Annotated in this window: 53 protein-coding genes, 1 tRNA gene and 1 other RNA gene (1 of these 55 running past the window's edge); 45 read left to right on the top strand and 10 right to left on the bottom strand. The window is 58.2% G+C overall.

Going from position 1 to position 57671, the window contains the following annotated elements:
• From ndk to moeB, 7 genes are all read left to right on the top strand, one after another.
• Positions 1-122: the 3' portion of a nucleoside-diphosphate kinase gene (gene ndk, locus QS713_RS07660; RefSeq protein WP_313274141.1), read on the top strand. It extends 346 nt beyond the left edge of the window; only the last 122 of its 468 coding nucleotides appear in the window; the start codon falls outside the window, past its left edge; its stop codon occupies positions 120-122.
• Between the two features lie 53 nt (positions 123-175).
• Entirely contained in the window at positions 176-3808 is a 3633-nt protein-coding gene (locus tag QS713_RS07655) for an AAA family ATPase (RefSeq protein ID WP_313274139.1), read from the top strand.
• Between the two features lie 111 nt (positions 3809-3919).
• Complete coding sequence (locus tag QS713_RS07650) at positions 3920-4237, top strand: hypothetical protein (RefSeq protein ID WP_313274136.1); 318 nt, start codon at positions 3920-3922, stop codon at positions 4235-4237.
• A gap of 90 nt (positions 4238-4327) precedes the next feature.
• Complete coding sequence (ftsY, locus tag QS713_RS07645; RefSeq protein WP_313274133.1) at positions 4328-5509, top strand: signal recognition particle-docking protein FtsY; 1182 nt, start codon at positions 4328-4330, stop codon at positions 5507-5509.
• Positions 5510-5568: 59 nt separating this feature from the next.
• Positions 5569-7143, top strand: a complete 1575-nt coding sequence (gene ffh / locus QS713_RS07640) for a signal recognition particle protein (RefSeq protein WP_313274131.1) — start codon at positions 5569-5571, stop codon at positions 7141-7143.
• Positions 7144-7145: 2 nt separating this feature from the next.
• The gene (locus QS713_RS07635) at positions 7146-8234 is read left to right on the top strand and encodes an amidohydrolase family protein (RefSeq protein ID WP_313274129.1); all 1089 of its coding nucleotides are present in this window, start codon (positions 7146-7148) and stop codon (positions 8232-8234) included.
• A 10-nt stretch (positions 8235-8244) separates the two neighbouring features.
• Positions 8245-9363, top strand: coding sequence for a molybdopterin-synthase adenylyltransferase MoeB (moeB, locus tag QS713_RS07630; RefSeq protein ID WP_313274126.1), 1119 nt, complete (start codon positions 8245-8247; stop codon positions 9361-9363).
• A gap of 46 nt (positions 9364-9409) precedes the next feature.
• On the opposite strand, the gene QS713_RS07625 is transcribed toward moeB, so the two are convergent.
• The gene (locus QS713_RS07625) at positions 9410-10393 is read right to left on the bottom strand and encodes an inositol monophosphatase family protein (protein ID WP_313274123.1); all 984 of its coding nucleotides are present in this window, start codon (positions 10391-10393) and stop codon (positions 9410-9412) included.
• A gap of 222 nt (positions 10394-10615) precedes the next feature.
• Here QS713_RS07625 and rpsP point away from each other — a divergent pair, with 222 nt between their 5' ends.
• From rpsP to dprA, 11 genes are all read left to right on the top strand, one after another.
• Entirely contained in the window at positions 10616-11092 is a 477-nt protein-coding gene (rpsP, locus tag QS713_RS07620; RefSeq protein WP_313274121.1) for a 30S ribosomal protein S16, read from the top strand.
• Positions 11092-11331 (top strand): RNA-binding protein, encoded by a 240-nt coding sequence (locus QS713_RS07615; protein ID WP_102217231.1) that lies wholly within the window; start codon positions 11092-11094, stop codon positions 11329-11331. Before rpsP ends, QS713_RS07615 begins: the two co-directional genes overlap by 1 nt.
• A gap of 73 nt (positions 11332-11404) precedes the next feature.
• The gene (rimM, locus tag QS713_RS07610; RefSeq protein ID WP_313274119.1) at positions 11405-11914 is read left to right on the top strand and encodes a ribosome maturation factor RimM; all 510 of its coding nucleotides are present in this window, start codon (positions 11405-11407) and stop codon (positions 11912-11914) included.
• Positions 11915-11925: 11 nt separating this feature from the next.
• Positions 11926-13242 carry a tRNA (guanosine(37)-N1)-methyltransferase TrmD gene (trmD, locus tag QS713_RS07605; RefSeq protein ID WP_313274118.1) on the top strand — a complete coding sequence of 439 codons (1317 nt, stop codon included), beginning with the start codon at positions 11926-11928 and terminating at the stop codon, positions 13240-13242.
• Between the two features lie 194 nt (positions 13243-13436).
• Entirely contained in the window at positions 13437-13778 is a 342-nt protein-coding gene (gene rplS, locus QS713_RS07600) for a 50S ribosomal protein L19 (RefSeq protein ID WP_102217276.1), read from the top strand.
• A 171-nt stretch (positions 13779-13949) separates the two neighbouring features.
• A complete protein-coding gene (lepB, locus tag QS713_RS07595; RefSeq protein WP_313274117.1) occupies positions 13950-14681 on the top strand; it encodes a signal peptidase I in 732 nt (243 codons plus the stop codon).
• The gene (rnhB, locus tag QS713_RS07590) at positions 14678-15331 is read left to right on the top strand and encodes a ribonuclease HII (protein WP_313274115.1); all 654 of its coding nucleotides are present in this window, start codon (positions 14678-14680) and stop codon (positions 15329-15331) included. The genes lepB and rnhB overlap by 4 nt, the downstream gene beginning before the upstream one ends.
• 87 nt (positions 15332-15418) lie before the next feature.
• Positions 15419-15718 (top strand): DUF2469 domain-containing protein, encoded by a 300-nt coding sequence (locus QS713_RS07585; RefSeq protein ID WP_313274112.1) that lies wholly within the window; start codon positions 15419-15421, stop codon positions 15716-15718.
• Between the two features lie 217 nt (positions 15719-15935).
• A complete protein-coding gene (locus QS713_RS07580) occupies positions 15936-16292 on the top strand; it encodes a YraN family protein (RefSeq protein WP_313274111.1) in 357 nt (118 codons plus the stop codon).
• Positions 16289-17830: a YifB family Mg chelatase-like AAA ATPase gene (locus QS713_RS07575; protein WP_313274109.1), complete on the top strand. Its 1542-nt coding sequence runs from the start codon at positions 16289-16291 to the stop codon at positions 17828-17830. The genes QS713_RS07580 and QS713_RS07575 overlap by 4 nt, the downstream gene beginning before the upstream one ends.
• Entirely contained in the window at positions 17827-18984 is a 1158-nt protein-coding gene (gene dprA, locus QS713_RS07570) for a DNA-processing protein DprA (RefSeq protein ID WP_313274107.1), read from the top strand. The genes QS713_RS07575 and dprA overlap by 4 nt, the downstream gene beginning before the upstream one ends.
• Positions 18985-19010: 26 nt before the next feature.
• Here dprA and QS713_RS07565 read toward each other — a convergent pair whose 3' ends face one another.
• The gene (locus QS713_RS07565) at positions 19011-19685 is read right to left on the bottom strand and encodes a metal-dependent transcriptional regulator (RefSeq protein ID WP_102217240.1); all 675 of its coding nucleotides are present in this window, start codon (positions 19683-19685) and stop codon (positions 19011-19013) included.
• An 80-nt stretch (positions 19686-19765) separates the two neighbouring features.
• Here QS713_RS07565 and QS713_RS07560 point away from each other — a divergent pair, with 80 nt between their 5' ends.
• Positions 19766-20665, top strand: a complete 900-nt coding sequence (locus QS713_RS07560) for a tyrosine recombinase XerC (RefSeq protein WP_313274105.1) — start codon at positions 19766-19768, stop codon at positions 20663-20665.
• Between the two features lie 137 nt (positions 20666-20802).
• Here the strand turns inward: QS713_RS07560 and QS713_RS07555 are convergent, their stop codons facing one another.
• Positions 20803-21450 (bottom strand): M23 family metallopeptidase, encoded by a 648-nt coding sequence (locus QS713_RS07555; protein ID WP_313274103.1) that lies wholly within the window; start codon positions 21448-21450, stop codon positions 20803-20805.
• Between the two features lie 412 nt (positions 21451-21862).
• Here QS713_RS07555 and rpsB point away from each other — a divergent pair, with 412 nt between their 5' ends.
• The 14 genes from rpsB to QS713_RS07485 all read left to right on the top strand — a co-directional run bounded on the left by rpsB (position 21863) and on the right by QS713_RS07485 (position 35499).
• Positions 21863-22810 (top strand): 30S ribosomal protein S2, encoded by a 948-nt coding sequence (gene rpsB, locus QS713_RS07550; protein WP_313274100.1) that lies wholly within the window; start codon positions 21863-21865, stop codon positions 22808-22810.
• 33 nt (positions 22811-22843) lie between these two features.
• On the top strand, positions 22844-23674 hold the full coding sequence (gene tsf, locus QS713_RS07545) for a translation elongation factor Ts (RefSeq protein WP_313274099.1): 831 nt from the start codon (positions 22844-22846) through the stop codon (positions 23672-23674).
• Between the two features lie 239 nt (positions 23675-23913).
• Positions 23914-24660 carry a UMP kinase gene (pyrH, locus tag QS713_RS07540; RefSeq protein WP_313274096.1) on the top strand — a complete coding sequence of 249 codons (747 nt, stop codon included), beginning with the start codon at positions 23914-23916 and terminating at the stop codon, positions 24658-24660.
• On the top strand, positions 24657-25214 hold the full coding sequence (gene frr / locus QS713_RS07535; protein ID WP_313274094.1) for a ribosome recycling factor: 558 nt from the start codon (positions 24657-24659) through the stop codon (positions 25212-25214). The genes pyrH and frr overlap by 4 nt, the downstream gene beginning before the upstream one ends.
• A gap of 16 nt (positions 25215-25230) precedes the next feature.
• Positions 25231-26097 (top strand): phosphatidate cytidylyltransferase, encoded by an 867-nt coding sequence (locus tag QS713_RS07530; protein WP_313274091.1) that lies wholly within the window; start codon positions 25231-25233, stop codon positions 26095-26097.
• Positions 26094-27335, top strand: coding sequence for a dual-specificity RNA methyltransferase RlmN (rlmN, locus tag QS713_RS07525; RefSeq protein ID WP_313274090.1), 1242 nt, complete (start codon positions 26094-26096; stop codon positions 27333-27335). Before QS713_RS07530 ends, rlmN begins: the two co-directional genes overlap by 4 nt.
• Positions 27328-27882: a DivIVA domain-containing protein gene (locus QS713_RS07520; RefSeq protein WP_313274088.1), complete on the top strand. Its 555-nt coding sequence runs from the start codon at positions 27328-27330 to the stop codon at positions 27880-27882. Before rlmN ends, QS713_RS07520 begins: the two co-directional genes overlap by 8 nt.
• Before the next feature lie 3 nt (positions 27883-27885).
• A complete protein-coding gene (gene dxr, locus QS713_RS07515; protein ID WP_313274085.1) occupies positions 27886-29073 on the top strand; it encodes a 1-deoxy-D-xylulose-5-phosphate reductoisomerase in 1188 nt (395 codons plus the stop codon).
• Positions 29074-29227: 154 nt separating this feature from the next.
• Positions 29228-30463, top strand: a complete 1236-nt coding sequence (locus QS713_RS07510) for a M50 family metallopeptidase (protein WP_313274083.1) — start codon at positions 29228-29230, stop codon at positions 30461-30463.
• A gap of 178 nt (positions 30464-30641) precedes the next feature.
• Complete coding sequence (gene ispG / locus QS713_RS07505) at positions 30642-31769, top strand: flavodoxin-dependent (E)-4-hydroxy-3-methylbut-2-enyl-diphosphate synthase (RefSeq protein ID WP_313274217.1); 1128 nt, start codon at positions 30642-30644, stop codon at positions 31767-31769.
• An 87-nt stretch (positions 31770-31856) separates the two neighbouring features.
• A complete protein-coding gene (locus QS713_RS07500) occupies positions 31857-33668 on the top strand; it encodes a proline--tRNA ligase (RefSeq protein ID WP_313274082.1) in 1812 nt (603 codons plus the stop codon).
• Positions 33665-34156: a peptide deformylase gene (gene def / locus QS713_RS07495; RefSeq protein ID WP_313274080.1), complete on the top strand. Its 492-nt coding sequence runs from the start codon at positions 33665-33667 to the stop codon at positions 34154-34156. Before QS713_RS07500 ends, def begins: the two co-directional genes overlap by 4 nt.
• Positions 34157-34563: 407 nt before the next feature.
• A complete protein-coding gene (locus QS713_RS07490) occupies positions 34564-35064 on the top strand; it encodes a DUF3145 domain-containing protein (RefSeq protein WP_102217254.1) in 501 nt (166 codons plus the stop codon).
• 45 nt (positions 35065-35109) lie between these two features.
• Complete coding sequence (locus tag QS713_RS07485; RefSeq protein ID WP_313274078.1) at positions 35110-35499, top strand: acyl carrier protein; 390 nt, start codon at positions 35110-35112, stop codon at positions 35497-35499.
• Between the two features lie 194 nt (positions 35500-35693).
• Here QS713_RS07485 and aceE read toward each other — a convergent pair whose 3' ends face one another.
• Positions 35694-38435 carry a pyruvate dehydrogenase (acetyl-transferring), homodimeric type gene (aceE, locus tag QS713_RS07480; protein ID WP_313274077.1) on the bottom strand — a complete coding sequence of 914 codons (2742 nt, stop codon included), beginning with the start codon at positions 38433-38435 and terminating at the stop codon, positions 35694-35696.
• Between the two features lie 185 nt (positions 38436-38620).
• Here aceE and QS713_RS07475 point away from each other — a divergent pair, with 185 nt between their 5' ends.
• Entirely contained in the window at positions 38621-39049 is a 429-nt protein-coding gene (locus tag QS713_RS07475; protein ID WP_233187421.1) for a DUF3052 domain-containing protein, read from the top strand.
• Positions 39050-40058: 1009 nt separating this feature from the next.
• Here QS713_RS07475 and QS713_RS07470 read toward each other — a convergent pair.
• Both QS713_RS07470 and QS713_RS07465 read right to left on the bottom strand, forming a co-directional pair.
• Positions 40059-40135 (bottom strand) — tRNA-Val (locus QS713_RS07470).
• A 240-nt stretch (positions 40136-40375) separates the two neighbouring features.
• On the bottom strand, positions 40376-40519 hold the full coding sequence (locus tag QS713_RS07465) for a hypothetical protein (protein ID WP_313274074.1): 144 nt from the start codon (positions 40517-40519) through the stop codon (positions 40376-40378).
• A gap of 433 nt (positions 40520-40952) precedes the next feature.
• Here QS713_RS07465 and QS713_RS07460 point away from each other — a divergent pair, with 433 nt between their 5' ends.
• The 3 genes from QS713_RS07460 to QS713_RS07450 all read left to right on the top strand — a co-directional run bounded on the left by QS713_RS07460 (position 40953) and on the right by QS713_RS07450 (position 43823).
• On the top strand, positions 40953-41780 hold the full coding sequence (locus QS713_RS07460) for a Nif3-like dinuclear metal center hexameric protein (RefSeq protein ID WP_313274072.1): 828 nt from the start codon (positions 40953-40955) through the stop codon (positions 41778-41780).
• An 89-nt stretch (positions 41781-41869) separates the two neighbouring features.
• Positions 41870-42598: a zinc ribbon domain-containing protein gene (locus QS713_RS07455; protein WP_313274070.1), complete on the top strand. Its 729-nt coding sequence runs from the start codon at positions 41870-41872 to the stop codon at positions 42596-42598.
• Between the two features lies 1 nt (position 42599).
• Positions 42600-43823, top strand: a complete 1224-nt coding sequence (locus QS713_RS07450; protein ID WP_313274067.1) for an Nramp family divalent metal transporter — start codon at positions 42600-42602, stop codon at positions 43821-43823.
• Between the two features lie 33 nt (positions 43824-43856).
• Here the strand turns inward: QS713_RS07450 and QS713_RS07445 are convergent, their stop codons facing one another.
• Positions 43857-44654, bottom strand: a complete 798-nt coding sequence (locus QS713_RS07445) for a YaaA family protein (RefSeq protein WP_313274065.1) — start codon at positions 44652-44654, stop codon at positions 43857-43859.
• A 50-nt stretch (positions 44655-44704) separates the two neighbouring features.
• On the opposite strand from QS713_RS07445, the gene rnpB reads away from it, so the two are divergent.
• Positions 44705-45093, top strand: an RNA gene (gene rnpB, locus QS713_RS07440) — RNase P RNA component class A.
• Between the two features lie 60 nt (positions 45094-45153).
• On the opposite strand, the gene ppgK is transcribed toward rnpB, so the two are convergent.
• The 3 genes from ppgK to panB all read right to left on the bottom strand — a co-directional run bounded on the left by ppgK (position 45154) and on the right by panB (position 47772).
• The gene (gene ppgK / locus QS713_RS07435; RefSeq protein ID WP_313274064.1) at positions 45154-45909 is read right to left on the bottom strand and encodes a polyphosphate--glucose phosphotransferase; all 756 of its coding nucleotides are present in this window, start codon (positions 45907-45909) and stop codon (positions 45154-45156) included.
• Positions 45910-46020: 111 nt separating this feature from the next.
• Complete coding sequence (map, locus tag QS713_RS07430; protein WP_313274062.1) at positions 46021-46872, bottom strand: type I methionyl aminopeptidase; 852 nt, start codon at positions 46870-46872, stop codon at positions 46021-46023.
• 63 nt (positions 46873-46935) lie between these two features.
• Positions 46936-47772: a 3-methyl-2-oxobutanoate hydroxymethyltransferase gene (panB, locus tag QS713_RS07425; protein WP_313274059.1), complete on the bottom strand. Its 837-nt coding sequence runs from the start codon at positions 47770-47772 to the stop codon at positions 46936-46938.
• Between the two features lie 135 nt (positions 47773-47907).
• On the opposite strand from panB, the gene pheS reads away from it, so the two are divergent.
• The 7 genes from pheS (at position 47908) to tyrS (ending at position 57216) form a co-directional block, all read left to right on the top strand.
• A complete protein-coding gene (pheS, locus tag QS713_RS07420; protein ID WP_313274056.1) occupies positions 47908-48972 on the top strand; it encodes a phenylalanine--tRNA ligase subunit alpha in 1065 nt (354 codons plus the stop codon).
• A 5-nt stretch (positions 48973-48977) separates the two neighbouring features.
• Positions 48978-51602 carry a phenylalanine--tRNA ligase subunit beta gene (pheT, locus tag QS713_RS07415; protein WP_313274054.1) on the top strand — a complete coding sequence of 875 codons (2625 nt, stop codon included), beginning with the start codon at positions 48978-48980 and terminating at the stop codon, positions 51600-51602.
• Between the two features lie 122 nt (positions 51603-51724).
• Positions 51725-52216 carry a flavodoxin domain-containing protein gene (locus QS713_RS07410; protein WP_313274052.1) on the top strand — a complete coding sequence of 164 codons (492 nt, stop codon included), beginning with the start codon at positions 51725-51727 and terminating at the stop codon, positions 52214-52216.
• A gap of 323 nt (positions 52217-52539) precedes the next feature.
• Positions 52540-53064, top strand: coding sequence for an arginine repressor (locus QS713_RS07405; protein ID WP_313274050.1), 525 nt, complete (start codon positions 52540-52542; stop codon positions 53062-53064).
• Between the two features lie 128 nt (positions 53065-53192).
• Positions 53193-54437: an argininosuccinate synthase gene (locus tag QS713_RS07400; protein ID WP_313274048.1), complete on the top strand. Its 1245-nt coding sequence runs from the start codon at positions 53193-53195 to the stop codon at positions 54435-54437.
• Between the two features lie 36 nt (positions 54438-54473).
• On the top strand, positions 54474-55892 hold the full coding sequence (gene argH / locus QS713_RS07395; RefSeq protein ID WP_313274046.1) for an argininosuccinate lyase: 1419 nt from the start codon (positions 54474-54476) through the stop codon (positions 55890-55892).
• Between the two features lie 58 nt (positions 55893-55950).
• Complete coding sequence (gene tyrS / locus QS713_RS07390) at positions 55951-57216, top strand: tyrosine--tRNA ligase (RefSeq protein WP_313274044.1); 1266 nt, start codon at positions 55951-55953, stop codon at positions 57214-57216.
• Positions 57217-57671 lie beyond the last annotated feature (455 nt).

The following is a 57671-nucleotide window of genomic DNA, read 5'->3' as shown; positions in this document are numbered from 1 at the left end:
CGCGCGACTGGGGAACCGGGCAGATTGAGAACGTGGTACACGGTTCTGATTCAATTGAATCAGCGGACCGGGAAATCTCCCTGTGGTTCCCAGAGCTCGTGTTTGAAGACGAGAAGAAATAGTTCTCCCCTCGGGTCCGCCGCCGCTTGGCAGCGGGCCCGTATAATAAGCAACTGTGCACCTTAAGACCCTGACTCTGCGCGGATTTAAATCGTTCGCATCCGCTACCACCCTGAACCTCGAACCCGGCATAACGTGCGTGGTGGGGCCCAACGGGTCTGGCAAATCAAACGTGGTGGACGCCCTCGCGTGGGTAATGGGAGAGCAGGGCGCTAAAACCCTGCGGGGTGGGCAGATGGCCGACGTTATTTTCGCGGGAACTTCGGGCCGCGCGCCACTGGGGCGAGCGCAAGTGTCCCTCACGATTGATAACAGCGACGGGGCCTTACCGATCGACTACACGGAAGTGACGATTTCCCGCACCCTGTTTCGCGGTGGCGGTTCCGAGTATTCCATTAACAATAATCCGTGCCGCCTGCTGGACATTCAAGAGCTTTTGTCGGATACGGGGATGGGCCGGCAAATGCACGTGATTGTTGGTCAGGGGCAGTTAGATGCGATCTTGTCCGCGGGCCCAATGGAGTTGCGCGGTTTCATTGAGGAAGCCGCGGGGGTGCTGAAACACCGCCGGCGTAAAGAACGGGCGCTAAAAAAACTGGATTCAATGGAGGCGAACCTGCATCGGGTTCGGGACCTGGCGAATGAGCTCGCTCGGCAGTTGCGGCCCCTTGCGCGGCAGGCGAAAGCAGCGCGGAAAGCGGCGCAGGTGCAGGCCGAGATTCGTGATGCGCAAGCCCGTCTGTTGGCGGATGAACTGCAAGACCTCACGGAGCGCCTCGAAGTGGCGAATGCGCAGGGGGAAGGCGTGGCTAAGCGCCGCGCTGAAATGGAAGAGCGCATGGGGGCGCTCAAGCAGCAGCTGGCCGAGGCGGAAGAGCAGGCGCGCAAAGGGGCCCCGAGGGCGCAAGAACTCACTGTTATTTGGCAGGATTTAAACGCGGTTAACGCGGCGCTGGGAACCTTGGATTCGGTAGCGAAAGAACGGGTTCAGCAGGCCGCGCACGCGCCGGCTAGGCCCGCGGTGGACCTGGTGGAACTGCAAGAACGCAGTGAGCGCGCGAACTCTGAGGACAGTGAGCTACTGAAACAGTTGGAAGCCAGCGCCACTCGTTTAGACCAGGCCCGTAAAGACCGGGAGGCCGCGGAGGAAGCGGCGGCGCAGGCACAGCGGTTGGCACGGCGCCTCGAGTCCGAACGCGCGCAGCACCGAGAACGAGTTGCGCGCCTAGTGGGGGACGTGCAGACCGCCCAGCAGGGGGTGCATAGCGCGCAAGCGGATGTGGAACGCATGGAGGAATCGGTCGCGGGAGCCCGCGAGCGCACCACCCGCGCTAGAGCTGCGGTGGAGGAACTGGGAACCGTGGCTCCCGAGGAGGAATCCGGCCCTGCGCGTGAACATGAGAAAGCCACCGAAGCGCGGGATCGGGCGCGGGAAGTGGTGGATGAGCTGCTCGCTACTGAGCGCGACGCGCAGGCGAGTGCGGCGACGTGGCGGGCGCGGCGCGACACGCTGCAGCGCGGACTAGCGCCAGATGATGAGACTGCGCTACTGCTTGAGGATTCGCGTGCCCGCGGGACGCTGTCGCAGTTCGTGCGGGTGGCCCCTGGGTGGGAGAACGCGGTTGCGGCGCTGCTAACTCCGTTTTCTGACGCGGTTGTGGTCGATGATTTGGATGTGGTTACGTCGCTGAGTGGGGAAGGGGCCCGCCGCGTGGTGATCGCCAGTGCTGAACCAGTGGGGCCGGGCGTCGGGGGCGAGCGCGCGTTGGATCCGGTAGAAGCCAGCTCGGAGGCGGCGGGTAGTGGGCCGGCGCAGCATGGTTTAGAGGCGAGCGGGCCCGAGGAGCGTGGTCTAGAGGGGACCGGGCCCGAGGAGCGTGGTGTTGAGGGGACCGGGCCCGAGGGCGCTGTGGCTGCGTTGAGCGCGGTGGAAGCCAGTGCGGAAGTGGCGGGTGTGAGCCGGGAGGTGCTGGCTGACTGCCTGCTGGTGGAGGATCTGCCCGCGGCGGTGGCTGCGGTGCGAACCCCGGGGGTGCGTGCAGTGGCGACGCGCGCGGGGGATGTGCTGACGCGTTACGCGGTGTGGACCGCTGGGCGAGTGCACGCGTCGGTTCTGGAGCGGCGCGCGGAGTACGAGGTGGCGCGCAAGCAAACCGAGAGTGCGCAAGCGCAGCTGGCGGAAGTGCGTGAGGAACTGCAGGGGGCGCGTGAGCACTACGATGCGGCGGTTAAAGCTGCGCATCAGAGTTTGCAGGCGGTGCGTGCGGCGGATGCGAAGAAGGCGCAGCAGTCGGAGCGCAGAGCGCGGGTCCTGTCGGCATTGCGCGCGGCCCAGGCGGAGCAACAGCGTCTGGGAGAGTCGTTAGAAACCGCTCGTAAACGCGCGCGCGATGCGGTACAGCGCCTGGAGGCGGCGCAGGTTCGGCAGCGGCAGGCGCAGGATGTGCCTGAGGGGGCGGATCCGGCGGAGGCGTTAGAGCGTGCCCAGCGGTGTGAAACGCAGGCTAAGCAGGCACGCGCTAATGAAACCCAGGTGCGCCTCGACGCGCGTACGTTGGAGGAGCAGTCGAAACGGGCGCGAGATCGGGCGCGCTCTTTACGCACGCAGCTGGCTCGTGCGCGCGAACAGGTACATGCGTACGAGCGGCAGGAGCAGCGGCGGACGCGGCGCCACACAGCGCTGGTGAGTATCGTGGAGCGGCTGCAAGGCCCGCTGCAGGCTGCGGATGCGGCGTTGAACCAGGCGGGGGAGGCGTTGAAGCAAGCGGAATCCGCGCGGAGTGAATTTAGCGATCGGGCGGATGCGTTGCGCAAACAGGTGGATGCGCGGCGGGCAGAGCTGATTGCACTCACGGACGAGGCGCATCGCGACGAGATTGCCAAGCAAGAGCTGGTGCTCAACTATGAACGGGTGGTGGAGCGTGCCCAAGCCGAATTAGGGCTGGAGCCGCAGGCCCTGTTGGCGCAGTACGGGCCGGCTGTTCCAGTTGAGGCACCTGAACCCTATCCATATGACCGTGAGGAACAGCAGCAGCGGCTGGGGCGGGCGCAAAAAGAGCTGAAACGCCTGGGGAATGTGAATCCGTTGGCTCTTGAGGAGCATCGCGCGCTCGAGCAGCGGCACCAGTTTTTAACCGACCAGCTGCGCGACTTGTTGGAGTCGAAGAACGACCTGCTTGGGATTGTAGACGAGGTGGACGCCCAGGTGCAGGAGGCGTTTGCGTTGGCGTTCCACGACACGGCGGAAGCGTTTGAGCACGTGTTCGCCACCTTATTTCCGGGCGGCGCGGGCCACTTGGCGCTCACGGATCCTGAGGACATGCTGCAAACTGGGATTGAGATTTCTGCCCGGCCGGCGGGGAAGAAGATTACCCGCCTCTCCTTGCTGTCGGGTGGGGAGCGTTCGCTTGCGGCGGTGGCGCTGCTAGTTGCGATTTTTAAGGCCCGGCCTTCCCCGTTCTACGTTATGGATGAGGTTGAAGCGGCTCTCGATGACGTTAACCTGTCGCGTTTGATCACTATTTTTAAGCAGTTGCAGGAGGATTCACAGCTGATCATTATTACCCACCAGAAGCGGACGATGCGGATTGCGGATGCGCTGTACGGGGTGACTATGCGCGATGGGGTGACTCAGGTGGTGTCGCAGAAGTTGGCGCAGACCCCGCAGGCGCAAGCAGATGAAAACTGAACGGACCGCGACGTGGTTGCGGCTGCGCACCCGGTCTAGAGAATGGTCACAAACTGGCAACAAGAGGCGGTTCTAGTTGATATTTGCTGGGGAAATACTGATTATTAGAGGGTGCTTTCTACCGCGTTTTTTGTGATCATCACGACGTTAGCTATCGTCGTGATCGCCCTGATTGTGCTGGCGGTATTGATGACTACGCGCCGACCTATGGCGTCGTGGCAAGACGAGTTGAAGGGCGCGCGCACGTATTTGAAGCCGCAGCAGAAACCGGATGAGAAGAGGGGCGCGGCGCCTCAAAAACCCATTTTGGTTGAGCCGCAAACAGAGTCCATTTTTACGGTTATGGAACGCGATTCCACGTCGGGGTCTGGGTATTTGTCGGCGGACGAGTTGCAGGCACCTCAACTGGGGGAAGAAGAAGACGACTAACCCACCCGTGGGTGAATGCGGGTAACGTGCAGAGCAAGAAGTTTTCCCCTGGGCTTTTCCCAGCGCTGAAAATAAGCGAAGATGGAAAGCATGAATAGTTTAGTGCTTCTGTATGTGATCCTGGGGATTGCCGCTGTCGTCGTAATTGGCGCCGGTCTCTACTGGGTTAAACGTCGCCATGATTCCCTTCCACCCGCACCGGACCAGTCGCAGTTGGAACCGCGGCAGCCGGAGGAACAAGCGGGCAAAGCCGCGGCGGAACAACCTGAAACGCAGGCCGAAGCGAAGCCCAGCACGCCGCAGGCGCACGAACCGGCAAAGCCGCAGGTTGTGGAACCGGAACCGGTGGCGGGGCGGATGCAGCGGCTGCGTTCACGCTTGGCGGGGTCAGGCAAGATGGGGCAGTCACTACTGTCAATCCTTTCTCGCGCTGACCTTTCTGAGGCGGACTGGGAAGAGTTCGAAGAAACCCTGCTGATGGCGGATTTGGGGTTGGATGCGACCCAAGAGGTGCTCGACAGTGTGCGTCAGCAATTGAAGGTGCGGGGTAGTGCCGACGCGGCCGTGGCGAAACAGGTGCTGCGGCAGGAACTGCTTAAAATCGTGGATCCCACTTTGGATCGGAGTCTGAACCTGGAACGCACGAGCGATGAGCAGGGCGCGCACCCAGCTGTGCTCCTCATGGTGGGAGTAAACGGAACTGGGAAGACCACTACGGTGGGTAAACTGGCGCGACTGCTTGTGGCGGAAGGGAAAACAGCGTTGCTAGGGGCCGCGGATACCTTCCGGGCGGCTGCCGCCGAACAGCTCGCCACGTGGGGCGAACGCGTTGGGGTCAGCACCGTGCGTTCCGAAGTTGAGGGCGCAGACCCGGCTTCCGTGGCCTTCGATGCGGTCAAACAGGGGCACAGTGAAGACGTGGATGTCGTGCTCGTAGACACGGCGGGTCGCTTACAGAACAAATCCACCCTCATGGATGAACTTGGGAAAGTGAAGCGGGTAATGGAAAAGCAAGCACCCGTTTCCGAGGTCCTGCTGGTGCTTGATGCTACGACTGGGCAAAATGGGCTGCGCCAGGCGGAAGTATTCTCGCAGGTAGTGGACGTCACGGGCGTGGTGCTGACAAAACTAGACGGGTCCGCTAAAGGCGGTATCGTGGTCGCGGTCCAACGTGCCCTCGGGGTGCCGGTTAAACTCGTGGGCCTGGGGGAGGGCGCGGACGACCTCGCGCCCTTTAATGCCGAAGACTTTGTCGACGCCATCATCGGGTAGCGTGAAGTATCGGTTAAAGTAGACGAAGTAAGCTCCGAAGGTAAATAAGGGTACGCAACGTGTTTAATAATCTGTCTGACCGCCTTTCCAACTCATTCCGCAAACTGCGGGGCAAGGGCATCATTAGTGAATCTGACATTCAGGAAGTGTCGGCTGATATCCGCCGGGCCCTGCTGGATGCAGACGTGGCCCTGCCGGTTGTGCGCGAGTTCATCGCTAACGTTCGCGAGAAAGCGGCGGGCGCCGTTGTCACCCAGGGGCTTAACCCTGGCCAGCAGGTGGTGCGCATAGTTCACGACGAACTGGTGCGTGTTCTGGGTGGGCAGACTCGGGAACTGCACTTCGCAAACCGGGGTCCGACAGTGTTCATGCTCGCGGGTTTGCAGGGTGCGGGTAAAACCACGTTAGCGGGTAAACTCGGCCACTGGATGCGGGAGGAAGGCAAGCGAGTCCTCCTGGTAGCAGCCGACTTGCAGCGTCCCAACGCGGTCACCCAGCTGGAAGTTGTGGGTAAGCGCGCCGGCGTGGACGTGTGGGCACCCGAACCTGGTAACGGAGTTGGGGACCCTGTGCAGGTCGCGCGTTCGGGAGTTAACCACGCTGTAGAAAACGGGTACGACCTCGTGGTGGTAGATACTGCCGGGCGCCTGGGGGTTGATGAAGAACTGATGACGCAGGCGCGGAATATTCGTGAGGCGATTGAACCTCACGAGGTATTATTCGTGCTCGACGCCATGATTGGTCAAGACGCGGTGAATACCGCAACGGAGTTCCGCGACGGCGTGGGCTTTACCGGTGTGGTCTTGTCGAAGCTGGATGGTGACGCGCGTGGTGGTGCAGCTTTGTCCGTGCGCGGGGTCACGGGCCAGCCGATCCTGTTTGCATCCACCGGTGAGGGGTTGGAAGATTTCGAACGGTTCCACCCCGACCGGATGGCGGGTCGGATCCTCGACATGGGGGACGTGCTCACTTTAATTGAGCAAGCTGAACGGAAAATCGATTCGCAGGATGCGGAGGACATGGCGCGCAAAGCCATGTCTGGCGGGCTGACGCTCGATGACTTCTTGAACCAGTTGCAGCAGATCCGCAAGCTCGGGTCCATGAAGAAGCTGCTGGGCATGATGCCGGGCGCCGGCCAGTTCCGCGAACAGTTAGAGAACTTCGATGAACGCGAGGTTAACCGCATTGAAGCGATTGTGCGGTCTATGACGCCGGCTGAACGCGCGAATGTGAAGATTCTGAACGGTTCGCGCCGCTCGCGGATCGCAGCAGGGTCGGGCACGACGGTTACGGAAGTTAACTCCCTAGTGAAACGCTTTGAGGGCGCGCGCGAAATGATGCGTTCCATGGGCAGCGGCGGCGGTATGCCGGGGATGCCCGGGATGGGGGGTATGCCTGGCATGGGCAAACTACCTGGGTCGGGCAAGAAGTCGAAGGGCCGCCAGCCGAAGAAGAAGCGGCGGAAGTCGCGTTCAGGCGTGTCGGGTAACCCCGCGAAGCGGCGTAAGCAGGAGCTGTCGAAGATGATTCCAGAACATAAGAAGGGCAGCTCGTTCGGCATTAGTGAACCGGAACCGAAACAGACGATGGATGATCTGCCTGACGATTTGAAACGCATGCTGGGAGGGTTCTAACTTTGCTGTTTCGCGGCGCCGCCCTGTGGCGAGAAAAAGGGGAACCCGCCCGTTGGGTCGAAGATATTGACCTCAGGATAGAAGGGGGAACTGTGCGCCGCGTTCCCCGCACGCAAACGAGTGCGGACCTGGAAGGGTGGATGCTTCCCGGCCTGGTGGATGCGCACTGCCACATTGGGATTGACAAGTCGGGGCCGCGCCAGGATGCGGATTTGCTTGCCCAGCAGGCGCGCGTGGCCCACAACAGCGGGGTGCTGCTAGTGCGCGATTGCGGGTTGCCGTTCGATAACCGCGCGGTAAATGAGCAGCCAGACGGCGTGCGTTTACTGCACTGCGGCCAGCACATTGCGAAGTACAAGCGGTATATCCGCGGGTTGGCGGTAGAGGTAGAGCGCGACGCAGACTTGCCGCAGCAGATGGCGTATCAGGCGCGCCGCAGTGACGGGTGGATAAAACTGGTGGGCGATTGGATCGATCGCGCCGATGGGGCGGATTCAACCCTGCAACCCTTGTTTTCCACCGAGGCTTTGAAAGATGGTGTCCAGGCTGCCCACGAGGCGGGGGCCCGGGTTACGGTGCACACGTTTGCCCGCGCGACGATTGAGAGTTTGCTGGAAGCGCGGGTGGATTGCATTGAGCACGGCACGGGAATGACTTTGAGCCAGATGCGGGAGGCCGCCCAGCTTGGGATCGCGGTCACCCCCACGATTATTCAAGTGGACTTGTTTCCCTCGTTCGCAAGCAGCGCGGGCACTAAGTACCCGGTCTACCGCGATGACATGCTCGGCCTGTATTCGGATTACTCGCAGACATTGCGCGATTTCGCCGAGTCGGGGCTCACGTTGTTGCCGGGCACGGATTCTGGTTCGTTCCAACCCCACGGTTCGATCGCCAAGGAAATCATGGCGTTCACCCGCATGGGGCTTACGAACGCGCAGATTCTTGATCGGGTTACTTGGCAGGCACGGGATTTCTTGGGGTTCCCTTCCCTTTCTGACGGTGAGGCCGCGCACGCCGTGGTTTATGATCGCGATCCGCGCGAGGACTTGTCGGTGCTGGCGAGTCCCCACCGCGTGGTTTACGAGGGGTAGGTGAGTAGAGTTGAAGATTTCGCAGTTGAACGCGGCCCAGGTTGACCGGTTGCAACGACACCTGGGGTTGCGCGGGTTCGGGCCGGCGGCGCAAGAGAAGTTGTTGAACGCGCGCGTAACCGTGGTGGGTGCCGGAGGCCTGGGGTCGGCCGCGCTGCCGTATTTAGCGGCCGCTGGGGTTGGGCAGATAACCCTGGTGGATGACGACGTGGTGGACCGCACCAACTTGCAGCGCCAAGTGATCCACTCGGAAGCTAACTTGGGGATGGCGAAAACGCAGTCCGCGGCCCAGGTGCTGCGCGGGCTAAACCCAGAAATCGCGTTAACCCTCGTGAACGAGCGTCTCACCAGCACTAATGCGCTTGAGGTACTGGGTGGGGCGGACGTGATTTTGGATGGGACGGATAACTTCACCACCCGGTACGTGGTTGCGGACGCTGCGGAGATCTTGGGTATCCCCGTTGTATGGGGGGCGATCTTGCGGTTCTTTGGGCAACTCAGTGTGTTTTGGCCCGGGAAGGGCCCGTTGTATCGCGATCTTTACCCGAGCCCACCAGCGCCCGGTGAGGTGCCGTCTTGCGCGGAAGCGGGAGTGCTGGGGGTGCTGCCGGGCGTGATCGGTTCCCTCATGGCAACGGAAGCGATTAAAGTGCTCGCCCACATTGGCCAGCCGCTGATTGGGCAGTTATTGACGTATGACGCGTTGAGTGTGAAGTTCGAAAAAATCCCGGTTCGGCCAGATCCCAGCCGAGTACCGGTAACTAGCGTGGGAGCAGATGTGGTAGATGAGGTGGGAAATGCCTGTGGCTTTGCGCCGCGAGACGGTGAGGTGTCCGCAGTTCAGCTGCGCGAGCTTATCCGCGCGGGTGAGCCAATGAACCTCGTGGATGTGCGTGAAGAATGGGAATGGAAGATGGGGCACATTCCGGGCGCGCAGCTGGTGCCACTGAGCCAGCTGATGGAGCAGCCGCACATACCGGATTTAAAACCCGGCCGGCCCACTTACGTTTACTGCCGCTCGGGTGGCCGGTCCGCGCGGGCTATCGAGCTGGTAAAAGGCACCCACCCAAACGCGCACTTCGTGAACGTCACGGGTGGTATGCAGCAGTGGGAGCAGACCGAGAAGTAGTCTGGCTCGAGCACTAATCTAGATCGGGAATAAATGGGGGCGCGAACTAGTACTGCGCCGCCAACTGGTCGAGAAGTTTTTTTAGTTTCGGAACTTCAAGACCTGCACATGCGGCAACCACACCGGGGCCGAGCCCAGCGGGAGTCGTCGTTCCCATCGGGTGGGTGTAACTGGTGCCCCCACTGACCTGAACCAGGTGTAATCCGGCGGCAACGTCCCAGGGTTTAACTGAGGTGGCGAAGAACGCGCCCGCGCGGCCGGCCGCAATATTCGCTAAATCCAAAGCGGCCGCACCGGGGCGGCGCAGTGCCCGGCACGTTTCAATGAGCTCGCCAAGAACCTCAAACGTCACTTCTGGATGCGTTTTCACCTGCGTGAGGATCGGATGGTAGGTCAGTAGCAACGCCTCAATTTCACGGGTTGGGCCGGAAGATTCCAGGGCAAAGAAACCGCGTTCGTTTTCCAAGTAACCGCGTTCGGCATTGGCCCAGAACGTTTCTTGCTCGCAGGGCACGTGGATAGCCCCGGCCACCACCTGCCCGTCGAGTTCCGCTGCGATCGACGTGTTGAAATACGTCATACCCGCCGCAAAGTTCGCGGTCCCATCGATTGGATCCACAATCCACCGCACGCGCGATCCCAGCGAACGCACATCCGGGTGCGGTTCCAGTTCGGGCAGTTGGATGCGCTCGGGTAACTGGGGTTTGCCGCCCGGTAGAAGTTGTTCCCCATGCTCTTCGCCCAGCACTCTTGAGCCGGGAAGGAAGTAGCCAAGAATCTGTGTGATTGCAGTTTCAACGGTCTTGTCGTGTACCGTCACGGGGTCGTGTTCGCTAGATTTATTATCGACCCGCAAATCCTGCAGGCGCGCCCACCGCAGGTACGGTCCGCACGCCCGGGCGGTTGCGCGGGCGATTAGAGCAAGTTGGTGGGCGATTTCGTTTTGATTATCGCTGAGGGAACGTTGTTGCTCAACGGTGACGGGGTCTAGTTGCGGTTGGGTCTGCAGAGGAATTGTTTCACAAGTCATAGGTTCATTATCCCACGTGACGAATCGCACGCCAGGGGACGGTGGAAATCGGTGTGAAGACTTGGGAAACCGCGGGTGAATCTGGCACAATGAAGTGTTGTACTCGGAGCCGTCGGACCCCTCTCTGACGACGGGCCCCGCGTCCTGGGATTCACCTCGCTCGATGTGATCCCCGTCAGCTAGGTAAATCCAATATTCGATTCCGAAGGAGTGACCACACCAGTGGCAGTTCGTATTCGTTTGAAGCGCATGGGGAAGGTCCATGCTCCGTTCTACCGGGTAATTGTTGTCGATTCACGCAAGAAGCGTGACGGCCGTGTAATTGAAGAGATCGGCACGTACGATCCTACCCGCCAACCGTCCACAATCAACATTAAAGGTGATCGGGCGCAGTACTGGCTGGGAGTTGGCGCGCAGCCGTCAAACCAGGTGCGTAAGCTCCTGTGGTTGACTGGTGACTGGGCGGCGTTCAAGGGGGTTGAGAACCCGAAGTCTTACGTCAAGTACGCGTCGGCAGATGAGGAAGCTGCGGCAAAAGCTATTCAGGCTGCCGAAGATGACGCGATTAAACGCAAGGCTGCTGTGGCTGAGGCGAAAGCTAAGGCAGAGGCAGAAGCTGCGGAAGCTAAGAAGGCAGAAGAAGAGGCCGCTAAGGCTGAGGAAGCGGAGGAATTTGCTGAGGAGTCTGAGGAAGCCTAATGCTCGCGGATGCTCTGGAACATATTGTTAGCGGTATCGTGGATCATCCAGACGATGTGGAGGTAACGTCGCGTTCGATGCGTCGTGGGCGTCTGCTTGAGGTTCGGGTGAATCCCGATGATCTGGGACGTGTTATTGGCCGTTCGGGCCGGACTGCGCGGGCGATGCGCGCAGTAATGTCCGCACTGTCAACACGCGGCCCGGTGCGGGTCGATGTGATTGACACGGATCGCGACTAATAGTTGCACAGCGTTCGGAGGCGGCGTGGAGTCCACGCCGCCTCCGGTTTATATTCTTCAGTAGGATTTCAGTATGGATGTAACTGTTGGGATTGTTGGTCCAGCACACGCATTGAAAGGTGAAGTGCTGGTAGACACGCGTTCAGACGTGGTGGAGAAGCGGATTTACCCGGGGGCACAGCTGCGCACAGAACCAGCTGCGGCGGGGCCGTTGACTGTGCAGACGGTGCGCGTTCACAAAGGCCGTTTAGCGGTCCGGTTTGAGGGTGTGAGCGACCGAAACGCAGCTGAATCTTTACGTGGCGTTCACCTGGTGGTGGATACCGACGAGGTGGAGCCGGAAGTAAACGCCTGGTACCCGCACGAGCTGCGCGGCCTAACGGTGTGCGATAGTCAGGAGCGAGAACTGGGGGTGGTTAAAGATCTGCAACTTGGCGCGGCTCAAGACCTCCTAGTGGTGAGCACGGAACGCGGTGACGTGCTCGTCCCGTTTGTTGAAGCGATTGTGCCGGTTGTGGACGTGCCCGGGGGGTACGTGCGAGTCACACCGCCGGGCGGCCTGTTCGATGACGACTTTGAGTGAGCTAGGGCCTCATGCAATTTGATTTAATTTCAATCTTCCCCAGTTTTTTTAATGTGCTGGAGCTGTCGCTGATGGGCAAAGCAGTGGACACAAACCAGCTTGGAATCCGTGTGCACGACCTGCGGGAGTGGACCCACGACCGCCACCGAACGGTGGATGACACCCCCTATGGTGGGGGCGCTGGGATGGTTATGAAACCGGACGTGTGGGGACGCGCAATTGATGCGGTTCTAACTGAAACGGATGCCAGGCGGGTGTTGGCAATCCCAACGCCGTCTGGGGTACCTCTTACTCAAGAACACGTGCGGGACCTGGCGGGAGCAGGGCAGATTATTGTGGCTTGCGGACGCTACGAAGGAATAGACGCGCGCGTATCGCAGCACTATCGTAACTGCACAGATGTGGAGGTATTCGAATACTCTATCGGGGACTTCGTGCTCAACGGAGGAGAAGTGGCGGCGCTGGCGCTGGTGGAGGCGGTGGCGCGGCTGCGAGAGGGGTTCATGGGCAACCCCGAGTCGCTCAAAGAAGAATCTTTCGAAGATAATCTGCTCGAATACCCCGCGTATACGCGCCCCGAGAAGTGGCGCGACCACGCGGTGCCCGAGGTGCTGAAAAGTGGAGACCACGGGCGGGTTGCGCAGTGGCGGCGCCAGGAGTCTTTGAGGAAAACTGCGGCTCGGCGGCCGGATTTGTTGAACCAGATTCCGCAAGAGGATCTGAACGTGCATGATCTAGAGGTTCTAGCTGCGTGCGGGTGGATGCGGAACGCGGGGTCGCGGTTCGAACGGGTGGCCTTCGCCCCTGCGCAGCTCGATGATGCGCCGCAGTTAGCGCAGCTGGCAGCGCAGACGTTCCCGGATGCGTGTCCGCCCGAAGTGAGTGCGCAAGCGCGCGAGCGGCATATTCGGGAGTATTTGAGTGAGGACGCGGTGCGTGGGTGGATTCAGGATCCGCAGCGCCGGGTAATGGTGGCCCGGTGGCGTGGTGAGCTAGTGGCGTACACGATGATTGAAATCGTCTCGACACAGGCGCTCCCGCCGGATGTTCCGGCGGAACTATGGGCGGGGGCTTCGCTGTACTTGTCGAAGTGCTACGCCCGCCAGGACATGCGCGGTACCGGGGTTATGGGGGCACTGCTGGAAACCGCCTTGGAACAGGCACCGGTGGACGCAGCCCGACCTCGAATACTGTTGGGAACCCACGTGAGGAACCGGCGGGCGCAGAAGTTTTACAGGCGCCACGGGTGGCGAAAAATAGGTAAACGCGTGTTCTTAGTTGGGGGCGTGGAGAACCAGGACGTGGTGTACGCCCGAGCTTTGGCGTGAGATTTGTTACCTCACCCGGTTAGGTCTTCGCCCCTGAAGGGTGTTTGTGGCACAATGGTGCAGTTAGGTCCGGTGGTACAACCTGCCACAGGGGGATACCAATACCGATGACTTAACCTCAGAACAGTACTTAACACAGTTGAACTGTGCGAGCGACGGTTAATGACCTGTGGCATGAATCGTCTGGGAGTAAAATGCAACGTCTAGATGCTGTAGACGCAGCTTCCTTGCGGGACAACATTCCGCAGTTCCAAGCGGGGGATTCCGTGCGCGTTAACGTGCGGGTTACCGAAGGTAACCGCACCCGTATTCAGGTGTTCGAAGGCCTGGTTATTCGCCGTCAGGGCGAGGGCGTGCGCGAGACCTTCACCGTGCGGAAAGTGTCGTTCGGCGTGGGGGTGGAGCGGACGTTCCCCGTGCACACACCTACGGTTGATTCGATTGAGGTGACGCGTCGTGGGCGCGTGCGCCGCGCGAAACTGTACTACTTGCGGGATCGGCACGGTAAGGCCGCGCGTATTCGCGAGAAGCGCTAGTTTAGTGTACTAATGGCCTCAGGCGATCGTGTTTCTTCACTTGTGGAAGAGCATGCGCTTGAGGCCTTTAGCGTATCCGGAATCGTTTGAGGCCTGGAGTTGTTTGAGGCCTGGGGCGTGTCAGCGCGTAAGCGCGGGGCGCTAACATGTGGGTGGTTTGAGAGGAAGAGTATGGTAGCCACAGGGAACGCGCAAGAAGAAACCCGGGTGGGTAGGCGCAAGGGGCGTGCTAAGCGCAGTGGCTGGCGGACCCTGGGGGAGTACACCATGGTGATTGTGGTGGCTCTGGTGCTCTCCGCGTTGATCCGCGCGTTCATAATGCAGGCGTTTTGGATTCCCTCTTCTTCTATGGAAGATACCCTGCAGGTGGGGGATAACGTGGTGACTTCCCGGCTGACCCCAGCGGTGTTTGATCTTGAACGCGGGGACGTGATTGTGTTTTCGGATACGCAGGGGTGGTTGCCACCGGCTCAGAAGAAGCAGGGGGCGGCGAAGTACCTCAATGACGCGTTAGTGTTTGTGGGGTTGCGGCCAGCTGGGGGAACTCAGCATCTGGTGAAGCGATTGATTGGTCTGCCCGGTGACCGGGTTAAGTGCTGTAATGCGCAGGGGCAGCTTGAGGTCAATGGGAAATCGGTTGCCGAACCGTACTTGGCGCCGGGGGCGGATAACCGACTCTTACCGTTTGACGTTACGGTGCCCGAAAACCACTTGTGGGTGATGGGGGATAACCGCAACTATTCTGCGGATTCACGGGTCCACCTTCAGGATGGGAAGATGCCGTTTGTGAACGTGAATGACGTGGTGGGCCGCGCGAAGTTTATTGCGTGGCCAGTTTCGCATTGGTCTGATCCGAACCACAATGAGGTGTTCGCTGGTGTGCCGAATGCGAAGCAGAAATGAGGTTTGCAACCCCGGACTTTGAACGTTCTTTAATGCAGCCCGGTGCGGTTGTGGTGGGGATGGATGAGGTTGGGCGCGGGTCGATTGCCGGGCCAGTTGCGGTGGGCGCGGCAACCGCCGGTACGGGGGTTTCACCGACCGGTTTAGCCGATTCTAAGCTGTTGTCGCCGCAGCGCCGCGCGGAAGTTTTTGCTGCTGCGGCGCAGTGGTCGCGGCCCTGCGCAGTGGGGTTTGCTTCGGCAGCTGAGGTGGATGCCGTGGGGATTTCGGGGGCGTTGCAGTTAGCTGGTTTGCGGGCATTGGAGGTTATCGTGCGAGGCGTGCCCGCGGTGTCTACCGTGCTGTTGGACGGTTCGGTTGATTGGTTGACGCCTCGTGCGGACCTGTTTGCGGACGAGGATTTGCCGCGTCGGTTTGCGCGCGTGGGTGATCCACGGGTGGTTACGCGGATTAAGGCGGATCAGGAGTGTACGGTGGTGGCTGCAGCGTCGATTGTGGCGAAGGTGGCGCGTGATCACCTGATGGAAGCGTTGCCGGATCCGGGGTACAGTTGGGCTTCGAATAAAGGGTATGGTTCTTCTGCGCATCGCGGCGCGGTGGCGAGTTTTGGGCCGTCTCCGTTGCACCGGTTGTCGTGGAAGCTTGGGTAGCGTAGGGCGCGTAAATTTGTCGATGGGCTGGCGTAAAAATGTGCAGGGCGTTTAGACAGATGCGTAGATTGTGTAGAGGAGTTTGCAGTGAACGGTGATATTGAATCGTACGAAAACGCGCGTGAGCTTGAACTGTTCCGCGAGTACCGCGACGTCGTGAAGTTGTTCAAATACGTGGTGGAGACCGAACGTCGGTTTTACTTGTGTAACGAAGTGGATGTGCAGATCCACCCGGTGGGCCAGGACGTGTTTTTTGAGTTGCGGATGCAGGACGCGTGGGTGTGGGATATTTACCGTTCATCCCGGTTTGTGAAGTCTGTGCGGGTGATGACGTTTAAAGATATTAACGTTGAGGAACTGGCTAAATCTGAGCTTGATATTCCCTAACTTTTGTTTGCCGCTCACCGGCCGGAGGCGGCTGCGAGTAACAGTTACACTGCGCACTGTACTGTGCTTGCCTGTCTACACTGATGGATCATTTGCATACCTGTGAATAGCTAGCCTGGTGGATAATTAGTGTCCACAGTGTTGGCCGCTAAGTGCTTGTCCACAACCACCTCGGTCCTGTGGGCCGCAGCCATCGGCTCTGCGACATAGTGGGGGTATGAAACGAACCTGTTATGCTTTAGGTCGAGCCGGAGAGGACGCGGCAGCTAACTATTTGCGTGATACGTTGGGCTGGCGCATTTTAGAGCGCAACTACAAACGTAAGCACTGTGAACTGGACATCGTGGCGGATGATGGTACGCAACTGGTGGTGGTGGAGGTGCGCACGCGGCGCGGCTCGACCTGCGGCACGGCGTTGGAATCCGTAACGGAAGCGAAACTAAATCGGCTCCATCGCGGTGCGCACCAGTGGCGGTGTGAACGCGGCGTGAACCGCGGTTACCGCGTAGACCTACTGACCGTGTCCGTGCGTGGCAGCCGCGCGGACCTGCAACTGCACCGGGGGATCGTATGAGTTCCCCCGCGATTCTAGTTAAAACCCACGGTTGCGCGTTCCGCGGTACCCAGGGCCATGTCGTAACGGTAGAAACCCATTTGGCGAGTGGTGTGCCTGGCTTTCACCTGGTGGGGCTGCCCGACACTTCCATCAAAGAAGCGCGCGATCGGGTGCGGGCAGCGGTGCAGTCGTGCGGCCTGGCGTGGGTGCAGAAGCGGATTACTGTAAACCTCTCCCCAGCGTCACTGCCTAAGGCGGGAGCCGCGTTTGATTTAGCGATCGCGGTGGGAATGCTGGCGGCTCGGGGGCGGGTGAAGGCAGCAGCCATCGAAAACTGTGTGTTTGTTGCTGAACTCGGTTTAGATGGTTCGCTGCGCCCCGCGCGTGCCGTCTTGATTGCCGCTCTGGCTGCTAGAAAAGCTGGTTACACCACGCTCGTGGTGGCGCGTGAGTCGCTTGACGAAGCTTCACTGGTACCGGGAATCCGAGTGCGGGCGTATTCGCATTTGCGTGATTTAGTATCTGATTTTGGGGGTACCCTCCCCGCGGGGCTACCGGTAGTGCCTCAAGAAACAGTGAGTGAAAGCCCTGCGGATACCGAAGATGAGAATTTGGATTTAAGTGAGGTTCGGGGGCAGAACTATGCGGTTCGGGGCATGATCCTGGCGGCATCGGGTGGGCATCATCTGGTGATGAATGGGGAACCGGGAGCTGGGAAAACCATGATTGCCCGGCGGCTCCCAACGTTTTTGCCGGATTTGTCCGCTGAGGATTCGGTGGAGGTCACGGCTGTTCACTCGATTGCCGGTAAGTTCTCCGCCGCAAACGGGTTGATTGTAAGGCCCCCGATTCAAAGTCCGCACCATAGCGCCACCATGGTGGCACTAATTGGTGGAGGGGCGGGAATGCCCATGCCCGGGGCGGTTTCCTTGGCTCACGGCGGAGTCCTTTTTTTAGATGAGGCCGCTGAGTTCCCGGTGCGAGTGTTGGACGCGTTACGTCAACCTCTGGAAAGCGGGGTGGTGATGATTCACCGGGCGCGCGAGATTGTTCGCTTCCCAGCTCGGTTTCAACTGGTGATGGCCACGAATCCGTGTCCGTGTGGATTTCGAAACTCCCGCCAGCGGGCCTGCACTTGCTCGTCGATACAGTTGCGTCGGTATGCGGCGCGGCTGTCTGGACCTTTGATGGACCGAGTGGATATTCAGATTAATGTGACTGCCCCGTCCGCCGCGGCTTTGTCCGAACCTCCTGAGTGGTCGAGCGCGCGGGCGCGCGAAATGGTGGTGGCGGCTCGTGAGCGCAGTGCTCATAGGTGGCGCACCTATCCGTGGTCTATGAATGCGCACGCGAGTTCTAGCGTGGTGCGCCAGGTTTGTTCAGACTTTGGGGTGATCGATCCAATCGAAACGGCACTCAGCCGCGGACGGATTTCTTTGCGCGGCGCGGATCGGGTGTTGCGGTTAGCGCTCACTCACGCGGACGTGGCTGGCAGAGATGTGCGTTTGGAAGATGTTTATGCGGCGTTGAACTATCGAAATGGGGAAGAATCGTGAGTATTGATTACGCGGATCCGAAGCAGGTGGCGTGTGCGTGGAGCGCACTCGTAGAGCCCGGTGATGAGTCCGCCGGAATACTGGTAGATGCGCTCGGCGCGGCGGAGGCACTGGAATGGGTACTGAGTAAACCCGCAGCGGATTCGCTTCCCAGCACGCTGATCTGTGACGAGTCAGGGCAAGAGCGGCCGTGGGTGCGAGCTCTAGCCCGGTGGCTACCGCGACTACAGAAGTTGAACGTAGAGCGGGACTTGGAAGCAATCGACCGGGTTGGTGGCAGTGTAATCTACCGGGGGCACCCAAATTGGCCGGTGGAGTTCAACGATTTGGGTAATGCTGCGCCGCATGCCCTGTGGATACGTGGGCAGTTGAAGCGGCAGATGCGAGTGGCACTGGTGGGTGCGCGTGCCTGCACGCATTACGGGCGTGAGTTAGCGCGGGATTTCGCGTGGGAACTTGCCCGCGCGGGTAAGACCGTGGTTTCTGGAGGTGCGCTGGGCATTGATACTGCGGCCCACGCCGGTGCGGTGCGAGGTGGGCACACGGTAGCGGTTATGGCTGGTGGGGTGTGTAATCTTTACCCGCGTTCTAATGAGGAACTGTTTTCTTCAATCATGGAAACGGGCGCGATCATTTCAGAGGGCAGCCCGTTTTCGCGTCCGGCTCGCTGGCGGTTTTTAGCAAGAAACAGGTTGATTGCTGCCTACTGTTCAGCCACTATCGTTGTTGAGGCGGGGTACCGGTCGGGTGCGTTGGCTACGTTGAACCGGGCTCTAGAACTGGGCCGGGCTGTGGGCGCGGTACCGGGCTCTGTGTTTTCGAGTCAGTCTGCGGGCTGTCACGAGGCGATCCGCAACGGCGCATCCCTGGTGGTGAGTGCTCAGCAGATCTGTGAGCTGGTGGATCCGATTGGGACGCAGTTGGAGTTGACTTTGCCAGCTAAGTCGGCGGGGGAGAGTAAGCAGTGCGCGCCAACAAACTTGTCTGATGCCCAGCAGCGAGTGTGGGATGCGCTTCCCCGCCGCGGTTGGGCATCTGCCGATAATGTTGCTTGTGAAGCTGGTTTATCTATGCAAGAAGTACTGCCTGCACTAGCGGCTTTGGTGTTGGCTGGGCAGTGCCGCGGTGGTAATGGGGTGTATGCGCGCTCTTAGACTCGCCGACTGGGAGAGGGGCGAGTTTAACTGTGTGAAACCCAGATGAGCTGTGCGCTCGATTTCCCAACTGGAATCGGGTTCTGTGTTTTCGGTAGTCGGATAAGAACGTTTTCTGAGAACTCACCTGCTGGAATCGACTGGAAGGTTGATCCAATGTGGATGTCGTTTTCTTTGAGGAACCGCAGGAACTTCGGATCTGAGTCACTGATCCGCTCCACTTTCAGCTCCACATCTTTCGGGGCTTCGGTCAACGGTTTCGCATCCAACTGCGCAATATTGCCGTCCCGATCTGGAATTGGATCACCGTGGGGGTCCCGCGTGGGGTAGTCCAGCATCTCTTCCATGCGGTCAATGAGCTTGTCGGATGCGGCGTGCTCTAAATGTTCTGCCTCGTCGTCAACTTCGTCCCACCGGTAGCCCATGTGGGATACCAGGAACGTTTCGATAATCCGGTGGCGGCGGACCATGGCGATCGCGATCTTACGGCCTTTGGGGGTGAGCGCAATAGATGAATACGGAGCGTGTTTCACTAGACCGCTGGCGGTGAGCCTCTTCACTGCGTCTGACACGGTTGATGCCCGCATTCCTGAGGTTTCCGATAGGAGTGTGGTGCTAACTGGCTGGTCAGACCACTCTTTTAGTTTCCAAATGATCTTCAGGTAATCTTCGGCGGAGTGGGATAGTTTTGCATTACTCATATAGGCAGAATATCAACGAATAGTCATGCCGTCCTGTTTTATTTGCGGTGTACAATTAAGTGTTTCGAAAGGGCGATCACGTGGACCAAGAAAAGTTGCTGGAGGATTTCGGCCGCTACTTGCAGTACACGCGCGGTTTTAGCAAACACTCAGTCCGAGCGTATGAAACTGATCTGCGGGATTGCCTCAGTTGGATTTACCCCAATGGGAACTTCCAGGCGGCAGCTTTCACCTATCGAGCGTTGAGGGGTTGGCTCGCCGGCCGGGTGCGGGAGGGGGCAGCTCGGACGTCCCTGGCTCGTTACATCGCTACCGTTAGGCTCTTTGGTGCTTGGGCGAAAAAAGAAGGTTTTATCGCGGTGGATCCCGCGTTGAAACTCACGGGGACTAAGGTTAGTCAGAACCTGCCGGCAACGTTGAATGTGAAGCAAACTAATCGGCTTTTGCGGTGGGTGAAGGTGCAAGCGGAGGATGATCCGCAGCAGATGCGGGACTGGGCGATTTTTGAGGTCTTATATTCAACGGGAATGCGGGTGGCGGAACTTACTGGGCTTGATTTGACCAGTTTGGACGCTTCGGCGCATACGTTAAGAGTGTTGGGGAAGGGAAATAAGGAACGGGTAGTTCCGTATGGTTTACCGGCTCACGAAGCGATGCGTCAGTGGATTGAGGTGGGGCGCGGTCAGTTAGCGAGTGAGAAGTCGGGGCAGGCGTTTTTCTTGGGGGTTAGAGGAAGGCGGATTAACCAGCGGACAGTGCGGGCTCGGTTGGAGCGCGCGTGTGCGGGAGCGGGTGTGCCAACCATTTCTCCACACGGTTTACGTCACTGCGCTGCTACACACATGCTCGAGGGGGGAGCGGATCTGCGGTCGGTGCAGGATCTGCTGGGGCACGCGTCGTTGCAGACGACGCAGCGTTACACGCATGTGGATGCGGCGCGTCTTACTCGCATCATGCGTCAAGCTCATCCGCGTGCGTAAGCCCAGCCACGGGCCCAAGAAACTCCTCGTGCGTAATCGCGGCCGGCTCCAAGAAACTCCTCGTGCGTAAACGCAGCTGCCCCGAAGATAATCTAGGTGCGCGAGAGAGTTGGTTTCTGCTTCTGCCGGTTCGCGGTTTAAGCCGGGGCGTCCCAGGGTTTTAAAACTGCTCTGGGGTTTATCAGCAAGAGGGGATCTAAGTAGGTATCTTTGTCCTTGCGCACACCAAAATGCAAGCAATCGTTGTCGTGTCCGCTAACTAGTGTGCCCACCACGGTGCCTTGTTCTACTGTTTGCCCTTTGGAAACGGTTGCTTCCACGGGTTCGAGGGTGGAGTGTAAACCGTCCTCATGTTCAATTGAAATGACGGGCCTTCCGGCTAGGTCAGCGGCATACACTACGCGGCCTGCGCGTGGGGCACGTACCGCAGTGCCCACTGGGGGACACAAATCTACGCCGCGGTGCCCGGGCAGCCAACGTTTAGCCGGTGGATCAAACCGCCTGCCAACGTTCAATGGACGGGGAACCGGTGGAATCCAGCGCCCACTGGCTTTGATGCGGGGGTGAGCCCGAGTGGCGCCAGGGCCTTCGTCTGCAGCTTCACCGGTATTTGATAAACCGGTGGATACCCACTCGGCTGTTTCGCGGTTTGCACTGCTTGAAACAAAGTTGGCACCAGTACACAGGGCTAGCGCTACAACTAAGGCAATACTGCGGATCAACGCCCGTGAGGAGAACGCGGCGAAACGCAGTGAATGAGGAAGCGGCCGATGTAAATGAAGCATGGTGTTGAATCTACGGTACAAACTGCACGTGAACGCGGTGTGTCCGCGCGGTTGTGTGTAAAAACAGCGGTGGATAAATCCCATCCACCGGTTTGTGTGAGCGGGCGTACCAACCCGTTCCTTTACCGTCTGCGCCCTGTGGCGTACAATAAACGCGGCGCCGTTTGTGTCCAAATGGTCATGAGCGGCGACTAACGCGCGTTCTTCACCGCTGTCACACCCCTACTAGGGCGGACCACACTGGTGCGTCAGCTAAGTAGGCGGCTCGTGAAGTGGGGCGCGGACGCCACAGTCCTAACCGTTAGGTTGGGTGCGTCCGGTCAGAACGCTAGGGGCCCTCAAGGGCTATAAAAGAACTGAAATTACCCGCATTATGCGGCCGATTGGTGCACTCGCACCGGAAGGAACAACCATGGCAGTTGTTACCATGCGTCAGCTTCTCGAAAGCGGCGTCCACTTTGGTCACCAGACCCGTCGTTGGAACCCGAAGATGAAGCGTTTCATCCTCACGGAACGCAACGGCATCTACATCATTGACCTGCAGCAAACCATCGCGGATATTGACCGCGCATTCGAATACGTTAAAGAAACGGTTGCGCACAACGGCAACATCCTCTTCATTGGTACCAAGAAGCAGGCGCAAGAAAGCGTTGAGGAGCAGGCTCAACGCGTCGGCATGCCGTACGTGAACCACCGTTGGCTCGGCGGTATGCTCACCAACTTCCAGACCGTAGCTAAGCGCGTGCAGCGCATGAAAGAACTGGAAGAGATCGACTTTGACGACGTCGCTTCTTCGGGTCGCACCAAGAAGGAACTGCTCATGATGCGTCGCGAGAAAGAGAAGCTCGAACGCTCCCTGGGTGGGATTCGGGACATGGCGAAGCTCCCGTCCGCACTGTGGGTAGTGGACACGAACAAAGAGCACCTGGCGATTGCGGAGGCGAAGAAACTGGGGATCCCAGTGGTAGCTATCCTCGACACCAACTGCGATCCGGATGATGTTGAATACGGCATTCCCGGTAACGATGACGCAATCGGTGCCGTCTCCGTACTGACCCGCGTGGTTGCGGATGCGGTTGCAGCGGGCCTGCTGGAACGCTCACAGCGTCGTCAGAAGAAAGATGGTGAGGCACAGGCTGAGCCGATGGCGGAGTGGGAACGCGAACTGCTGGAGGGCGAGACCCCTGGTAAAGATGCGTCAGCCAAGTCCGCTGGAAAGTCCGACAGTGAACCCAAGGCAGACGAAGCAGCTGCCGAACCTAAGGCAGATAAAGCCGAGCAGCCGAAGGCAGAAGCAGCGGACGCTGAGACTGTGAAAGAAGCTGACTCCAAAGACGAGTCAAAAGCAGAAGAAAAGTAAGTTCAACCAACTACTCTTACTGAAGGAAGAAACATGGCAAACTTTACAGCTGCCGACGTTAAAGCCCTGCGTGAGCAGACCGGCGCCGGCATGATGGACGTTAAGAATGCCCTCTCTGAGGCTGATGGGGACAAAGAGAAAGCACTCGAAATCATCCGCCTGTCGGGCCTGAAATCACTGTCCAAACGCGAAGGCCGCACCGCTTCCGCCGGGCTCGTGGCCGGGAAAATCGTTGATGGCAAAGTTGGCGTTGTCGTTGAGGTTAACTCCGAGACGGACTTCGTTGCCAAGACCGATAAGTTCGTTGACTTTGCAAACAAGGTCCTCGAAGCTGCGGTTGCTGCGAACGCAACTAACGTTGAAGAGGCCCTCGAAGCACCCGCTGGGGACGAGAAAGTTTCGGACCTGGTGAAAAACATGGGTGCCGTAGTGGGGGAAAAGGTGGAGGTGCGGAACGTGGTGCGCCTAGAAGGCGAAGCCATGTCCCTGTACCTGCACCAGACGTCAGCGGACCTGCCGGCGCAAGTAGCGGTTCTCGTTGCCACCAACCAGGCCGGAGAGGGCGTGGCACGCGACATCGCGATGCACATCGCAGCGTTCTCACCCGACTACATTTCTGAGGACACGGTGCCCGCCGACGTGGTGGAGCACGAGCGGGAGACCCTCACGAAAATCACGCTGGGTGAAGGCAAGCCAGAGAAAATCGTGCCGAAAATTGTTGAGGGCCGCCTGAACGCGTTCTACAAAGAGAACTGCTTGGTCGACCAAGACTTCGCTAAGGATCCTTCGAAGACTGTGGGCCAGGTGCTCAAAGAGGTCGGCGGTGACGTAACCGGATTCGCCCGCGTCCAGGTGGGAGCTTAACGAGTCCAGGTTGGGACGTAACGCCTCCAACTTGGAGCCTAACGCGGCCAGGTGGGTGCCTGAGGTAGTAACTTAGCGCACCTACCGGGGCACGTAAGTGCCTGAAACTAAATAAACCACTGTGGCCTTGCCCTGATTATTCAAGGCAAGGCCATGGTTGTGTCCGCGAACGGAAGCGGGCAGGTAACATGGTGAAGGAATCTCGTACGTAAGTTATCCCGTTGCAGGAGGGGAACGGCATGCCACACGATGCTACTGCGCCACGGCGCGTGCTAATGAAACTATCGGGCGAAGTGTTTGGTGGAGGCAAAATCGGCCTAGACCCGAACGTCGTGCGCTCGGTGGCCACACAAATAGCCACCGCAGTTAAACAGGGGGTGCAGGTAGCGGTCGTCGTTGGGGGCGGAAACTTCTTCCGAGGCGCGCAATTATCTAAATACGGTTTAGACCGCTCCCGCGCGGACTACATGGGGATGCTCGGCACGGTAATGAACGCGCTCGCGCTCCAAGACTTCCTGGAGCAAGCAGGCGTGACCACGCGCGTGCAATCAGCGATCTCGATGCGGCAAGTAGCGGAACCTTACATTCCACTGCGGGCTATCCGCCACCTCGAAAAAGGCCGCGTAGTCGTATTCGGAGCGGGCGCTGGCCTACCGTACTTCTCCACAGATACCGTGGCGGCCCAGCGGGCGTTAGAAACGCGGTGCACTGAACTCCTCGTTGGAAAAAAGGGGGTGGACGGCGTGTACACCGCCGATCCGAAAGTGAACCCCGATGCGGAAAAACTCGACACGCTAACGTATTCGCAAGCACTCGCGCAGGGCCTCAAGGTAGTGGACGCAACCGCATTCGCACTGTGTAAAGACAACAACTTAACCATGCGCGTATTTGGCATGTCGGAACCGGGGAATGTCACGGCAGCGCTGTTGGGTGAGAAGATAGGTACCCTGGTAACAAACGGTGTAACGGAAGGACACACAAAATGATCAAAGATGTCTTGTTGAGTGCGGAAGACGGTATGGAAAAGGCCGTGTCCGCAACAAAGCGTGAGTTTGGTAATATTCGAACCGGGCGGGCAAACCCAGACATGTTCAACTCAATCCTGGTTGACTACTACGGTGCCCCAACGCCCCTGCAACAGCTCGCGTCTATCCAGATTCCTGAGGCGCGGATGGTGCTCATTTCCCCCTACGACCGCAACGCGGTACAAGAAATCATTGCCGCAATCCGGGATGCAGACCTGGGGGTTAACCCCACCGACGACGGCAACGTGATCCGCTGTAACCTCCCGGCCCTCACGGAAGAACGCCGGAAAGAATACGTAAAACAGGCGCGGTCACGAGCTGAAGAAGGCCGCATTTCGGTGCGGAACGATCGGCGGAAAGCAAAAGAAGAACTCGACCGCATCAAAAAAGACGGTGAGGCCGGGGAAGACGAAGTAGACCGGGCAGAAAAAGATCTGGAAACGCTCACGAAGAAGTACGTTGACCAGATCGATGCGGAACTTGAAGCTAAAGAAAAGGATCTGATGACCGTCTAGAGGCGGACGTATTACTTTGAATCTTTCAACGATAATTAATCCGCCTCCAACGCAGAATAAGCAGCCACTTCCCGCGTCTGGGCGCGCCGGGCGGAACCTGCCTGCCGCCATCGGAGTGGGTGTAACTTTGGGGGCGGTGGCACTGGCTGCCATCCTCGTTTCCGCGCACACGTTCATGGCGCTCGTGTGCCTGCTCGTCGTGGTCGCACTGTGGGAGCTAGCGGGTGCTTTCGCCCGCAAGGATGTGCGGATTCCCCTCATCCCCCTGTGGGTTGGCGGGCTCGGCATGCTGGTTTGCGCCCGGCACCTCGGGCTGGGGGCGACACTCGCGGCGCTGTGCATGACGCTGCTGGCGTGTGTAGTGTGGCGGCTGCTCGATCACGTTGAGGGATCCACACTGCTCAATGAGATTATTGCCAGCGGTTTCGTGCTCGCGTACGTGCCCCTGCTGGGGGCGTGCGCAGTTCTGGTTCGCGACATGCCGCTGGGGGCGCGCGCGGTGATCGTGTTCGTCCTCCTCACGGTCGCTAACGACCTGGGTGGATGGGCTGCGGGCGTGCTGATGGGCAAACATCCGATGGCGCCCACTGTGTCACCAAAGAAATCTTGGGAAGGTTTCGCCGGTTCCATTGGCCTGTCCATGATTGTGGGGGCAATCGGGTTCGCGTGGCTCGGTGTCGGCTGGTGGTGGGGGCCGGTTGCGGCCGTGTTAACCACAATCGCGGCCACCGTTGGGGATTTAACGGAATCACTGCTCAAACGTGACCTGGGGCTGAAGGACATGTCGAACCTGCTTCCTGGCCACGGTGGGGTGATGGACCGGCTCGATTCCCTATTAATGGTGGCCCCCGTGTTCTACGTTTTGATGGAGGTTATGCTATGAGCCCGCAAAGACCCGCGTTGCATCAGCCCGTTCGTTCCCGGCACGCGCGAAGCGCGCGGCAAGTGATGCCTACCGACCAGTTGCCTGAGGGGGCGCGCTCTAAAGATGCGCGGGCCCGCGTGTCGATGCGTCCCAAACGCCGGGGTAAAGCACCGGCGCACATGGTGGACCTGACGATGGAGGCACGCAAGCAGGCTCTCAAAGAAATGGGGATCCCCGGGTTCCGGGCCGATCAGCTGTCCCGGCAGTACTTCACGCATTTTGAAGCGAATCCGGAGCTCATGTCGGATATTCCCCAGCAGCTGCGTGCGCCGTTGCGCGAGGGTTTTCTGCCGCAGTTAGTGGAACACGTGACAACGCAAAAAGCGGATGGTGGCTACACGTTGAAACACCTGTGGTCACTGTTTGACGGTGCGCGCGTGGAGTCGGTGCTCATGCGTTATCCCAAACGCACCACGCTGTGTATCTCCTCGCAAGCCGGGTGCGGAATGGGCTGCCCGTTTTGCGCAACAGGGCAGATGGGGCTTACGCGTAACCTGTCGGCCGCGGAAATCCTCGAACAGGTGCGGTTAGCGGCCAAAGCGTGTGAACGCGGTGACCTGGCGGGTGGGGCAACCCGGTTAACGAACGTGGTGTTCATGGGGATGGGTGAGCCGTTAGCGAACTTCGGTGCCCTCAAGAACGTGCTGAAAGGGCTGATTGAAGAGCCACCGAACGGCTTCGGGCTGTCGGCTCGGAACGTCACGGTCTCAACTGTTGGGCTTGTCCCCGGCATAAAGAAACTTGCTGCACTGGGGTACCCGGTGACGCTCGCCGTGTCATTGCACGCACCGGATGATGAGCTTAGAGACCCCCTCATCCCAATTAATTCCCGTTGGAAAGTGGGGGAACTGCTGGACGCGGCCCGGGAATACTTTGTGAAAACGGGCCGGCGCGTGTCGATTGAATACGCGCTAATTAGGGACATGAACGATCACCCGTGGCGCGCGCAGCTGCTGGCGGATCAACTCAACGCCCGCGGACACGGGTGGGCGCACGTGAACCCTATTCCGCTGAACCCAACGCCGGGATCCATCTGGACTGCCTCCACGAGGGCGGCGCAGGAGGAATTCGTGAGCGTGCTGCGCGGCGCAGGGATTTCCACAACAATTCGTGATACACGTGGATCAGATATTGACGGCGCGTGTGGTCAACTCGCAACTAAAGTCGCGAAAGAAGAGGAAAAAACGCATGACTGACTTCTTCCCATCAACGAAGTTCTTCCAAAAGGGATACGACCAAGATGCGGTAAATAGCTTCTTCGAAAAAGCTCGCGAAGCCTATGAGCAGAACCGTCAACTGTCGGATTTTACGTCTGAACACGTGCGCAATGCCGCGTTCCCGATGCGTCGCGGTGGGTACGACCCAGCTGCGGTGGATGCGGCGCTAGACCGCATGGAAGGCGCGTTCGTAACCCGTGACAGGGCGGATCACGTGGCGGTGAACGGGGAGCAGGCGTGGCTGAACCACGTTGCGGATCGGGCAACGACTCTGTACCCGCGTTTGGTTCGTCCCGTGGGGGAGAGGTTTGCGCACCCCGCGAAAGGTAAGCAGGGGTATGACAGTTTGCAGGTGGATGATTTTCTGGATCGTCTGGGCCGGTTCTTTGACGACGAAGACACGCTTACCGCCGAGGAGGTTCGCCACCTCACGTTCAAAGCTGCGAAAGGTGCGGAAGCGTACCTGGAAGGCCCAGTTGACGCGTATCTTTCGCGAGTGATTGAGATTTTGCTGGCGGTGGAGTGAGCGATGCGCGACGTCGTCATTTTGGGGTCTACGGGTTCGATTGGGACGCAGGCGCTTGAGGTACTTGCTTCTCACCCGGGTCGCATGCGCGTGCGCGCCCTCGCGGCGGGTGGAAACAACCTCGAGCTGCTTGCGCGGCAGGTGAAGCAGTACGAACCGGAGTTCGTGGCGGTCGCGAAGGGGGATGCGCGGGAACTGCAAGACCTACTAGGTAGCCGTGTGCGCGTAGGCGTGGGGGAAGCCGCGGTGGCGCAGGCCGCGGGAATGCTGGGGCCCGAAGGTGTGGTGCTGAACGGTATTACCGGTGGGATCGGTCTTGAACCCACGCTCGCGGCATTGCGCAGCGGCGCTCAACTGGCGCTCGCGAACAAGGAATCCTTAGTGGTGGGCGCGCCGCTCGTGCGCGCGGCGATGATCAGGCCCGGGCAGGTCACCCCCGTGGACTCGGAACACAGTGCAATCGCCCAATGCCTAGCGGCCGGTAAGCACGAAAAAGGACTCACTTCCCCCGTGGTTACGGGCAGCAGTGAGGTCGCACGGCTCGTGCTTACTGCCTCCGGAGGGCCATTCCGGGGACGCACTCGGGCGGAACTGACGGACGTAACCGCAAAGCAGGCGCTGGCGCACCCCACGTGGAGCATGGGGCCGGTGGTGACGATCAACTCCTCTACCCTCATGAATAAAGGCTTGGAACTGATTGAAGCGTCGGTGTTGTTTGACGTCCCGGCGGAAAAGATTGACGCGGTTGTGCATCCGCAGTCGATTGTGCATTCAATGGTGACGTTTAAAGATGGGGCGACGATCGCGCAGGCATCACCACCGGACATGAAGTTGCCGATTGCACTGGCCCTGTCGGCGCCACAGCGGTGGGCAGATGTGGAAGCCCCCTGCACGTGGGGTGAACCGACGTCGTGGACATTCGAACCTGTGGATAATCAGACTTTCCCGGCGGTGAACTTGGCGCGCAGTGCGGTGGCGGCGTCTGACACGCACCCGGCGGTGCTGAATGCAGCGAACGAAGTGTGCGTGGACGCGTTTCTAGCTGGACACTTACAGTACCTGGAAATCGTGGACACGGTTGCGCGCGTGCTTGACGAACATACCGGTGTTGATGGGCCAACCTTCGAGCAGATTGTGCAGGTGCAACACTGGGCTGTGGAGCGGGCCCGGAACCTCATTGCGGATCAGTGAACTTGAACGCGACACTGTCGAACTTGAACGCGACACTTGTCGAACCTGAACGCGTAACGGTTAAACGTAAAGCCGCAACCGTTGAACTTGAACACAGAACCGTGAGGGCGAATAATCGTCGGGAGGTTTGTTTCGATTCCACCGAAGGAGCGTCATGGGTTACCTGTTAGGCATTGTGTTGGCGATTGTGGCGTTGATTCTTTCGGTGGCGCTACACGAGCTAGGGCACCTGCTGCCCGCTAAGAAGTTCGGGGTATACGTCCCTCAGTACATGGTAGGTTTTGGCCCCACCCTGTGGTCTAAGAAACGTGGGGACACGGAATACGGGGTGAAAGCCATTCTTTTGGGTGGGTACGTTCGGTTGGCAGGTATGTTCGCTCCTGCCCGTGAGGGGGTGCGCACACACAAAGCCGATGGCAGACCCACGCTCGCACAGGAAGCGCGGGAAGCTTCTGCGGAGGAACTGCCAGCTGGGCGGGAGCCGCAAGCGTTTTATAACCTGTCGGTGCCTAAAAAGCTGGTGGTGATGCTAGGTGGTCCAACGGTGAATCTCGTCATGTCGATTGTGCTGATCGCGATCGTGATGATGGGCATCGGGGTGCAGCAGCCGGTGACGAAACTTGCGCAGGTTCCGCAGTGTTTGGGCCAGTGCGAGCAGGGTGCGCCGAAAAGTCCGGCGTACGAGGCTGGTTTGCGTGCGGGGGACACGGTGGTGACTTGGAATGGGCACCGGGTGGATACGTGGCCGCAGCTGGTGGAGCAAATCACGGCGTCCGGTTCACGCGCGGTCCCGGTGCAGGTGCAGCGCGAGGGCAAGACTAAGAGTTACACGGTCGCACCCAAGTCCGTGGACGGGCAGGCGAAAGCTGGGATAGTGGCCGGCTTTGAACGCCGGCGCGCTAGCGTGGTGGATGTGGCGGACGCGTCGTGGCACACGTTCACGGCTACCGCAGCGGTTGTTCTGCGCTTGCCGAAAGCAGTGTGGGACACCACGGTCGGGCTATTCCAAGATCAGCCGCGCGACCCGAACTCGGTGCTGTCCGTCGTTGGAGTGGGGCGTTTAGCCGGGGAAGTTTCTGCCGATACGAATCCGCAGGTTACGGTGTGGGACCGCGCCGGTGTGCTGCTGTCCTTGTGGGGCTCACTGAACATGGCGCTGTTCGTGTTCAACTTGATCCCACTGCCCCCGCTCGACGGTGGACACGTGGCGGGTGCCCTGTGGGAAGGTGCGCGGCGCACCTACAACCGGATGCGCCGTAAACCAGATCCGGGGCCGGCAGATACGGCGCGCCTCATGCCCCTGACCTACACTATGGTGCTCGTATTCGCGGTGATGACGCTCGTGCTGATAGCAGCCGATATTATTAACCCGATTCACCTGCTGCGTTAACTTGGGTAATCTACGGCCCTCGCGCAAGCATACGTGCGGGCCTAGTGCAGACTAGTTGGGGCATCGAATCAGATTACTAACTACGTCGGCGGGGTAGGGAATGCGCAATGGCCCACCATGAGTCGATTTTTACGAACTAACAGAGGATAATGACAGCGTGACTGCAGTGAATCTAGGAATGCCCGAGGTAAAAGAACCACCGTTTCCGCGCAAGAAAACCCGCTTGATCCACGTGGGGGATGTGCCGGTGGGCGGTGGATCCCCGATATCCGTCCAGTCGATGACTACAACAAAGACCACTGACATCGGGGCAACCTTGCAGCAGATCGCCGAGTTGACCGCTGCTGGCTGCGACATTGTGCGGGTAGCGTGCCCATCGGCAGATGATGCGGAAGCGCTGCCGATTATCGCGAAGCAATCCACGATCCCCGTGATTGCGGATATCCACTTCCAACCCCGCTACGTGTTCAAAGCCATTGAAGGTGGCTGCGCGGGGGTGCGTGTGAACCCGGGGAACATCCGCAAGTTCGACGACCAGATTGAAGACATCACCAAGTGCGCTCGCGACCACGGGACGTCGCTGCGCATCGGGGTGAATGCCGGGTCGCTGGACAGGCGGATCATGGAAAAGTACGGGAAGGCAACGCCGGAGGCGCTCGCGGAGTCCGCGATGTGGGAAGCGTCGCTTTTTGAGCAATACGACTTTCACGACTTCAAGATTTCAGTGAAGCACCACGATCCAGTGGTGATGATCCGCGCGTATGAGATATTGGCGGAAAATGGTGATTGGCCCCTTCACCTGGGGGTGACGGAAGCGGGCCCGCAGTTCCAGGGAACAATCAAGTCTGCCACGGCGTTTGGTGCGCTGCTGCGCCAGGGGATTGGCGACACGATCCGCGTGTCTTTGTCGGCCCCTCCGGTGGAGGAAGTGAAGGTGGGAATTGAGATCCTCCAGTCTATGGGCTTGCGTGAGCGCACGTTAGAGATTGTGTCGTGCCCGTCGTGTGGGCGCGCACAGGTAGATGTTTATGCCTTGGCAAACGAAGTCACGGAAGGCCTCAAGGAACTGACTGTTCCCCTGCGGGTGGCGGTTATGGGCTGCGTGGTGAACGGGCCTGGGGAAGCGCGTGAGGCTGACCTGGGCGTGGCTTCTGGTAACGGGAAGGGCCGGATTTTCATTAAGGGCAAGACGGTGGCGTCGGTGCCGGAGAAAGAGATCGTCCCTACCCTTTTGGAGCATGCTCACCGGCTGGCAAAAGAAATGGGGCTTGAGGAAGGCTCCGGTCACGTAGACGTCTTGGCTTAGCACCCCGTTTGGTTCTCACGCCCTCAGCCGGGCTGGTATTTAAGACTTGGTTTCGTCCTCAGGCGGCTTTGACGTAGTCTTTTAGATGTGCTGAAAAACATGTCTGATTACTTTGTCCGAACCCTTCGGGAGGACCCGGCTGACGCGGAAGTTGCGAGCCATAAATTGATGGTCCGGGCGGGTTATATCCGCCGGACTGCTCCGGGGATTTACAGCTGGTTGCCCCTGGGGTTGAAGGTGTTGCGTAATGTCGAACGCGTGGTGCGTGAGGAGATGGACGCGGCCGGGGCTCAGGAGGTGCTGTTCCCCGCGTTGCTGCCTGCGGAGCCGTATCAGAAGACGGATCGTTGGGACGAATACGGTCCGACGCTGTTTAAACTTAAGGACCGGCGTGGGGGCGACTACTTGTTGGCACCGACTCACGAGGAGATGTTCACGCTCCTGGTGAAGGACTTGTATTCGTCGTATAAGGACTTGCCAACGGTTTTGTATCAGATTCAGACGAAGTATCGCGATGAGGCGCGGCCGCGGGCAGGGGTTATTCGCGGCCGGGAGTTCGTCATGAAGGATGCGTACAGTTTCGATATTGACGATGAGGGGTTGGACGCGTCTTACGATTCACAGCGGGCGGCGTACCAGCGGATCTTTGATCGGTTGGGGTTGCCGTATGTGATTTGTGCAGCCATGTCGGGCGCGATGGGGGGTTCGCGTTCGGAGGAGTTTTTGCATCCCTGTGAGATTGGTGAGGACACGTTTGTGCGTGCCCCGTCGGGTTACGCGGCGAACGCGGAGGCAGTGGTGACTCCCGCGCCTGATCCGGTGGATGCGTCGCACGTGCCGGCAGCGGATGTGCGGGATACGCCGGATGCGGGGACGATTGAAGATTTGGTGCGGGTGTCGAATGAGCTTTATCCGCGTGCAGATCGGCCGTGGGAAGCGAAGGACACGTTGAAGTCCGTGGTGCTCACCGTCGTTCACCCAGGTGGGGAGCGGGAAGTGGTTAACTTGGGGATTCCCGGTGACCGCGAGGTGGATATGAAACGCGTGGAAGCTTCGTTCGCACCGGCGGAAGTGGAGATGGCGACTGCTGAGGACCTGGCGCAGCATCCGGAGTTGGTACCGGGGTTCTTGGGCCCGCAGGCGTGTGGTCCAAACTATGAGGGACGGACTGTGGATGCGGATGGTAACCCTTCGGGTTCGGTTCGGTTCCTGGTCGACCCGCGGGTGGTCGATGGTACCGCGTGGATTGCAGGTGGTAACGCGGTCGGTAAGCACGTGTATAACCTCGTGATGGGCCGGGATTTCACTGCCGATGGCACGGTAGAGGCCGCGCAAATCCGGCAGGGGGATCCGTCACCGGATGGGTCTGGGCCGTTGCAGTTGGCGCGTGGAATCGAAATTGGGCATATTTTCCAGCTTGGCCGCAAGTACGCGCAGGCATTGGATTTGAAGGTGTTGGATCAGAACGGAAAATCCCAGGTTGTGACCATGGGGTCGTATGGCATTGGGGTGTCTCGCGTGCTGGCAGCGCTTGCGGAGTTTTACCACGATGAGAAGGGGTTGTCTTGGCCCATGGTGGTGGCACCGTTCCATTTGCAGGTAGTCGCTGCGGGTAAGGGGGAGGAGATCTTCTCGACTGCAGCGGATATTTCTGCGGCCGTGTCCAAGGCTGGATTCGACGTGTTGTATGACGACCGGAAAAAGGTGTCTGCGGGCGTAAAGTTCGCGGATTCGGAACTTATGGGGATGCCCTACGTGCTCGTGGTTGGGCGCGGTTTGAAGCAGGGCGTGGTGGAGCTACGTGATCGGCGTGGCAAGTCTGCACGCGAGATCCCTGTGGCGGACGCAGCTCAGGTTATTAAGGCGGAGTTAGAAGCGAATTTGGAGGCAAACGAATGACGGTTCGTGATATCCGAGTTATTGGGGACCCGGTGCTGCGCACGCCGTGTGAGCCGATTACGGAAATTGATGAGGCAGTTAAGCACCTAGTGGACGATCTGTTGGAGAACGTCGATGAAGAAGGGCGTGCGGGGTTGGCGGCGAACCAGATTGGGGTTGGTTTGCGCGCATTCTCGTGGAATATTGACGGCGAGGTGGATTACATCCTCAACCCCCGCATCGTGGAGTTGTCTGAGGATGAGTATCAAGATGGCGACGAGGGCTGCTTGTCGGTTCCTAACCTGTGGTTTCCTACGAAGCGGGCTTGGTACGCACGGGCCGAGGGCATCGACTTGGATGGGAAGAAGAAGGTCGTTGAGGGTGAAGAGCTCATGGGGCGCTGTATTCAACATGAATGCGATCACCTCGATGGCATGCTCTACTTAGATCGCTTGGATCGGGCAATGCGACGCAAGGCGATGAAGCAAGTGCGCGAGATTATGGGATGATTTACCCTCGCGCGCATGAAGATCCCGCACTGTTACCACTGCACTTGCAGTCTTTAGGTACGCGGGCATCGTTGCACTTGCAGTCTTTAGGTACGCGGGCATCGTTGCACTTGCAGTCTTTAGGTACGCGAGCACCGTTGTACCTGCAGCATCCAAGTACGACGTGTCACCGTTCTTTATAAGGCATGTTGCGCTCTTGTGTAACGCGCAAAAGTGAGGCAAAATAATGATGACGGCTACAGTTGTTTAGCTGGCAGACCAGGCGAGTCTGGTTGGATCAGTCTAGCTGCCAGCTAGGAAGTGTAGTTCTATAACTTGATAGTTTGTTACACCGCTGAGGCGTGTGGGTGTCTCTTAGGGCTGGACGTAGGGGAAGACGATCTGGTCAACTTGAAGGAGGCAACGACATGACCGGGAGTTTTACGCGCGGTGTACTTTTTGTGCATTCAACCCCGCCGGCGCTGTGTCCACACTTGGAGTGGAATGTCTCCGGTGTGCTCGACCAGGCTGTGAACCTGGAGTGGACTGACCAGCCGGCGGCGCCCGGTATGGTGCGCACCGAGTATTCTTGGGTCGGCCCAGTTGGAACGGGGGCCCGGCTGGCATCTGCACTGCGTGGGTGGGAGCATTTGCGTTACGAGATCACGGAGGAACCGGTGCGTGGATCCGATGGTGCGCGTTGGTGTCATACGCCGGACCTGGGGATTTTTCACGCCCCGATGGACACGTCAGGGAACATGATGGTTCCCGAAGACAGGGTCCGGGCTGCGATGGAGTCCTCCAGTGATTTAGCTTCGTTGCGTGAGCGTCTGAACTTGGCGTTGGGACAGGCGTGGGATGATGAGTTGGAACCGTTCCGGTATGCGGGCGCAGGTGTGCCTGTGCGTTGGTTGCACCGGGTCGGATAAAGCTTCGCGGGCGGTAATGTTTGAGTCAAATAGGGGGCGTGAGTGATGAGTGGTGTTTCGATTGCTCAGATGCTGGGGATTGATTTGCCTGAGGAACAGGGAAAGCTGGCGTCTTTGAACGGTGACAAAAACACGCCTCGTGGCGAGGAATCGGGAGCAAAGAAGTCCGCGCAAGGAAGCGCACAAATTTCGGACAATCCCGGTGGGGTAGATGACCACACGCTAGAGGTGATCACTGGGGCGCTGCTGAACGAGTCCGCATTGCCCGCAGAATCGTATACGCCAAACGCGCGGCTGAAAGAAGACTTCGACTTAGACACGATTGGTCTATATGCGGTGGTAGCAGCTGTGGAAGACGATCTGGGTCGCTCCGTGGCCGACTCGGATGTGGACAGTGCCCGCACGTTCGCCCAGCTGTGCGCCCTGTTTAGCTAACGAGCTTGCACGCATCGCTTACCCCACTATTGTCATGTGAAGCGTTTAGCTGGCAGCTTAGGAGCCTCGCGCGTAATTTCGGCTGCGAATGATTAAGAGGGGGGATCCGTTCGGATCCCCCCTCTCGCTGTGCGGCCGTCTAACTGCCCCGTCAGCTACCCGACACGGTCAGGTATAACAGTGCAAGTAGCGCCTTAGGCATCACCACCGGCTGAGCCGGAGGAACCGGCGTTCACGTTCGTGAGGTCGTATTTCTCGATCGCCTGCGCAACCACGGACCGGTCAATGCTGCCTTCATCCGCAAGGCCTTGGAGGGCGCGAACTACCACTGATTCCGCGTCGATGTAGTAGTGGCGGCGGGCTGCGGGACGAGTGTCAGAGAAACCGAAACCATCTGCACCGAGCGTGTAGTATTCGCCGGGTACCCACTTGCGAATCTGGTCGGGGACCAGGTGGTCGAAGTCAGAGGTAGCCACGGTGGGGCCGTCTAGTTCAGCGAGTTTCTCGCTCACGTACGGAACTTTCGCTTCGTCCTCGGGGTGCAGGTAGTTGTGCTGATCAGCGTCCATACCGTCGCGACGTAACTCGTTCCAGGAGGTAACCGAGTACGTTGCGGCAGCTACGCCCCAGTCTTCGCGCAGCAGTTTCCGTGCCTCGCGGATCCATGGCACTCCCACGCCGGACGCTAAGAGTTTAACGGTAGGTCCATCTCCCTCTGGATCATCCAGTCGGTACAGGCCGCGGATAATGCCGTCTACATCCACGCCTTCCGGCTCCGCGGGTTGGTGCATGGGCTCGTTGTAAACCGTGAGGTAGTACATGACGTTGCGGTCCCGGTTCTTCTCGTTCGGCCCATACATGCGTTCGATCCCGTCGTACACAATGTGGCGGATTTCGTATGCGTACGCCGGGTCGTACGAGACAACCGCGTGGTTTGTTGCCGCAAGAACCGGGGAGTTACCGTCCATGTGCTGCAAACCTTCACCCGTGAGGGTGGTGCGTCCCGCGGTGGCGCCAATTATGAAGCCGCGCGACAGTTGGTCTCCAGCGGCCCAGAACTGGTCGCCGGTGCGTTGGAATCCGAACATGGAGTAGAAAATGTAGAACGGAATCATCGGCAGGTTGTGGGTAGCGTAAGACGTACCCACCACTTGCATCGCTGCGGTGGAACCGGCTTCGTTAATGCCGGTGTGCAGCAACTGGCCTTTTTCAGATTCCTTGTACGACAGCATCATGTCGGCATCCACCGCCGTGTAGTTCATGCCGTACGTGTTGAAAATTTTCGCGGTTGGGAACACGGCGTCGAGCCCGAAGGTGCGTGCCTCATCGGGAATGATCGGCACGATGTGTTTACCGATGTTCTTGTCTTTAATGAGGTCCTTGAACAACCGCACCAGTGCCATGGTGGTCGCGACTTCCTGGTGGCCCGAGCCTTTCGCGAGGGCGCGGAACGGTTTGTCGGCTGGCATGGGGAGCGCCGGGTCTTCCTGGTGGCGGCTCGGTAGGTAGCCCCCTAGGATCCGGCGGCGTTCCTGCATGTACTGCAGAGCCGGATCGTCGTCAGCTGGCTTGTAGTACGGCGGCATGTACGGATCTGCTTCAAGCTGCTCGTCTGTGATAGGAATGCGAAGCCGGTCGCGCAGGCCCTTCAGGTCTTCGAGCGTGAGTTTCTTCATCTGGTGCGTGGCGTTACGGCCCGCGAAGTGCTTACCCAGGATGTAGCCCTTAATGGTGTGCGCCAGAATGACGGTGGGTTGGCCGGTGTGTTCAACCGCTGCCTTGTATGCGGCGTAGACCTTGCGGTAGTCGTGGCCACCGCGACCGAGCGCCCAGATGTCTTCGTCAGACCAGTTTTCCACCATTGCTTTGGTACGTGGGTCCCGGCCGAAGAAGTGTTCGCGCACGTATGCGCCATCGTTGGCTTTGAACGTCTGGTAGTCACCGTCCACGGTTTCGTTCATGATGTTTACCAGCGCTTGGTCTTTATCCGCAGCGAGTAGCTGATCCCAACCGCGGCCCCACACGACCTTGATTACGTTCCAGCCGGCACCGCGGAAGAACGCTTCGAGCTCTTGGATGATTTTCCCGTTACCACGTACGGGGCCGTCGAGGCGCTGCAGGTTGCAGTTGACGACGAAAGTGAGGTTGTCCAGGCCCTGCTGTGCGGCGAGTTGAAGCATGCCGCGGGATTCTGGTTCGTCCATTTCCCCGTCCCCAAGGAACGCCCACGTGTGTTGCTGGGAGGTGTCTTTGAGGCCGCGTAAGTCTAAGTACTTGTCGAACCACGCCTGGTAGATCGCTTCCGCAGGCCCGAGCCCCATGGATACCGTCGGGTACTCCCAGAAGTCTGGGAGTTGACGTGGGTGCGGGTATGAGGGGAGGCCGTGTTTGGCGGAGACTTGCTGGCGGAAGCCATCCATTTCTTCTTCACTGAGCCGACCTTCGAGGAAGGCACGGGCGTATACGCCGGGGGAGGAGTGGCCTTGGAAGAACACGTGGTCGCCCCCACCGGGGTGGTTTTTCCCTCGGAAGAAGTGGTTGAATCCCACTTCGTACAGGGTGGCGACTGATGCGTAGGAGGAAATGTGGCCACCTACTTGCACGCCGGGGCGTTGCGCCCGGGTTACTTGAACCGCAGCGTTCCAACGCATCCACCGGCGGTATTGACGTTCCGTCTTTTCATCGCCCGGGAAGTACGGTTCTTCTTGTACGGGGATGGTGTTCACGTACGGTGTCGTCAGCTCCATCGGGAGGCGCACGTCGCGGCGCTGGGCTTCGTGAAGCATGTGGAGCAGGATGTAACGTGCCCTCGGACCACCTTTTTCGTCGATCAGGCCGCTGAGGGATTCTAACCACTCGGCGGTTTCCTCCGGATCGTTGTCTGGTACCTGCCGGAGTACCCCGTTGATAATCGGACGTTCAGGATATGTAGCCACAAGTCCTCTTTTCTTTGTTGTTACCGCACGCTGCTATGCGTGCGCGCTCTCATACCTTCTATCATCGTCGTTTTCGCACGAAATTTCATTACGATGAAGGACTTTAGTCACGCGAGATATGTCTCGATTGTGTCACACCGCAAGAATGCGTTGGTTTTCGCTGTTTTATGGGTAAACTATGGGACGTGAGTTCAAACGCAATCCAGGAAGGCATTGTTCCCACTGTGGATAGCCTTGGTTTTAAAGATGGCCAGGTAGTTCAAGAGTTTTATTGGGATGAGGACGTGGACGACCCTTTGCGTCGTCATATTGAGCAGGTTACGGGTGAGGCGCTCGTTGACGGTGAGTACGGCAATGTTGTCGACGGAGTCATCATTTGGTGGCGCGCTGATGACGCTCAGGAGGAAGACTTGGCGGACGTCCTGCTCGACTGCATTTCCGATTTAGACAACGGGGGGCTCGTGTGGGTGTTGACCCCAAAGCCCACGGATGCGCAGCACGTGTCCCCTAATGATGTGGCGGAGGCTGCGCGTATCGCAGGTTTGCATGCCACGTCCGCTGAGGTGGTGGCGCCTCAATGGACTGGTATGCGGCTAACGGCAGCGGCGAAGTGAAATCGTAATCCGCACCTTCTGAGAGTGGGGATTAAAGCTAAACCTAAAGTTAAATAGGGCATCAAGCTGAACAGGTGTCAAGCTAAACGGCGCCACAAAAATCAAATCCGAACGTGCGCGGCCCATCTGGCGGAGCGTTGCGACACTAATGCGACGCTCCGAGGCTGGAGGGCCGCGTTCGTCTACGCGGTGGGCTTGCCCTTTGTTTACTGACATCTAGTTAGGCGGAGTTCTTTTGCCGGGGAGGAGGCCTTGTGAGAATTGGTATGAGGCGGTAAAAGGAGAATTCGTTCGATTCTTTAGACACCTGAGTGTCTCGCTAAAGCAGAAACAAGGTATCTAGTCGGAGCAGTTTTCTCACGGTCCAGCTGTTAATCCCTGTGAGGACGAGCATTCAGCTCCTTCCTTATAGCTGCTGTGCTAATTACGTACACAAGAGGTAACACAACCAAAATGGTTAATACCCACCCCTTGTGTTCTCTCAAAAGATCAACGAGGGTCGTGTTGAACAATGGTGCGCCAATAGCGACTATCGTTAGGCAAAGCAGTGAGACTGCGATGCCCTTGATTACAGTCTTCATTTGAATCCCAACGTGTCTCATTGTCAGCGGAGTGCTTACAACTTCTGTTCCGCAACGAGTTTGAATATCCGACGTGAGGGCAACAACACTTACGCAACATAAAAGCTGTTTAAGTGTTGTTATGTTAATTCAGACACACCCGTACAAGCTTGTCAATAGATAACGAACACCTCTAAATTCCGCGTAAGTCTACTCACAACAGGAGTAGCCCCCGCGAGTCGTAGACGGAGTCGCTACTCATTCCTTGGTCGCGGTGGGCGAGGCATCCCTCGCATTGGGGGATTCAAGTGGTTGTGTCCGTCATCTCATCCAAAACGGCAACTGACTAGCATCGCAGAAAACATGAGAAAACCTTGGAATACTAGCCAAAATATGGAAGTCGAGGGGACATTAAACATGCAAAGCATTGTGTCTTGGGTGAGTGGTAATGGTGGGCCCAGAGGGACTTGAACCCCCGACATCCACGGTGTAAACGTGGCGCTCTAGCCAACTGAGCTATAGGCCCTGCGTGCGCTGGTGTAACCAGCAATCTTCGCAACGAAATAGAGCTTACCCTGACTCGGCTTAAAAAACCCAATTGATTAATGAGTTTCAGGGGGAAAGTGGTTAGAGTCACGAAGTGCAGTGGAGTTGGCGGGCATAAAGTAAGGAGGTCCTCGCGGACCTCCTGGGTATTCGCAGTTTTGAAGCAACCGCGAACCTTTAATACAAAGGTTAGGTTTTGCTTCAAAAAAACTAATGCAACTTAGTTCTGCTCATCCTCTTCCGCATGCTCGTGATGCATCTTCGGAGGGTATGGGGTTTGCGGGTCAGAAACACCGCGCATTGGGTTTTCTTTGTCATGCTCTTTGTGGGCATGCCCAAGTTCTGGGCTGTCTTCGCGTTTCATAACCTCTCCTTTTATAGGATCTGACGCTTCCCATTATCGCATGAAAACATTCTGATTGACCTATTAAATCAATCACCAGCTCGCATGCTCATTTCCGCTGTGTGGCACACTTTTCTTACCTTTCATGTTTTCCGCGCGCCCACTTGTGCGAGTTTCTTCTGGACGTGTTCATGTTTCTTTCCTTTATTTTGCTTGAGGGGAAAGCTCCGAGCGGTTTCTAAACGATGTCTGCAAGCCCATGTGGTTGCTGCACGATGGATACAAATCAGAGCGGCTTCTAAACGATGTATGCAAGCCCGAACGGTTTCTAAATGATGTTTGCAAGCCCAAGTGGTTACTGAACGGGTAATATCACTAAACTGAAACAAAAAGTCGCAAACTAAGAACTTATGAGTTCTAAACTGTGATCTGCTAGCTTTGTAACATGAGGCAAATGCTTGTACGCGATGTTATGGCACAGATGGAACGGATGTATCCCGCAGCCCTCCAGGAGTCGTGGGATTCAAACGGACTGATCGTCGGGGAGCCAAACCAAGTAGTGGAGTCAATTCTGCTGGCGGTCGACCCAGTACCTCAAACTGTTGAACAAGCGGTTGAAGGTAACTATGACATGCTCATTACGCACCACCCCCTGTACCTGCGCGGCACTAACAGCGTGTCTTGTACCGATTACAAAGGGCGGATGGTGCATGAACTAATTCGTGCGAACGTGTCCCTCATGAATGCGCACACGAACGCAGACGCGGCCGCGCGTGGAGTCGCGTGGTCACTTGCACATGCGCTTGGTTTCGAAGGCACGCCGTTCGAACCGCAAGAATCCCAAAAAACAACCCAGCTCGTTGGCCTTGGACGCTACGCGGATCTAGAAGAAGAAACGACACTGGGGGAGTTCGCAGCGCGGGTGGCGCAGGCGCTCCCAGCCGGGCCGCATGGAATCTACGTTGGAGCGCCCTACGGGGCGGACGGCAGCATGCCAATCAAGCGCGTAGCGGTCTCTGGTGGGGCGGGCGACTCGTTCTTGCAAAAGGTCCGCGAACTAGGGACAGACGTGTACGTAACCGCAGATCTGCGCCACCACCCGGCATCGGAGCACCTGAGTGAAGGGAAGCCGGCCCTCATCAGTGGATCCCACTGGGCAACCGAATGGCTGTGGCTCCCCAACCTGCAAGACGACCTGCAAGCCGCGCTCCCCGGCGTGCAAGTGGACTTATCCCGAACCTGTACTGAACCGTGGCAAGAACACAAGAGAACTTTGGGATAGGCAATAAGTCACCATTAAACTTGAGGTGAGGGTGCCCTCAAGGAAAACTTCATAACCGCACGAACGTACCACTGGTGGGAGGCCAAAAAATGAAAGCATCACCGGAGCAACAACAAATCCTTTTAGACCTGCAGGCAGCAGACCGGCGGATTGCGCAACTAAAAACTATCCGCAAGAAACACCCTGTAGTAGCCACGCTGGACGAACTTGGGGCGCGGCGAGATGATCTGGAACGCGCTCTCATTGGGGCCAGGTCAAAAGAAAAAGATGTAGACCGGGATGTTAAACAGGTGGAACACGACCTCGAACGGCTCGAAGCCCGTCAAGACAGCATGCAGGGGCGCCTAGACGCTGGGAAAGGCACGTCAAAAGACCTGATGGCCATGCAGCACGAGCTGAATCAGATGGCGAAACGGCGGGGCGAACTGGAAACCACGGTTATCCAAGTAATGGAAAAACGCGAACGCGCCCACGAAGCCGTTACCAAACTCGAAGATCAAATGAACCAGGTGGGGGCCGACCAGGCGAAGGCGCGGGAAGAACTGGGCACCGCCATGTCCGACGTGGAAGCGGAGCTGGAAGAGAAAACGCAGCTGCGCACCAAACTTGCCGGTGAACTCGACGATGAGTTAAGCGAAGAATACGAGTACTGCCGCTCCCGCACAGGTGGGATCGGCGTTATGGAAGCGAAGGGACGCAGCATTGTCGGTATGACGGTGCAGCTATCCGAAATGGAATGGCACGAAATCAACATGCTCCCCGCAGACGAAGTGTTCCTGAGCGAAGAACTTGAATGCATTGTCGTAAAAACGGAATGATATGAAAACTAAAGAACACTCCCGCGGCCGCGTCATCACTTTGCTCGGCCCAGCATTTGTCGCGGCCGTAGCCTACGTGGATCCTGGGAACGTCGCTGCAAATATTACCGCGGGCGCCCGCTACAGCTACCTCCTCGTGTGGGTTCTTGTGCTGGCAAACGCGATGGCGGTTGTAGTGCAATACCAAAGTGCCAAGCTGGGGTTAGTTACGGGCAAATCTTTACCGCAACTGCTCGGAGACCGCCTTCCTAAACCCGTCCGACTGGGGTTTTGGGGGCAAGCAGAAATCGTTGCGGCCGCAACAGATTTAGCGGAGGTAGTGGGCGGGGCCATCGCCCTTAACTTACTGTTCGGCCTACCTTTGTTCACCGGGGGCGTGATTGTTGGCATCGTTTCCATGGTGCTGTTGGTAACGCAGGGGAAGGGCCGGCAACACGTTTTTGAACGCATAGTGATTGCGCTGCTCGTGATCATCACCATTGGATTCGTGGGTGGGTTGTTTGTGGCACCGCCGTCCGCGTCCGGTATCCTCTCTGGTTTGGTGCCCCGCTTCGCCGGGACCGACACGGTGCTGGTGGCTGCCTCAATGCTGGGCGCAACCGTGATGCCCCACGCGATCTACCTGCATTCATCCTTAGTGATCCACCGCCACCACGGCAGTGAGCACTCCACCGAACGGTTACTGCGCGCCTCCAAGTTTGACGTGACGTGGGCACTGGTTGTGGCTGGGTTCGTGAACATTGCCCTGCTTTTGCTGGCCGCATCTGCCCTGGGAGGGGTATCGGGCACCGACACGATCGAAGGTGCCTACGGGGCAATCGCCGCGCACTTAGGGCCCGTTATCGCAACCATCTTCGGCATTGGGCTACTGGCCTCTGGCTTAGCTTCAACTTCAGTGGGAGCGTACGCGGGGAGTGAAATCATGAAGGGCCTCCTCCACATAGACGTGCCGCTAGTTTGGCGCCGGCTGATCACCTTGATTCCCGCTTTGGCGATCCTGTGGTCGGGCGTTGAACCAACGTGGGCGCTTGTGGTGTCCCAAGCGGTGCTTTCGTTCGGTATTCCAATGGCGATTATTCCCCTCACGATTTACACCCGTAACCGCGACCTAATGGGCAAAAACGCGGACGGGCGTGCCCTGCAGGTAGTGTCCTCTCTGATCGCAGTGGTGATTGTGGGGTTGAACATTGCGTTGCTCGTGCTCATGGCGATGGGTGTCGACTAAACGCTGGCGCGGGTAGGGAAGTAGCGCGTAGAACTATTGCGCTTCAATCACCAGTTCGAAGTTTCGCGTCCCTTCCACCAGGTCGACCCGTTCAATCCCTTCTTTCCCCACGAGGTTTTGGGCCACGTCGAATAGTGCCGCCAAGTTGGAATCTGGTTGGTTTCGGATAATTTCACCCGTGAGGAGTCCGCGGAACCGCTTGGCCCAGTGTGAAACAACGCGCCGGCGTCCGTCTTTTATGCGCACCGCTTTAACTTTCACCAGTTCGTGCTCCCCATCGAGGCCGGGCCACGCCGCAGCGTAGGCGCCGGATCGGCAGTCAACGACCACGTCGTGGTGTGCCATCTGATCCATCACCGGTTTGAGAGTGGGGCGCCACCGGGTGGCGAGCCTGCCCACACCAGGAAGAGTCACGTCCATGGACAGGCGGTAATCAGTTATGGGCGCATTCAGATCCACGATCCCAAGCAGTGCACTTTGCACGCATACGCGCAACCCGGTTTGGTCGTTTTGCTGTGCTCCCGCTGGCCCCTGGTAGTCACCTTCCGATAGCTGTGCCGCGTCGTACAGTACCCCGGTGTAGACCTGCCAGGCGGGAGCGCTGACGCGAGTTTCAATACTGAGGTTAGCCCTTACTTGTTCCTCCAGGGATTTACCGACCTTGAGGATCTCTAGCGCGTCTGGCCGGGCACTGGTTTCGATCAGGGCGGTGAGAATCTCTTCGCGGGTGCGCGCCAGATCCTCACTGACGGGGTGGATGCGCGAGAGGTCAAAGTGCGGTCCGCTCTCCGGTCGGTGTTTAGTTTCTGAGGGTGGTAGGAGCACTAGCATGGTTCCACAATAGCGTCTGAGGGTTCGGTAGGTATAAGATCAAGGGCGGGTGAGCTGGCTGGATGGCCGCGGCCTGCAAACAGGCTGAGGAACGTCCGGACTCCACAGGGCACGATGGTGGCTAACGGCCACTCGGGGCGACTCGAGGCTAGTGCAACAGAAAGTAAACCGCCCGGCCCAAAATGGTGGGTTGGGTAAGGGTGAAACGGTGATGTAAGAGATCACCAGCACCTCAGGTGACTGAGGTGGCTAGGTAAACCCCATTGGGAGCAAAACCAAGCAGCGCGCGCAGCGGCCCGCTGGACGCGCGCGGGTAGGTTGCTAGAGGCTGTCAGCAATGGCAGTTCGAGATAGATGGCCATCGCCGACCCGGTTCTAAGCGCCTCGTCGCGAGGAATCGTGGCCGGTACAGAATCCGGCTTATAAGCCAGCTCACCTTCTATACTTTCTTGCTTTTGCTTGTGCTTTTGCTTTTGCGGGCCCGCTAAGTCGAGTGTGTTTAGTGCCTCTCAGTTGCTTCTGCAGCCTGGATTGCCGCTCCAATGATGCCTGCGGTGTTGCGTAGTTTAGCGGGCACGATAGGGGCCCGCAGTTTCAGAAGCGGTAGGAACTGGTCGTGATTTGCAGAGATGCCTCCGCCTACCACAATGAGGTCGGGGCACAGCAGCATCTCGACGTGTGCGTAGTAGCGTTGCAACCGCTGCGCGTATTTTTCGTAGCTGAGGTTGTAGCGCGTTTTCTGTGCAGAGGAGGCAACAGATTCCGCGTCTTTGCCATCTAGCTCTAAGTGTCCGAGTTCTGAGTTCGGCCACAGTTTCCCATCCAATATCAGTGCGCTCCCAATCCCCGTCCCAAGAGTTGTCACCAACACGGTGCCATTTACACCTGCGGCAGCGCCAAAACGAGCTTCGGCAATGCCCGCGGCGTCCGCGTCATTCACACCCACTGCTTCTGTGCCCAAATACTCGCGGTACAGTGCGTGCACGTCGGTGCCTGCCCACGACTGGTGAAGGTTCGCTATGAACAGCACGCGGTTGTGCGACACCGGTGCCGGCAGGGTAACGCCCACCGGCACATCCGGCCCCACCTCGCAGCGCGTTAATAGTTCAGCGCACATCTTCGTCACATTCTGCGGAGTGGAGGGCTGCGGAGTTGGTTCGGTTACCACCGGGGTTATCAGCGTGCCCTCGCTTGTATCCACGAGGGCGCCTTTGATCCCCGAGCCTCCAATGTCTATCCCAAACGCTGCGCTCATCACTGGCCCTTTCACCACTCGTAAGTTACTAACGACGTCTACCAGCCGAAAAGTTTTTGCCTAATACACATTGTTATCCACCAGGGTGATCTACCAGGCGGTTTTCATGTACTAGTTTGGCAGGGTTAAAATTTCTGCACCATCTTCTGTGACCACAATCGTGTGTTCAAACTGGGCGGTGCGGCTACCATCTGCCGTCACTACCGTCCACCCGTCGTCCCACTGCTGCCAATCCACACCCCCGAGGGTGAGCATTGGTTCGATTGTGAACACCATGCCCTCCTCCATTACCGTGTCGTACGACGGCGAGTCGTAATGCGGAATAATCAGACCCGAATGGAACGCTTCCCCAACGCCGTGGCCGGTAAAATCACGCACCACCCCGTAGTTGAAACGTTGCGCATATTTTTCAATCACCCGGCCAATCACATTGATCTCCCGGCCTGGTTTCACGGCTTTTATACCCCGCATCATGGCGTTCTTGGTGCGCTCAATCAGCAGCGAGTCTTCTTCAGAGATCGTCCCTACGGGAAACATCGCGCAAGTGTCACCGTGCACACCATCTATATAGGCGGTGACATCAATGTTCAAAATGTCCCCGTCTTGCAGTGGTCTGTCGTCGGGAATCCCATGGCAAATGCACTCGTTAATAGAGGTGCAAACCGATTTGGGGAACCCCATGTAGTCCAAACACGAGGGGTAGGCGCCTTGGGCAATAATGTACTCGTGTGCAATCCGGTCGAGCTCATCGGTTGTCACCCCGGGTTTTGCCGCCGCCCCCGCAGCCTCCAGCGCACCGGCTGCAATCGCGCCGGCACGCCGAATCTTCTCCACCGTCTGCGGGTCCTTAACGTCGGAAGCGGTGACTACCTCAGGTCCGTCGTGGAACAGGTACTCAGGCCGCTCAATCGTCGAAGGAACAGCGCGTTTTGCAGAGATCTTTCCCGGTGAAAGCAATGACATAATCTATTGAAATCCTACAGATCGGTTACATGTTTACAGCTAGGTTACTATCCGCCACAAACTCTACTCCGATTTGTAATGCTGGGGTGCAGGGAAAGAACCATCCTTAACAGCCTGCGTGTAAGCCTGCGCCGCCTGCTTCAACTGCTCACCCAGCTCCGCGAAGCGTTTAACAAAACTGGGGGTCCACGCCGTCATCCCCGCCATGTCAGACCAAACTAACACTTGCCCATCCGTGTTTGGCCCCGCACCAATCCCAATCGTGGGAATCCTCAGCGTGCGGGTAATCCGGGCGGCCGCGCGGTCAGGCACCATCTCTAAAACCAATGCGAATGCCCCCGCCTCCTGCACTGCTTCCGCGTCGGCTATCAGCTTCTCCGCGCCCAAACCGCGCCCCTGCATCCGCGGGCCACCCAGCGTGTTAACGGACTGTGGTGTGAAGCCCAAGTGCGCGCACACCGGGATTCCACTGGTAGTCAACTGCTCGATCACGTCGGCGCGTTCCACTCCACCTTCTAACTTCACCGCGTCCGCACCGGCGCGCATAAGTTCCGCAGCGGCCTCAAACCCGCGGTACTTATCACCCTCGTAAGTGCCAAACGGCATGTCCGCAACCACCAGGGGGCGGTGCACAGACCGGGCGACCGCACCGGTGGCGCGCACCATGTCATCCAACGTCACTTTCACAGTGGTGTCATACCCCAACTGCACGTTCCCGTACGAATCACCCACCAAAATCATGTCCACCCCAGCGGCTTCCATAATGGGGGCGGTGAGGGCGTCATACGACGTTAACATCGTCAGCTTCCGCCCAGCAGCCTTCGCCGCAGCCACGTGCTGCACGCGCCAACGCTTCGGTTCTTTAAAAGAAATCTCAGTATCCGAGTTGTTTGTAGTCATGCTTCTATTATCGCCTCAAGAAAAAGAAAAGCTGGCACGGCGTGTCTAAAGATGGACGGAATTGTCTCAACTACCCATTTGCGCGATAGTCTAAAAGATGTAAACGTACGTTAATCGTGGTGGTTGAATCTAATTATGGAACTAAATCCTCTAGACAAAACAGCAATGGAGCAGGCGGTGAAACAGGCCGTCAGCGCCATAGAAGCGGCAGGGGACCTGGAAGCACTAGCTCGTGTCAAGAGTGAACACATCGGCGAGGGGTCTGCGGTAACGGCTGCTAACCGGGAAATCAAAAACCTTCCCGGAGCTGACAAAGCAACAGCAGGCCGCGCGGTCGGAGCTGCCCGCAAAACTATTAACGAAGCCTACTTTGAGCGCAAAACCCAGTTGGAACGCGAACACGAAGCACACCAACTCGAAGTGGAAACCGTGGACATAACCACGCCCGCAAACCGTTCCCTCCCCGGCGCGTGCCATCCGTTGCAGACAATCCAAGACGAAATCACCGACTTCTTTGTATCACTCGGATGGGATATCGCCGAAGGTCCCGAAGTGGAACACGAGTGGTTCAACTTCGACGCCCTAAACTTCGACGCAGACCACCCCGCGCGGCAAATGCAAGACACGTTCTACATCGACGGACGTTCAGTTGGCGGACAAGACCCAACGGATGCACACCTCGTGCTCCGCACCCACACTTCGCCCGTGCAAGCCCGGGAACTACTGAGCCGGTCCGTACCGCTCTACGTGGCGTGCCCCGGCAAAGTATTCCGCTCGGACGAACTGGATTCAACCCACACCCCAGTTTTCCACCAAGTTGAAGGGCTGGCGGTAGACAAAGGCCTGACCATGGCAAACCTCAAAGGGGTGCTCGACCACTTCGCGCGCGCCATGTTCGGCCCGGAAGCGAAAACCCGGCTGCGACCAAGCTACTTCCCATTCACCGAACCCAGTGCTGAAATGGACCTATGGTTCCCACAGAAGAAAGGCGGCGCCGGCTGGATCGAATGGGGTGGCTGCGGCATGGTCAACCCCAACGTCCTCAAAGCCTGCGGCGTGGACGCAAGTGAATACACCGGTTTCGCATTCGGCATGGGCCTGGAACGCACCCTCATGCTGCGCCACTCCATCGCTGACATGCACGACATCGTAGAGGGAGACCAGCGTTTCTCCCTCCAGTTCCCCGGGAAGGTGAAGTAACAAAAATGCCTAACGTACCTATCTCTTGGTTAAAAGACCACGTTGAGGTCCTGCCGGGCACGGACGCGCGGACACTCGCGCAAGCCCTCGTGAAAGTCGGGCTGGAGGAAGAAGAAATCCACCCCGCGCAGGTAACGGGCCCCCTCGTGGTGGGGAAAGTCCTCACGCTGGATGCGAAAAAACAAACGAACGGTAAGGTCATTAACTACTGTCGCGTCGACGTTGGGGCGCACAATGACCCGCCCGGAACGGGCAAGGAACCGTCCGAACTGCCGTCACGCGGCATCATCTGCGGGGCCCATAACTTCGGTGTCGGCGACTACGTGGTGGTGTCGCTGCCGGGCGCAATCTTGCCGGGCGAGTTCAAAATCAGTGCCCGCAAAACATACGGCCACATTTCCGACGGCATGATTTGTTCTGAACGGGAACTGGGGTTGGGCACAGATCACGATGGCATTATTGTGCTCAACAAGCAGTACGCAAAAGAGGACATTCCCCCCATTGGGGAAGACGTGATTGAGTTCTTGGGATTAGGGCAAGAACTACTTGAAATCAATGTCACCCCCGATCGCGGATACTGCTTTTCAATGCGCGGGGTGGCGCGCGAATACGCGCACTCAACGGGCGCGCACTTTACCGACCCCGGGCTGGCAACTACTCCGGAAGCAAACGAGCAGGGCTTCCCCGTCGAAGTTGAAGACGACGAACCATTGCGCGACCACGTTGGTTGCAACCGTTTCGTCACCCGCGTGGTACGCGGCGTTGACCCACAAGCCCCAACGCCCCGGTGGATGGTTGAGCGGCTCGAAGCAATGGGGATGCGTTCGGTTTCGCTCGCGGTCGACATCACCAACTACGTGATGCTCGACCTGGGCCAACCATTGCATGCCTACGACCTATCCGCCCTAGCCGGCCCACTAGTGGTTCGGCGCGCTCACCCGGGGGAGAGTCTGCGGACCCTAGACGACGTGGAGCGGAACCTGGATCCGGAGGACCTGCTGATTACAGACTCACCCGACGGTAAGCGGGCGAGCCGCATCCTGGGGCTCGCCGGAGTAATGGGCGGGCAGTACTCCGAAGTGGAGGAGTCCACAACCGACGTCTTAATCGAAGCTGCGCATTTTGATGCCGTATCGGTTGCCCGTTCAGCACGCCGGCACTTCTTACACTCAGAAGCGTCAAAGCGGTTTGAACGGGGCACGGACCCGTTGCTCCCACCCGTGGCGGCGGACATGGCTGCACGTCTGCTCGCAAAGTACGGAAATGGCTCAGTTGATCACGGCGTGTTCGACCTGAATTTTGTGCCGGAGCCCGAACTCATCATCATGCCGGTCATGGAGCCACAACGTCTCACGGGCGTCGCGTATCCGCCCGAGCGGGTAGTGGAACTTCTGGAAGAAATCGGGGCGCAAGTGGAAGGAGACGATCCACTGCAGGTCACGGTGCCGTCTTGGCGGCCAGACCTGAAACAACCGTGCGACCTGGCCGAAGAGATCGCCCGCCTAGACGGATACGACAACATTCCTTCCGAACTCCCACAGGCGCGGGCCGGTCAGGGTGTTCCCCCGCGGATGATGATGCGCCGCCGCACCCAGCATCTACTCGCTGACCTTGGGTTCGTTGGGGTTGGATCCTACCCGTTTATCGGTGATGCACACGACTTGCAGCTGATCCCTGATGATGACGAGCGCCGGCAGACCATCGAACTGCGCAACCCACTCGTAGAGGCGCGGCCGAAACTGCGTACCAACGTGCTGGATTCGCTGCTGGACGTGGCGCGGCGCAATCGCGCTCGAGGAGCGGAATCAATCCGGATTTTCGAAATGGGAATGGTAGCCCGCCCGCAGGGTGTAGTCCCGCACGATATTCCTTCAGCGCAGCAGCGTCCCCACCCCAAAGAAGTAGGTGGCTTGCATCGCGGCACACCGAAGCAACCGTGGCACCTGGGGGTTGTTGCCGGAGGTCGTGCGCAAGGCGGGGACCTCGAACGCGACTACGATTGGAAAGACGCCACGGAACTGGTGCAAGAACTGGGCCGTGAACTGGGAGTAACCATCCAGATCAGCGCGCTGTACCGGCAACCGGGCGGGCAACTGCCTCACGGGCGTCCGACACCGAAACCACTGCAAGACCCCGCGTACGCAGCGCCCTGGCACCCGGGGCGCAGCGGAATCCTTTTCGTTTCACAAAAGAAGCGGATTGTTCCTATTGGACGCGTAGGGGAACTGCACCCACGCGTAATCGACGCGTACGCGCTGCCTGCCAGGTCGATCGCTTTGGAACTTGACCTGGAGGCGTTGTTCAAACTAATCCCAGACACGCCGGTGGAGCCGCACGCGATTTCCAGTTACCCGCCTGTCAAGGAAGATATTGCGATCGTTGTGGACCAGCAGATTCCAGTTTCGATGGTGCTCGACACGATCCGCTCGGCTGGCGGTCCGCTGCTAGAAGACGTTTCGCTGTTTGACGAATATGTGGGAGACCAGATTGAGGAGGGTAAGCGTTCCCTCGCGTTCGCGCTTCGCATGCGGGCCACAGATCGCACGTTGAAAGCAAAAGAGGCTGCGAAGGTGCGTGGGGAGATAGTGGAAAAACTGTCGAACCAGTTGGGTGCCAAACTGCGGGCTTGACAAACTGACGCGCGGTTGTGCATACAAATGGAAACAGTTTTTACCTGAGTATGTTGCGGAAATCTCCCCACTCTGGGACCTTATGAGTGGGGAGAAGTCCAATTGAATGACAAAATGAGGATATGAAGATTTTGGTTGTTTGGGCTTCCCGCCATGGAGCGACGAAGGAAGTCGCCGACGTTGTGCGAGAAGAGTTATCAAACGGTGGCCACGAGGTTGCTTTAAAAGAAGCTAGCGAGGTAACCACGCTCGATAACTACGAGGGCGTAGTTCTTGGGTCCGCAGTTTATTTGACGCAGTGGGTTGACACGATGCGTCGGTTCGTTTCGAAGTTTTCGAAGCAGTTGCGCGAAAAACACTTGTGGGCATTCTCTGTGGGCCTGTCTGGAGTGCCGGGTGGAAACGTGGTGGATCCGGTCCGGGTCGGGCCAGTTTTGCTACGGATTAATCCGATTGACGAAACTACTTTTGCCGGTCGGTTGGAGCCGCGGGAGTTATCTTTGAGGGAACGTTCCGTAGCCCGGCTGGGCGGTGCGCAAGAGGGAGACTATCGGGATTGGGACGAGATTCGGCGCTGGAGTCGCTCCGTTTCTGATATGGCGAAAACTCTTTAAACACACGTGCGCGCGAGCGCGACTGCGGGCTCGAGCACGTGTGCTCGGCGGCGCGTACGGGAGCGCGCACAGGATAAGTTCGCGAGTGAGCGGGATCGCTCGCAGTTAAGTGGGCTAAGTTTACGATTCAGGCATCGAGATCATTCTCGGTGCCTGTCGTGTTTAGTGGCCTGAATGCGGGTTTGGCATCGCCGCGGTTCAGTTGGCTCGCAAAGATAATTGCATATATACTCTTTTGCATGAATGACTATTCGTTAAGTGGGGGGTACCCACATGACGCGGATGATACTCGTGCAACCAGTGAAGAACGGTAGTGGATGCAAATGAGCGAGCCAGAAATTATGCGAAGAACGCCTGACTCAAAGGCGGGGCGCCACGCAATTATCGAACAGATCCTGTCTACCCAGGCAATTACGTCGCAATCCGAGCTGCGCGACGCCCTGCAGGAGCGGGGTATCAGCGCCGCGCAAGCCACCTTGTCGCGCGACCTGTTGGAGATCCGTGCTACCAAGGTTAGGGATGCTGACGGCCGCCAGGTGTACGCGATTTCTAAGCACGAGGAGATTTCTGGTAGCGACACTCCAACCGCCGCCCAGTTGCAAAAATGGGCATCAGACTTGCTTGTTGGCGGTGCGACAGCCGGGAACCTCATTGTATTAAGAACGCCGGCAGGAGCCGCGAATCTACTGGGGTCCGCGCTCGACTACGCCCGCCACGAGCCTGTGCTCGGCCTGGTGGCGGGGGACGACACGATCATTGTGGTGTGCACTTCGGCGCAAGCCGCATCGGAATATTGCGAGCAGCTGCTCGACTGGGCTGAAGGCAAAGCACAAACCGAAGGCAAGTAGCTGAAGGCAAAGCACAAACCGAAGGCAAGTAGCTGAAGGCAAAGCACAAATCGAACGCAAGTAGCCGAAGCTAATGCATAAACCGAACGCAAGTAACCGAGCGGGAGACCGCGCAATTAGGAGTTGAAATGACTGATAAGAACCGTATTGTATTGGCCTACTCCGGTGGTCTGGATACCTCAGTGGCAATCGGTTGGATAGGTGAGCAGACCGGCAGTGAAGTGATTGCGGTGGCCGTGGACGTGGGGCAGGGCGGTGAAGACCTGGAGGTCATCCGCCAGCGCGCGTTGGACTGCGGGGCTGTGGAGGCCTACGTGGCGGATGCGCGCGAGGAATTCGCGGATGATTACTGTATTCCTGCGCTTAAGGCAAACGGGTTGTACCAGGGTAAGTATCCGCTTGTTTCCGCGATTTCGCGGCCGTTGATTGCGAAGCACCTGGTGCGGGCGGCCCGCCAGTTTGGGGCGACAACTATGGCGCACGGGTGTACGGGTAAGGGTAATGATCAGGTGCGTTTCGAGGTGTCGTTCACGTCGATGGCTCCGGATTTGAACTGTATTTCGCCGGTGCGGGATTTGGCGTTGACGCGGGATGTGGCGATTGATTATGCAACGAAGCATGATTTGCCGATTGAGACGACTAAGAATAACCCGTTTTCGATTGACCAGAACGTGTGGGGCCGGGCGATTGAAACGGGTTTCTTAGAGGACTTGTGGAATGCACCCACCAAGGACGTGTATTCGTATACTGACGATCCGACGTACCCGCCGCTGCCTGATGAGGTTGTGATTTCGTTTGAGCAGGGGGTGCCCGTTGCGCTCGATGGTAAGCAGATGAGCATGCTGGAGATTATCCAAGAGCTGAATCGTCGCGGTGGGGCGCAGGGGATTGGGCGGATTGATATTGTTGAGGACCGCCTAGTTGGCATTAAGTCCCGCGAGATTTATGAGGCCCCTGGGGCGATGGTGTTGATTGAGGCACACAAGGAGCTGGAGAACGTAACGATTGAGCGTGAGCAAGCCCGTTTTAAGAGCCGGGTTGACGAGCGGTGGGCGGAGTTGGTTTATGACGCGCAGTGGTTTTCGCCGTTGAAGGGTTCTTTGGATGCGTTTATTGAGGATACGCAGCGTTACGTCACGGGCGATGTTCGGATGACGTTGCATGCGGGTCGGGCAACCGTCACGGGGCGCCGTTCAGATTCGTCTTTGTATGATTTCAACTTGGCTACGTACGAGACTGGTGACACGTTCGATCAGTCGCATTCGCGCGGGTTCATTGAGATTTATGGGATGGCTGCGAAGTTGGCGGCGGCACGCGACGTGCGGTTCGGAAATGGGGTCGACTTCGGGGTTGGTAACCTAGCGAACGAGTGAGCTAGCTAGTTAACCCGCGATATTTTGGAGGTAGTTGTGGTTCAAGGCGCTGATCAGAAGGTGAGTTTGTGGGGTGGCCGGTTTAGTGGCGCGCCTTCGCAAGCGTTGGGAGCGTTGTCGGTGTCCACGCATTTTGATTGGCGCTTGGCACACGTGGATATTGCGGGTTCGAAGGCCCATGCCCGGGAGTTGGCGCGGGTTGGTTTGTTGACGTCCGAAGAGTTAGAAAAGATGCTTGAGGCGTTGAGCCAGTTGGATGCGGACGTTACCTCGGGTGTTTTTGCGCCTAATCCGGATGATGAGGACGTACACACCGCGTTGGAGCGGGGCCTCATGGAACGGGCGGGTGCGTTGGGTGGCAAGCTGCGTGCGGGCCGGTCGCGTAATGACCAGATTGCGACGCTTATCCGGATGTATTTGCGTGAGGAAGCGGGGCACCTAGCGGGTAATGTGTTGGATTTGGCGTCGGCTTTGATTGGGCAGGCGAAGGCTGTGGGAGATGCGGTGATGCCGGGGCGGACGCACATGCAGCATGCACAGCCGGTGCTCGTGGCCCACCATTTGTTGGCGCACGTGTGGCCGTTGTTGCGCGATGTGCAAAGGCTGGTGGATTGGGGTCGGCGTGCGGCGAAGAGCCCATATGGGGCGGGTGCGTTGGCTGGGAACACGTTGGGAATGCATCCGGAGCGGATCGCTAGTGAACTGGGTTTCGACGCGGCGTGTGAGAACTCGATTGATGCCACGTGCGCGCGTGATGTTGCGGCGGAGTTTTCGTTTATCGCCACCATGCTGGGGGTTAATCTCTCGCGGCTTGCGGAAGAGATTATTATTTGGAACACCGTGGAGTTTGGGTATGTCACGTTAGATGATTCATTTTCTACGGGCAGTTCCATAATGCCTCAGAAAAAGAACCCGGATATTGCGGAGCTGGCGCGCGGTAAGGCAGGTCGGATGATCGGCGATTTGACGGGGTTGATGTCGGTTTTGAAGGGGCTTCCCCTGGCGTATGATCGCGACCTTCAAGAAGATAAAGAACCGGTGTTCGACCAGGTTGATACGTTGGACGTGCTGCTGCCCGCGATGACGGGGATGGTGGGAACCATGGTGTTGCACACGGAACGCATGGAGTATTTGGCGCCGCGTGGGTTCTCTCTCGCGACTGATATTGCAGAGTGGTTGGTTAAACGCGGGGTCGCGTTCCGGCAGGCGCATGAGATTTCGGGTCACTGCGTGGCGCTTGCCGATAAGACGGGTCGGGAGCTGTGGGATTTGACGGATGCGGAGTTCGCGCAGATCCACCCGGCTTTAACACCTGAGGTGCGCAGCGTCCTGTCTGCTCACGGTTCGGTGTCTGCGCGCAGCGGTAAGGGGGGTACGGCTCCGCAGCGGGTGCGTGAGCAGCTTGCGGATGCGCAGCGCGAAGTGGACAATTTGCGCGCCAAGTTTGACGCGTAGGCGGCTGTGTGCGGGATAATAGCCTCGTCTAATTTCATTTTCTTGGAAGGAAGTTTCAGTGACTGACCTGATTGAAGAGCTGCAATGGCGTGGGTTGATTCGCCAGCACACGGATTTGGATGCGTTGCGCAAGACGCTTAACTCCGGGCCGGTCACTTTCTATTGTGGTTTCGATCCGACCGCACCTTCTTTGCATCATGGTCATTTGGTGCAGTTGATTTTAATGAGGCACTTGCAGCGCGCTGGGCATAAGCCGCTTGCCCTCGTTGGGGGAGCGACGGGGTTGATTGGTGACCCGCGTATGTCTGGTGAGCGGAAGTTGCAGTCTCGTGACACGGTCGCGGGTTGGGTTGAGAAGCTGCGGGCGCAGATCAGTAGGTTCCTTGATTTTGAGGGGCCCAATGCGGCTCAGATGATTAATAATCTGGATTGGACGAGCGAGCTTTCCGCGATTGATTTGTTGCGCGATTTAGGTAAGTACTTCCGGTTGGGCACGATGCTCAGCAAGGACACGGTTGCCAGGCGGCTCGAGTCGAAGGAGGGCATCTCGTTCGCTGAGTTCGCCTACCAGATTCTTCAGGCAAATGATTTCTTGCAGCTGTACCGCCGGTACGGGTGCGTGTTGGAAACCGGTGGGGATGACCAGTGGGGCAACCTGGTGGGAGGCATGGACCTCATCCATAAGACGGAGGGGAAGGATGTTCACGTCTTAACCACGCCGCTCATCACGAAGGCTGATGGCACTAAGTTCGGTAAGTCCGAGGGTGGTGCCGTGTGGCTTTCTGCGGACATGCTGACCCCGTACGCGTTCTACCAGTTCTGGTTGAACGTCGACGATGCAGACGTGATTCGGTTCCTGAAGGTGTTCACGTTCGTGCCTCGTGAAGAGATTGAGCAGCTGGCTGTGCAGGTGGAGCAGGCTCCGCACAAACGGGCTGCGCAGAAGCGTTTAGCTGCGGAAGTGACGGAATTGGTTCACGGCCCACAAAATCTTCAGCAAGTAATAGCTGCTACAGATGCGCTGTGGGGTCGTGCCGATTTGCATGAGGTAGATGCGGGGACTCTAACGGCAGCGACGAGCCAGTTGCCTAATGGCGCGGTAAAGATTGGTGCGGACACGATAGTTGACGCACTCGTCGCAGCTGGCCTGGAGAAGGGGCGGGGAGCTGCTCGGCGTACCGTAAGCTCCGGTGGTGCCTACATTAATAACCAAAAGGTAGACGGGGAAGACACGGTGATTAAGGCTAGTGATCAGCTCGCCGACGGGTCAGTACTAATCCGGAGGGGAAGGAAGAACCTCGCCGTCTTGTTCCCACAGGGCTGACGGACGATACTTGAGTCCGCTTCGCGACTGAGACGATACTTGAGTCCTTTTCGCGGCTGAGAGGTATTTCCGGACCGCACCAGCAAGGCGGAAAAACAGGTGGATATGTGGTGTCGCGTAAGTCACCACATATCCATTTGCATATCTAAAAGCAGATCGTCTAAAGTTAATGATCGTTGCGAGGGAGTGATTCGGGAAACCGAGTCTTCCGCAGCAACTAAAGCAAACTGAAAATGACGTGTTTGAAACAACAAAGTTTGATTCTGACATCCGATTCTTTCTCAGTTATGCTTGAGAAACTGCACAAACGAAGCGGTAACGCTCGTGCGGCAATATCACACTCACATGAATGACTAGCGATTAGTATTCGCTTTTCGCGTGTGTGGTGGGGTTGTTTGTGAACTTGATAGTGTGTTTTCTTGGCTTTTTTTGCTTTTTGTTTTTGTTTTTTCTTT

Origin of the sequence: Gleimia hominis (assembly GCF_032085515.1) — a bacterium.
Classification (GTDB): Bacteria; Actinomycetota; Actinomycetes; order Actinomycetales; family Actinomycetaceae; genus Gleimia; species Gleimia hominis.
The sequence above is the reverse complement of the archived record's forward strand: the minus strand, read 5'-3'. Positions and strand labels throughout refer to the sequence as shown.

What these genes read in the sequence shown, in the direction of transcription:
- map (WP_313274062.1), bottom strand. Translation starts at nt 46,872, where the DNA reads ATGTCATTGCTTTCACCGGGAAAGATCTCTGCAAAACGCGCTGTTCCT.
- QS713_RS07445 (WP_313274065.1), bottom strand. Translation starts at nt 44,654, where the DNA reads ATGCTAGTGCTCCTACCACCCTCAGAAACTAAACACCGACCGGAGAGC.
- QS713_RS07465 (WP_313274074.1), bottom strand. Translation starts at nt 40,519, where the DNA reads ATGAAACGCGAAGACAGCCCAGAACTTGGGCATGCCCACAAAGAGCAT.
- rlmN (WP_313274090.1), top strand. Translation starts at nt 26,094, where the DNA reads ATGAGCCCGCAAAGACCCGCGTTGCATCAGCCCGTTCGTTCCCGGCAC.
- rimM (WP_313274119.1), top strand. Translation starts at nt 11,405, where the DNA reads ATGGATGTAACTGTTGGGATTGTTGGTCCAGCACACGCATTGAAAGGT.
- pyrH (WP_313274096.1), top strand. Translation starts at nt 23,914, where the DNA reads ATGCCACACGATGCTACTGCGCCACGGCGCGTGCTAATGAAACTATCG.
- QS713_RS07400 (WP_313274048.1), top strand. Translation starts at nt 53,193, where the DNA reads ATGACTGATAAGAACCGTATTGTATTGGCCTACTCCGGTGGTCTGGAT.
- QS713_RS07460 (WP_313274072.1), top strand. Translation starts at nt 40,953, where the DNA reads ATGCTTGTACGCGATGTTATGGCACAGATGGAACGGATGTATCCCGCA.
- QS713_RS07615 (WP_102217231.1), top strand. Translation starts at nt 11,092, where the DNA reads ATGCTCGCGGATGCTCTGGAACATATTGTTAGCGGTATCGTGGATCAT.
- frr (WP_313274094.1), top strand. Translation starts at nt 24,657, where the DNA reads ATGATCAAAGATGTCTTGTTGAGTGCGGAAGACGGTATGGAAAAGGCC.
- QS713_RS07510 (WP_313274083.1), top strand. Translation starts at nt 29,228, where the DNA reads ATGGGTTACCTGTTAGGCATTGTGTTGGCGATTGTGGCGTTGATTCTT.
- rplS (WP_102217276.1), top strand. Translation starts at nt 13,437, where the DNA reads ATGCAACGTCTAGATGCTGTAGACGCAGCTTCCTTGCGGGACAACATT.
- QS713_RS07490 (WP_102217254.1), top strand. Translation starts at nt 34,564, where the DNA reads ATGACCGGGAGTTTTACGCGCGGTGTACTTTTTGTGCATTCAACCCCG.
- QS713_RS07455 (WP_313274070.1), top strand. Translation starts at nt 41,870, where the DNA reads ATGAAAGCATCACCGGAGCAACAACAAATCCTTTTAGACCTGCAGGCA.
- QS713_RS07520 (WP_313274088.1), top strand. Translation starts at nt 27,328, where the DNA reads ATGACTGACTTCTTCCCATCAACGAAGTTCTTCCAAAAGGGATACGAC.
- QS713_RS07410 (WP_313274052.1), top strand. Translation starts at nt 51,725, where the DNA reads ATGAAGATTTTGGTTGTTTGGGCTTCCCGCCATGGAGCGACGAAGGAA.
- QS713_RS07575 (WP_313274109.1), top strand. Translation starts at nt 16,289, where the DNA reads ATGAGTTCCCCCGCGATTCTAGTTAAAACCCACGGTTGCGCGTTCCGC.
- tsf (WP_313274099.1), top strand. Translation starts at nt 22,844, where the DNA reads ATGGCAAACTTTACAGCTGCCGACGTTAAAGCCCTGCGTGAGCAGACC.
- ppgK (WP_313274064.1), bottom strand. Translation starts at nt 45,909, where the DNA reads ATGAGCGCAGCGTTTGGGATAGACATTGGAGGCTCGGGGATCAAAGGC.
- rpsB (WP_313274100.1), top strand. Translation starts at nt 21,863, where the DNA reads ATGGCAGTTGTTACCATGCGTCAGCTTCTCGAAAGCGGCGTCCACTTT.
- QS713_RS07485 (WP_313274078.1), top strand. Translation starts at nt 35,110, where the DNA reads ATGAGTGGTGTTTCGATTGCTCAGATGCTGGGGATTGATTTGCCTGAG.
- panB (WP_313274059.1), bottom strand. Translation starts at nt 47,772, where the DNA reads ATGACTACAAACAACTCGGATACTGAGATTTCTTTTAAAGAACCGAAG.
- pheT (WP_313274054.1), top strand. Translation starts at nt 48,978, where the DNA reads ATGCCTAACGTACCTATCTCTTGGTTAAAAGACCACGTTGAGGTCCTG.
- lepB (WP_313274117.1), top strand. Translation starts at nt 13,950, where the DNA reads ATGGTAGCCACAGGGAACGCGCAAGAAGAAACCCGGGTGGGTAGGCGC.
- QS713_RS07555 (WP_313274103.1), bottom strand. Translation starts at nt 21,450, where the DNA reads ATGCTTCATTTACATCGGCCGCTTCCTCATTCACTGCGTTTCGCCGCG.
- dxr (WP_313274085.1), top strand. Translation starts at nt 27,886, where the DNA reads ATGCGCGACGTCGTCATTTTGGGGTCTACGGGTTCGATTGGGACGCAG.
- ispG (WP_313274217.1), top strand. Translation starts at nt 30,642, where the DNA reads ATGCCCGAGGTAAAAGAACCACCGTTTCCGCGCAAGAAAACCCGCTTG.
- rnhB (WP_313274115.1), top strand. Translation starts at nt 14,678, where the DNA reads ATGAGGTTTGCAACCCCGGACTTTGAACGTTCTTTAATGCAGCCCGGT.
- QS713_RS07625 (WP_313274123.1), bottom strand. Translation starts at nt 10,393, where the DNA reads ATGACTTGTGAAACAATTCCTCTGCAGACCCAACCGCAACTAGACCCC.
- pheS (WP_313274056.1), top strand. Translation starts at nt 47,908, where the DNA reads ATGGAACTAAATCCTCTAGACAAAACAGCAATGGAGCAGGCGGTGAAA.
- QS713_RS07405 (WP_313274050.1), top strand. Translation starts at nt 52,540, where the DNA reads ATGAGCGAGCCAGAAATTATGCGAAGAACGCCTGACTCAAAGGCGGGG.
- QS713_RS07565 (WP_102217240.1), bottom strand. Translation starts at nt 19,685, where the DNA reads ATGAGTAATGCAAAACTATCCCACTCCGCCGAAGATTACCTGAAGATC.
- QS713_RS07450 (WP_313274067.1), top strand. Translation starts at nt 42,600, where the DNA reads ATGAAAACTAAAGAACACTCCCGCGGCCGCGTCATCACTTTGCTCGGC.
- QS713_RS07580 (WP_313274111.1), top strand. Translation starts at nt 15,936, where the DNA reads ATGAAACGAACCTGTTATGCTTTAGGTCGAGCCGGAGAGGACGCGGCA.
- trmD (WP_313274118.1), top strand. Translation starts at nt 11,926, where the DNA reads ATGCAATTTGATTTAATTTCAATCTTCCCCAGTTTTTTTAATGTGCTG.
- def (WP_313274080.1), top strand. Translation starts at nt 33,665, where the DNA reads ATGACGGTTCGTGATATCCGAGTTATTGGGGACCCGGTGCTGCGCACG.
- ftsY (WP_313274133.1), top strand. Translation starts at nt 4,328, where the DNA reads ATGAATAGTTTAGTGCTTCTGTATGTGATCCTGGGGATTGCCGCTGTC.